Below are 57,671 nucleotides of genomic sequence, written 5' to 3'. Positions count from 1 at the left end.
AGTTGGCCTGAAACTTCTTGCATGATTTCATGTTGCTTGACTGCCTCTCCCCCATAACGCAGGGGTATGGAGGAAATGGAGTCAGCGATGTCCTTTGCCCTCATCTGTTCGAGCCAGGATGCAGCCTCATCTGAGCCCGGTGCTCCGTGAATGGTAGCCACTATACGAATGGAGTGGTCGGACACATATGAACGAACCCATGCAGGTGGCTGAGATTTGGTTTCTTTCAGCGCTTCACGCAAAGATGGTGATAAAATGTTCATTTGAGATTGGATTTGAGATTGGGCTTGGTTGGAGAGCTTGTCCGGCAGCATGATTCCCCATGCAGATTCAACAATCACCACATTCGAATCCTGTTGAAGCTCTCGCATTTTATTCAGCGCAATTCGCCAATGGGATGCAGTCAATGACTCTGCTGTTCCACCAATCACAATCTCTACGGCGGAGACGTTCTTTTGTCCAAAAATGCTCTGGATCTGCTCAGTCGCCTGGCGAGACTCCATCCTGTCAGGCAAGGAAGAAGCATCCGGAATGGCGATCTCCAACCGGGCAACCGGTAGAACAAAGAGAAGTAGAGCACCCGTTCCAAGCAACGCCATCCGAACCGGCCGTTTCATAATCATGCCTGACCAGAATGACCAGATCGAGCGTGACGGCAACGATTGTTGGTGCTGTCCCTGCTTTGAAGAGATGGAATGCCCGGAATGTTGTCTAAAGATTCGCACAGAATAGAGGGATAGAATGGCTGGCAGCAGTGTTATATTCAGCAGGACCGATATGACGAGCACGACAATGGCTCCCAGGGATACACTCAGAAACATCGGCAGCCTAATCCAGAGCAGACCGAGCAGCCCTAACAGCACACAAGCAGCAGAAAAGAATACAGCTCTTCCCGCTGTACGCAGCATTCTCTGGAGAACGTCCTCATCCTTCGTACCTGTTTCTTCGCTATTCTGACCTCGCTGGAGTTCCTCCCTGTATCTGCTGAGAATTATCAGGGCAAAGTCTATGCTGAGCGCCATTCCCACCATCGGAATAACGTTGATCACAAAGTTGGAGAGCGCCAGATGGTAACCCATCAGGGATGTAACTCCCATTGCCGTTATGACGCCGGATACTCCCATAATGACTGCAATCAGCGCTGCATAAAGACCTCTGAATGCAAAACACAAAATAACGAAGGCAAGCGGCAATCCCACAATCTCTGCCCGTTCCAAATCGCGAAAACTGAGACGATTTACATCCTGCTGGACAACGGATTTCCCTGTTATTTGGATCGTTCCCTTACCGTCGGTTGTAAGCACGGAGCGCAGCTGTTCCAGCGGTGGACCCATCTTGTGAGGCGGTACATCAAACGCCAGCAAAGCATAGGCCACATCCCCCCGCAGCATCCGGCTCCCACGTACTTCAAGCGGAGAGACTATGGACGTTACACCTGACAGTGTGCGCACCTGTTGCAGACGATCTTTAATCCAACCTCGGAATTCGGCGGGGGTAGTTCCTGTCTTTTTTTCAAATAGAAGAATAACCGGATCAGCAGGAACATGGAACTCCTTCTCCAGAATAAGCTCTACAGCATGAGCATCTCCCTGGTTCAAGTTCAATCCATGATCCTGAACAATGCCAGGCAATTTCCATGCCCAGATGGCTGACATCCCGATGACAAACACCCAGCAGAAAATGATGAACCGCGGATATCGGCTAATGAGGAAAGCAAGGCTGCGATAACCCATACCCAAGCTCCTCTGCTATCAGATTGGTAATTCCGTTTCTTTTAAATTACGCCTTGATTCACTGGTTCTCTTTCTTCAACGGATGCAGGAACATAAGTAAAAGGAAGCAATTCGGCTGTCAATCCCGGTCCAAATGCAAGTGCAATTCCGTTGGAAGCTTCTTCCCTTTTACGATAATCATCGCGGATGGCTTGTAAAACAAACAAAATCGTCACAGAGGATAGATTTCCATAATCCCGTAAAATGTTTCGGCTGTAAGCGACCTGTTCATCTGACAGCTGGTACAGCTTCTGCACCGCATCCACGATACCTCTGCCTCCGGGATGGATCGCCCAGATCTCCGGTAGATCGCTGCCGTTCAGTAATCGTTCAACCTCTGGACCAAGATGTAAACCGAGCAGCTTAGGAATCTGTGGCGAGAGATACAAATCGAAACCGGTATTGCCCACTTCCCAGATCATCTCTTCCGAACAGTCTGGCAGCAACACGGAATGCCCGCTACCCAATCTGAACAGTTCTTTGCATCCTGTTCCGGACAGGCCCACAACACAGGCAGATGCGCCATCACCGAAGAAGGACGCTGCGAACAGGTCATCCCGCTTAGCGGAAGGCTGAAAATGAAGGGTGCACAGCTCCACACATACGATAAGAACCGTAGCGTCTTTCTCACTTGTCACAATTGAATTTGCCAACTGTACAGCTTTCAGACCAGCGGCGCATCCCTGGAACACAAGTGGAATCCGGTTAATACGCGGCGATAGTTCAAGCTGCTGAATCAGCCGAACATCGAGGCCGGGCAGGAATTGCCCTGTACAACTGACGGTAATAAGATGTGTAATCTCCGAAGTCGAAACGGCGGCATCCTCGAGTGCCTGACGCGCTGCCTGAATTCCAAGTGGAAAGGCTGCCGCCTTATATTTGGCCATACGTTCGGCTGTGGTCGGAACGTTCTCTGTCTGGGTAAAGGGCAGATAACGGCAAGACTCTACAGGCTCCAGCAGGTTCGGTTCACATGTATAACGTGTCTCGACACCGCACTGGTTGAATATTCGCTTGGCCCATCGTCTGGAATCCGGCTCATCCTCCAGCGCTTGTGCGAGCCGAGCAGACACATCCTTTTGCTCAATGCGGTGAACAGGCAATGCCGTTCCAATTCCCTTGATACTTGCGGCTACGGTTCCATCGAGTTGGTTCATCGGCTCCAACCTCCTTATATATAAAATAGGTTCATGTCACATGTGCAGGATATAGTACAAGTCTATTCGAGGCTTGCCCCCTTTATGTTCATGAAACACGCAAAGACGGACAACACATGCGAATTCCGCACATGTTGTCCGTCTTATTAAAGGACGATTACTATGTATATCTTATCCAGCCCCTTCCTTCAACAGGTCGTTCAGACTGCTCCGCTGCTAATCCGGCCTTACCACCGTAAATCTCTCGCCAAGTTTGGCATAGTCATTCCCGGCCAGCCTGCTGATCGGTTTCAGCTGATCCATCAATATATATTTGGTGGTAGGATCATACACGTTCTCACTGAAATGATATTGTACAATGCGAACCAAAAGCAGATCACTCACAGGTTTTCCCTCATCGTTCGATATCGGAATATGCTGATACAACTTACACTCCATCCGAATGAGTGCTTCCTGTATTGCAGGTACGGAAACCACAGTACTTGGAACAGTCGTCAGATTTGTCCGTTCCAGCTCACTTTCGTGGGGCTCCAGCATGGCAGCAGTCTCGTTCATGTCAAGAGCGATCGATTCATCACAAATATGTACAACGAGTTCTTGCCCAGAAAGCACATTGTGCGCCGTATCTTTCATAACGCCATCCTTGCGAGCAATGGATATGGATAATATCGGCGGGTCAGAGCTGACTACATTAAAAAAACTGAAGGGCGCTGCATTAATGACGCTGCCATCATGTGAAAGTGTTGTCACAAATGCGATTGGGCGTGGCACCACCGAACCACTCATTAGTTTATAGTTATCTCTGCCCGTCAATTCTCGCGGGTCCAAAGTATGCATAATAAGCTACCCCTTCCGTGATCGTAAAACGATACTCATCTCTCACGAGCTTCACTTCATTTATATTATATATCGTAAAATGTTGAAATCACAAAAAACTCCCTGGTGCCATCGCACCAAGGAGTATAAACATTCAGTTTCGTATTTGATCTATTATTTTACAATACTGTTCTGAATGTCTTCCATAATTTGAAGGTTCGCTTGAACTCCGCTATACAACCAGCTGCTCGAACGGGTAAATTCGAATAAGTTACCATTTTTCACTGCCGGGATGCTTTGCCATACCGGATCTTTCAGTGCTTCTGAACCAGTACCTTCATCACTATTCACAAAGAACAAGTAGTCTACATCCATTTCCGCCAATTTTTCCAGCGAGATGGAAGACCAGTTACCTGTCGCATTAGCAGAGATTTCTTTCACCACTTCAGGCTCAGCAAGTCCCAGTTCCTTGTACATTACTTCACCACTGGATACATTGTCACTTACGATGAAGAATTTGCCGCTAACCAACCAAATGGCCGCTGCCGATTTTGTTCCACCTGTAACGGTATTGATTTTTTCCTTGATTTCTGTGGCTTTCACTTCGTAATCATCCAGCGCTTTTTGTGCTTCATCGCCTTTATTCAGAATTTCGCCGATTTTCAGCAGCGCTTTGCGCCAGTCGCTATTGATCTCATCGCCAAGTACATAAGTAGGCGCGATCTTGCTGTATTGTGCGTATTTCTCGCCTTCAACCACACTTTCGGAACCAATAATAATCAGATCCGGGTTGAAGCTTACCACCGCTTCGAAAGGAAGATCGAAGGCAATGGTTGGAATACCGTCCAGATCTTTTTGCAGATATTCCTGGATTCCATTGGCTACGGACCATTGGGCAACTGGCTTAACGCCGAGTGTAACCAGATTATCTTCCAGATACGAAGCGATGATACGCTCCGGATTTGCAGGTATTTTCACTTCGTGACCCATTGCATCTGTCAATGTACGTTCTGTCGGAGCTTCTGTCTGTGTCTCTGTCTCCGTTGCTGTATTGTTCTCTCCTGCTGCTGTACCGTTGTCTGCTGGCTTCGATCCGCATGCTGCCAGCCAGATGGACATGACCATTACAGTGATCAGAAGCAAGATCATTTTTTTATTTTTCTTAAACACATGACTATCCCCTTTCAATATGAACAGCTCAATGGATTGAGTTGTTATGACAGACTTAGACGTTTATACATTATTCATGCATATAATACTTGTATGTACTTTTGTCCAATTCCATTGACAATGATAATTGTTATCAACGAAATTGTCAATGCAGCTTTTGCCTTTTAAGGTCGAATGCACCTTCATTCGAAAGATTCACATTTAGGCGGATGCCGCCATATGCTGATTCCAGAATACGACGACAGGAAGGATGTTCGTACATGGATTACGTTTATAACACCTATTCAGGATATGATGAGGATCGTTCGTTTCAATTGCCACCACTATTCCCGGGAGGCGCTCCAGGAGGTCAGCCTATGCCAGGTTTTCCAGGAGCACCAGGTTCCTATCCCCCATTCTTTCCGGGCGGAGGTAGTGGCGGTCAACCTCCTTACTTTCCTGGAGGCGCCCCCGGTACAGCAGCGGGTGTCCCTGCTCAGTTGGCACAGGGCAATCTGCCCACCCTGCTAAGCGCTTATCCACGCCCTGTAGGTCAACCCCCAGCAGAAATGGTTTTTCTGTATAACCTGATCAAAAGCAGCCCCGGCCTTCTACCGCTATTTATCCAGCAACAACCACAGAATCTGACCCAGGCCGTGCAATTTGCCCAATCAGGAGTAGCAACACCCCGTGATCCGGAGCAGCGTGTATTGCAAAATTTCTGTTACAACCGATGGTCTCTTGTATTTACGTACAATGATGTTTACCTGATGTGGCCAGCCATCAATTTGTTCGGTTTTGTCGTGGGATACTTCTATCCGTTCCTAACTCCAGGCATCCTGCTCAATACACAGATTTTGTTTGCTCTCTGCTAATGTACGTTCAGACATAGATAAAGCGCCCCAGTTGAAGGACAGAACCTTCCAATTGGGGCGCTTTTTTATAGTCACAATATTCTTTATTGTCAGCAAGACATTTTTCTAGGGCGTGTCTTCAAACTCAGGCAAGCCAAACCATAATGGATGCCAGAGTCAAAAAAGCCTTGAACGTACACGCTAATTTATCGTAGCGAGTGGCCAATCGACGATAGTTTTTCAATTTATTGAAGAAGCATTCTACTAAATGACGTTCTCTGTAGACCACTCGATCATAAGGTAGAATCTTTCGACGATTCTTCTTGCTTGGAATCACTGAAATCGCTTCTTGTTCGTCTAAAAGCGTCCGAATCGCATTCGTATCATACGCTCGATCGGCCAATACTTGCTTCATCGTCAGCTTCATAGCTTGAAGAAGCTCATAGCCCTGGACGGAGTCATGAGCTTCACCACCCGTTAATTCAAAACGAAGTGGGTAGCCTAGCGCATCGACCACGGCATGAATTTTGGTGCTTAGTCCACCGCGGGAACGTCCGATCGCTTGCTTGCTTTGCCCCCTTTTGCGCCCGATCCATGCTGGTGAACACGCACAATCGTGGCATCAATCATGATACTTTCCTCGTCAACATCCGAGGAAACACGCTCCAGCACCTCGTCCCAAATTCCTGCTTTCTGCCAACGCCGAAAGCGGGTATAGACGGATTTCCAATGGGGAAAGTGATCGGGTAAATCACGCCATGGGGCGCCTGAACGAGCAACCCAAAGCATTGCATTTAACATCGTTCGGTTGTCCAATGCGGGACGTCCTCCTTGTGGTTTTCGTTCAGGTGGAAACAAATCTTGGACTTGCTGCCATTGTGTATCTTTTATTTCGTATCTAGTATTCATCTAAATTACTTAACCCATGTATTACCATTTAAACAGTTTGAAGACACGCCCTAATCAGAACAACAATGCAATACATTTCACGCCAGCGGTTGTTTATCCTGACGTATACCCTTCTTGCCTTTGCCTACCATAACAAAGTAAATCAGCAATGCACCAAGATCCGCACAAGCGATTACAATGCCCATTGGCACAGCTGTGCCTTCTCCTCCAAGACCTACAAGCGGAGCGACAATACCTCCGAACAAGAACGTCATAACTCCAATAAGTGCTGATGCACTGCCCGCTGATTTCTCCTGGTTGGCCATCGCCAGTGCGAAGGAAGCCGTATTAACCAGACCCACACTGGATACCACGAGAAATAACGGGATCAGGACCGAAATCAGATTACCTCCTGCCAGAATGGCGATGAGCAGCGATGTTCCTCCCAGAGCAGCAGTTATCAGCCCTGCGATTAATAGACGGGTTTCAGATACTTTACCCGCAAGTCTTCCAGCGATCTGACTTGCCAATATGATGCCCAGACCGTTAATGGCGAAGAAGACACTGAACATTTGCGGGGAGATGCCATATATTTTCTGAAGCACAAATGGCGAACCCGATATGTAGGCGAACATGCCAGCAGATACAAACCCTTGGGTTAAAGCGTATCCCATGAACAGGCGATCCCCTGCGATTTTGCGGAATGTAACCAGCGTCTGCTTCAGTCCTCCGCTGGATCGTCGTTCTGTAGGCAGTGTCTCCCCTAGACCAACCACAACAGCAATTAAAGTCAAAATACCGATGATACTCAGCAAAATAAATACACCGCGCCACGACGTATATGCGAGCAGTTGCCCGCCGATAATTGGTGCAGCAATCGGTGCAACCCCATTAATCAACATCAAAAGGGAGAAAAAACGTGTAAGCTCCGGCCCGGAATACACATCCCTCACCACTGCGCGCGAGATGACTATTCCCGCGGCTCCCGCTGCACCCTGAATGAAACGCAGCACAACAAAAGAGCCCATCGTTGGGCTGACCAGGCAGAGTATGGAGGCGATCGTATAGAGAATAAGACCTGCAATAAGCGGCGTACGACGACCGCGCACATCACTTAGAGGTCCAGCCAGCAGCTGCCCTACGGCCAGTCCGACCATACATGCCGTTAGACTGAGCTGGGCATAAGAAGTGGATGACTGGAATTCATCGGCCAGTGTAGGCAGTGCTGGCAAATACATATCCAGGGACAGCGGCCCAAAGGCCGACAGTGTCCCCAGAATCAATGCCATACGTACACGGGATGTAGAATTGGTGCTTAATGAAGCTGGTGTACTTTTCATATGAATAACATATTCCTTTCCTTGCGGTAGTTCTCGTTTCCTTATTGTTCCCCGTTTCCTAACAGCTTGAGCAGGTTGGAAGGTAGTGTGAACTGTTGATTGTTAATGATAATCCGGCGTAGTTCTTCTTCATCCCGCTCATTCTCGGCGTCCTTGATCTCCTGAATCTCCCGGTGCAGTCTCTCCATTTGTTGATCCAGTGCGTTGGCAGAGTCTGCTGCACTTTTCAGTTCTTTCGTTAAACGCTCGGGAACATCCTTATTGTATTTATAAAAGATTTTATGCTCCAGGCTCGCCCAGAAATCCATCGCAATCGTACGAATCTGGATTTCCACACACGCCCGCTCTTGTCCATTAGACATGTAAACAGGCACCTCAACCAGAAGATGAAGGCTCTGGTAACCGTTTGGCTTCGGATTCTGGATATAATCTTTCACTTCCAGCACACGAAGGTCACTTTGATTGCACAGCATATCCTTAATCCGGTAGATATCGGAGATAAAGGAGCAGGTAATTCGCACACCTGCGATATCCTTAATATTTTCCTTGATACTATCAAAGGTTAACTCATGATTTTTACGGAACATCTTGTTCATAATGCTCTCAGGTGACTTCAATCTGGATTTCGTATGTTCGATCGGGCTGTAATCATGCAGGGACTGAAATTCTTCCTTCAGCACCTCGATTTTGGTCTCCATTTGATCCAAAGCAAATTTATAGATCATCATAAATCTCGTAATTTCATATTTAAATTTCTTGAATTGATCAATCGGATGTGGAGCGTTCATCATGGTTTTCTTCCTTTCTTCGTGCACACTAAAGTTAGTTTTATAAATAAGAGTACAGAGGTCAATCCACATGTCTCCTGAACCATTATAAATCATATGGAGCCAATAAACGAATTTCTCGCACCGAACGACTGTTGCTGGAGGAAAGGTATGGGAACCTCGTTTAGGCGCATCCTAAAGAAGAATCATGGTCAATTGGCACGCCATTTCCGATGAAAGAGGTCGATCCCCCTGCTCTATCATGTGACGTATTCGTCCGATGCGCTTCGGGTAAAAGGCTATTTATGCCTGCCTGACGGTTGCTCTTTACCCGCCTTCTCTCCGTATGAAAACACCAATACCAGCTCTGCCCTCCAAGACTTCGCCGTAACGCAAGAATCCATGCAAATGCAAAAGCTCGCAAGCCGCTACCCTCCTGTAAAACAGCACACCATGGACGGTATTGATGCACGTTGGCCGGTTCTGATCTATTGTCGCGGCGGGCTGGGCAACTATGGTGGGGTAAATACCGCTTGGCTGGAGCAATTTGTCCATAAAGGTTATATCGTGTTCGCTCCATCATATCGTGGTAACGAGGGTGGCGAAGGACGTGACGAGTATGGCGGAAGAGATGCCGAGGATGTACATGCCGCTTACCGACTTGTGCAAGAGTGGCCCTTTGCCGATACAAAGCGAATTTCAATGATGGGATTTTCTCGTGGAGCCATTAATGCCGTACATACAGCAACGACATACAATGAAGGACCTCAGCAGGTACATAAACTGGTGCTTTGGAGCGGTGTCGCCGATGTGGAACGCACCTATCATGAACGAACCGACCTGAGACGCACTTTGAAAAGGGTGCTTGGCGGTTCACCACGTTCAGTTCCGGAAGCTTATCTCGCCCGTTCCCCCTTGTCGAAGGCACACAAACTTCATTGTCCTGTGCTAATCATGCACGGCACGTCTGATACGCAGGTGAATTACAGTCACGGAACCCGGATGTATCATTGGCTGAAACGTAGCGGCGCCGACGTTACGTTTCACGCTTATGGAGGACAGGATCATCGTTTTCAGGAGAGGGTGCATGAGGCGGCAGTGAACAATATGTTTGACTGGCTTGCAGCACCTTAGCTTCAAGGTAGAGACGATTTAAACAAGTTTGCTGCTATGAGAAATTTGGCTTGCATCATAAACTTCATTTTGAAGGATCATGCGTTGTGGATGTATACTGGAGGGGTTACGTTTTTTTGAAAGGACGGATGATTATGAAACAAAATACCCTCCAAAAGTACGCGATGCTGCTGCTGTGCATGTCTGCCGGAATGGTCGATGTGATCGGATACCTGGGACTAGGGCATGTGCTTACAGCCAATATGACGGGCAATATTGTGCTGCTGGGGATCGCGATTGCCCGTGCTCAGGAATTTGTCGTGCTGCGTGCACTCCTTGCCCTCATTGGTTTTATTGCTGGTAATGCCATTGCGGCATACATGATCGGACATGTGCAGATGAAAAAGGGCTGGTCTTCTCGGGTCACAGCTGTGTTCACTGTAGAAAGTATATTGCTTCTGCTCTTTGCCATCGCTATGATCAGTCCTTATTCGGAACAACTAACCTATTTGCTGATTGCCATGCTGGCCACCGCCATGGGGATGCAAACGACTGCGGCACGCCGCATTGGGATTGCCGGTATCTCAACGACCGTGCTCACCAATAATCTGGCCGCCGTGGTTGAGGATGCGGTAAGCATCCTTCAGCGACTGCGACACGCCAATATCCGCTCGCTGGTCAAAGCGCTATCAGCAGATGCATACCTTCGTGCAGGTGCCGTTGTGATCTATTTGGGCGGCGTTATTCTAGCTGCGATGTTGTTCCACCACGTACCCATGATGGCAGTCTGGATACCTGTTCTGATCGTTGGAGGAGTCACCCTGTACGCACGGTTATACTCCAGAGGAACGATCAAAGCAGCGTCGACGGATGACATTTAAAGTTAGCTCTCATGCCATTATTGAACGATTCATTTCATTAATGATGCTTCTTGTCTGATGAGTTCAACCAGATGCTGTGCAGCTGGAGATAACACTTCCCCTGCTCGTGTACATACGGCTACGGTGTTTTTCAACAGTACACCTCGAACGAATACACGTGCCAGCCTGCCTTGTTGTACATCTTCCTTTACGACCAGAGAAGAAATAAAGTTGGCTCCATAACCTGCCTTCACCGCACTAATCGTTTCGTTCAACCCATTGAACTGAAGCGCAATACGGGGAGCGGCCAGGTTATTTGTTGTGCAAAGAGAGACCAGACGCTCCCGTGTAGCGCTGCCTTCTTCACGCATGATAAAGGGCTCTGCCACCATTTCCCGAAGCTCAATTTCTTTCCCTGCATAAGGATGATCAGGATGTACCACAAACCACATTTCATCTTCAAACAATTCATCCCAATGGACACCTGAATGTGTAATGCCACTTCCACCATAAACCGCAATCTCGGCCTCATAACGCAACAGTTGGTCAAAAGCCATCCGGGTGTTGGTTGTGCTCACAACCAGCTCCACATCCTCATGCATCTGCTTGAAACGGGCAATCCAGCCCGGCAGCAGAAAATTCGAAGGCAAATAGGTTGCGGTAAGACGAATCAGCCCTTTCTTACCTGCCCGAAAATCCTGCACAAAGTTCTCTACATCCTGCTCCAGCATGAACAGACGCTCCGCGTAGCCTGTTAATTGCATTCCTGCATCGGTAAGAACCAGTCTTCTCCCCTCCGTAGCAAATAACGGAATGCCCAATTCCCGCTCAAACTTCTTCACCTGAGAGGATACCGCTGGCTGGCTAATGTTGAGTTCTTCCGCCGCACGCGTGACTCCCCCATATCTCACAATGGCATGAAACAATCGTAATCCGTGCAAATTCAACCGTTACACCTTCTCTACTTGAGTTATATAATCTAAGGTTATATTAACATACATAATATATATTTTATTTATATATCTATTCACTTTATAGTTGAAGTATGAAATCCAATACATGCAATCGGAAAGGAACATATAACGATGAACAATGTGAATGGTTCTGCTCAACAGAAAACCTGGACTCAAGTCGACGACTATTTGAACGCCTTATTAATCCCCTCGGATTCCCTGCTGGAGCAGGCACTACGTACCAATGCGGAAGCGGGATTGCCCGCTCATGATGTAGCACCTAATCAAGGGAAATTGCTTCAGCTCCTGCTTCAAATACAAGGCGCAACTCGTGTGCTGGAAATCGGGACGCTTGGCGGATACAGTACGATCTGGATGGCCAGAGCCCTACCCGAAAACGGACGTATCGTGACACTGGAAGCAGATCCACGCCATGCAGAGATGGCACGAACCAACCTCACGCGTGCAGGACTTATGCACAAGGTTGATCTTCGAGTAGGTCCTGCCCTGACTACTCTTCCCGACGTTCAGGAAGAGTACAGAGAACCCTTTGATTTCATCTTCATCGATGCTGACAAACCGAGTAATCCAGACTATTTGCGATGGGCGCTGCGTCTGGCTCGTCCGAGAAGTCTGATTATTGGTGACAACATCGTCAGGGACGGTGAAGTTATCAATGCAAACAGTACGGACAACAGAGTTCAGGGCGTTCAGTCATTCCTGAAATTAATTGCAGATAACCCGCGTCTTGAAGCTACAGCACTGCAGACTGTAGGCAGTAAAGGCTACGATGGATTCGTGATTGCCCGAGTGCTGGAATCCCCTACTGCAAAATAAACAGTGGTCAATTCTTCCGCAAATCCCCCATTCCTGTTAAACTAAAATCACTGCACAGGCAGACTGGGGGAAACCACTTGAGACTTCTACAACAGATTCATGCTGAAATTCGGGGCTGGTCCCGCAATATTCAATTGTTTTTTCTGGCAAGCATCTTGTATCAGATCGGAAATGGCATGTTCTCTGTCTTGTACAATCTGTACATTCAGGGTCTAGGCTACAATGATACAATGAACGGCCAGATTGTAAGTATTCAATCACTTGCGACAGCGATTATGTTTGTTCCTATCGGACTATGCGGCGATTTCTTCAGCCGTAAGCGGCTGCTGATTACTGGCGCCTTGTTCAGCGGAATCTTTCTGATTGGCCGTTCCTTCGATTATTCTGCCAGCGGACTGATCTGGTTCGCTGTATTTTCAGGACTTTTCGCTGGCGTATTTCAGGTACTGGCCATTCCCTTCCTCGCTGAGAATGTGAAGAAAAGTCAACGACTGAAGATGTTCAGCTATTACTCCTGCCTCGTACTCGCTTCTCAGGTACTCGGCAGCTTGGGTGGTGGCGTATTTGCAGACCTGCTTCATACGGCTGGCCTTGCCAAAGTCACTGGTTTGCAAACGGTATTGTTCGTAGGTGGGGCAGCTACACTGGTTGCGTTTATTCCGATGTTGTTTGTATCCGAGGATAAGAAGGCACCACAAGCGGATACTCCGGCGCAACCTGTCACTGAATCTGCAACATCTGCAACGGATGGCAAACAGGATGTCGTTCATTCCGCAGAACAAAGCAGCAAGCGCGATACCCTTAGCCAAAAGAAAGATTCCCGTTTGATCGGTCAATTTGTCATAACCCAATTATTAATTGGGTTTGGTTCAGGACTGGTTGTGCCTTATTTGAATCTGTATTTCACCAACCGTTTTTCGGTATCCTTAAGTGCCATGAGTCTGCTCATTTCATTGGGTCAGATCATGACCATTGTATCGATGCTGATTGGACCTACACTTGCGGCCAAGGTGGGAAGTGTTCGAGCTGTCGTCATCTTCCAGGTCATGTCACTGCCCTTCCTGCTGTTAACCGGCTTCACGAATCTGCTTCTCATCGCTTCAGTGAGTTTCTTATTCAGACAAGCGCTGATGAATGCAGCCAACCCGATTCAATCCGCCATACTGGTGGACAGAGTATCAGACAAACGCCGTGGAATCGCCAATTCACTGATGCAGACCGCCTTTATGATTGGATGGGCTACCATGGGACCCGTTCAATCATACCTCGTAACCACTTATGGCACGTATTGGGGTTACGCGATCACGTTCAGCATTACAGGCAGTTTATACGTGATTTCATCGCTGATGTACTATATGATGTTCAAAGAACCTAAGCCTTCTGCCCGTGTTCTTGCCGCGAACAGATAAATGATAACCATTCAGCAGGACAGTGGATGAATTAGCTTCCTGTCCTGCTTCGTAATGAGCCAATCAACGTCCAAGGATCAATCATTGTATCTTATCATCAGGAGTGATCTTACATGTACTTCAATCTACCTCATGCAGCCGAAAGACGACGCGGATGGAACTGATGCACAAGCTCGGTTCCCACGTTGTCTTTCGGTTTTTTCTAAGTTTGGGTGTCTCTGTTCTTGGCGGGTTACTATTTACAGCAATACATACCCCCATCCCTTGGCTTCTTGGCCCGATGATTTTTATGCTGGTTGGTTCACAGATTGCCAAGCTGCCGCTCATGTGGCCTACTTCCATTCGGGACTACGGTATTCTAATCGTGGGTTACTCTATTGGATTAACACTGACGGGAGAAGCGCTGCAAGGCATTCTGCACCAGCTACCTATGATGCTGCTCATGACCCTGCTCTTAATCGGATTATGTACATTGACCGCCTATGTTGCTTCAAAGCTGACAGACTTTGACTTCCCCTCCCTGCTGGTTGGCAGCATTCCCGGCGGACTGTCCCAGATGGTCTCCCTTGCGGATGAGATAAAATCCATCAATCTGACGCTCGTTACTTTTTTGCAGGTCACGCGGCTGATCATGATTGTATTCTGTGTTCCGTTCCTGCTGTTTAGTCCATGGATCGGGGGAACGACAGGTGGAGGTACGGATCAGCCAATGATTGAGACAGCAACTTGGGCAGCACTCTTCCCCGAAATCTTGCTCTATTCGCCGCTCTGTATCGCTGGTGCGTGGGTTGCACGCAAGCTTCGGTTCCCCACAGCATTTATGCTTGGGCCCATGATCGTCATGTGTGTTATTCAAATAAGCACAACGATGCACACACCCAATCTGCCGTCGTCCCTTCTTAATATTTCACAATTGATGATTGGCAGTCATGTGGGTCTGATGCTTCGTCCTCAGCAGCTGCAACGCAAAATGCAGACCATAACACTCGCAATCACGAGTAGTATCCTCCTCATTGCAGGTTCGCTTGGCTTGAGCTATATATTAATGAAGATGTTCTCCCTCTCGGCGGCTACATCATTGCTGAGCATGGCACCTGGCGGAATGGATCAGATGAGCATCATGGCTCATGAAGTCAATGCCAACCTATCGGTGGTGTCCGGATATCAGTTGTTTCGCATCTTATTTATTTTCTTTATCGTCTCTTCGCTCCTTAAGATGATTCTCATGCATATGTTGAGGAAAAAAGAGGCGAGCACCCACTCTTCGGTCACTTAAATAGGAAGTGGACATACCAAAAAGAGTATCCGACTGATTTCCAGCCTGCGGATACTCTCTTTTATGTGTTTGCTCAAGTTATGAATAAACCCGGCTGTCACGCTGAACTCGGTGCAGTTTCCTGTTCCAGCCAGCTCAATCGCTCAAACGCCTCCTGGTCCGTGCTGCCACACATCTCTTCCGAAGCCTGCAATCCGCTGCATACAGCGGGGCGCTCTTTCTGACCAAAGATTCCGCAACGATTGTCCTCCGTCAGCTGTACACAGCGCACACCTGCGGGCTTGCCGTCAGCCATCCCGGGTATCGGCGATGAGATGGAAATCGCGATACAGCATGCGGCACAGCCTGTCCTGCATTCCATAATTATTGTCCTCCCTCCATATCTGTTATTTAACCTGATTCACGATTCACCCACGTCCACGTTCGCGCCAAACCTTGTGCGATTCTCCGATTCATGGCTCCATTCGAGAAATATCCGGCATGACTCAACGGATTCCAGCTCCCAATTAAACCGCCTGAGTTAATTTCCACGTCTTCTTTGACCGCTGCCTCATAGGCCGGATCAATAGGGCGCAGCGGGTAACCCAGAATATCATCCCGATCATAAAAGTTAATCCATTCCCCTTCTAGCCCAGGAAAGTACTGCCCTGCCAGTGGTGAAGGCACCTGAATCGGCCGGCTAAAATCATGATACCGTAAGCTCCATAATGGCAACGTCGTTCCAAAGGAATAAAAGCTCGTTAAGGTATCTCCCCGTTCCAATGCGGAAGTAACATCCACGATGGAGGGCGTGCGACTAGACGGATATTGCAGATCATAGAAGAAATTACTTGCAATCACAGCTCCCAAACTATGTGCAATGATACAGAGTGGAGCTTCTGGCCCATTCCGTTGTGCAAGTGCGTGCATCGCCCGATTCAGCGTATAATGTACCGCATCATAGTTATGCCCTTGATTTTCCACAGGTTGATACGCGACGGCATCAGCCAGATAATGTATAACAAATCGACGCAACACTTGATAGTTCAATCCCTGAGAGCTGACAAGCTGCTGAAACAGCGCCTCTTCCCGATCCTCAAATACGTCAGCCCAAAATACGGGCTCAATATCCAGCATCTGTTTGGCTGCTCCGGGCAACACCATAACCTGATCCAATTCCTTATGCAATCGCGAAATCAGTGTATCCGCATAATTTTCCTTTTGCATACCCAGACCATGAATGACCATTACCGCAACACGAGTCATGGCTCTCCTCCTCCGTCCATTGACTAGCCACTCTCTTTGAACCATATGAACTTCTCAACCTGAACATGCATAGTCCTAATGAACAAGCTTTCCGATCGCTGCAAACATGAGATTTTGCCACATGTATCCTAGATAGAGTTTACCACGTAACCAATAAAAAAAACGAAATCCATAAAGAGTAAACCCATACAAATTGGTATGCGTTCAGCTTTATCTCGGTATCGAGATGAAAAAAGAAGCTGCGAATATCGCAGCTCCCCATTTGTTCGTAAACTTAACCTTTCAAATGAACCTTAAGCACACCGTTCTGATTGGATGTAACATCACCTGTAGTGACCTCCACCCGATCAACCATGTCCTGACCGTCCGGAATAATGATTGGCGTAATGAGCGGATATCCCGCAGCTTCAATCACTTTACGGTCGAATTCAAGCAACGTTTGCCCGGCTCTTACCTTCTCTCCAGTTTCAACATGCATGTTAAATCCTTCGCCTTTGAGCGATACCGTATTAATCCCGACATGAATCAGAATCTGCAAGCCACTCGCGTGCTCAAGAATGACAGCATGTTTGCTCTTGATGACATGGGCAACCTGAGCATCAAACGGAGCAACGACCTGATTGCCAGAAGGTTCAATGGCAACCCCTTCACCCATTTGTTTCTCTGCAAAAGCCGGATCAGGTACTTGTTCAAGCGGAACAGCTGTACCAGTTAATGGTGCCATGATTTCCAGTGTATTCACAGGCTCATCCGCCACCTGAGCAGCACTGCGTGTACGTTGCTCTGTATTTGCTGTAGTTGTGCTAGAAGCTGATTTCGCTGTAGGTGTTTGACCACCAGCTACAGTAGCTTGATCTGCGTTACGGTCTTCTTTTCTCAACTTCGCTCTTCCGAAAAGAACAGTCAGTACGAACGGAACAACCAGTACAATCGCCATACCGATGAAGAATACTCCCCATTTGTTCGGGAAAATGGACAGGAATCCAGGTACGCCACCTACACCGATAGAGGTGGCCTGAACATTATTCATCGTAAGCAGTACACCGCCGATCGCAGAACCGACCATACCAAAGATGAACGGATAACGATAACGGATATTCACCCCGAAGATCGCCGGCTCGGTTACCCCGAGGAAGGCTGAAACGGACGAAGTTGCCGCAAGTCCTCTCATTTTCTTCTCACGAAGCACGAGCATCATGGCAAGTGCGGCTGAACCTTGCGCGATATTGGACAGTGCCAGCATTGGCCACAGGAACGTTCCGCCCTGGCTACCAATCAGCTGTACGTCTACCGCCAGGAACGTATGGTGCATTCCTGTAATAACAAGCAATGCGTACAGTCCACCATAGATCAGACCGCCCAGAGCCGCGTACGAATCGTAAATATAGATCAAGCCGGATGTAATTCCATTCGCTATGGCAAATGTAACCGGACCAATGATTGTAAATGCCAGGAACCCGGTAATCAATAAAGTGACAGGCGCAACTACCAGCAGTTTGATCGAATCATGCACCCTTTTGTTCAAGAAGATCTCCAGCTTGGCAAGCAGATAGGCTGATACCAATACCGGCAGAACCTGCCCCTGATAACCGATCTTCTCAATATGCCAGCCGAACAGATTCCACGTAGGCACGGTGCCTTCGTTGACTGCATTGGCGTAGCCATAAGCACTCAGCAGATCGGGATGAACCAGGATTAGACCAAGTACAATTCCGAGCAACGGACTGCCGCCGAACCTTGTTACAGCGGACCAACCAATTAACGCAGGCAGGAAGGTAAAGGCCGTGCTCGCGATGGTATTAATAATAGATGCGAGGTCCTTCCATGCCGGATATACATCCACCAGTGATTTTCCATCAAAGAATATGCCTGGCCCTGTAAGAATGTTATTAATACCGAGCAAGAGACCGGCCGTGATGATGGCTGGCAGGATCGGGATGAAGATGTCCGATAGCGTTTTGATCGCACGCTGGATTGGATTTTGCTTTTTACCCGCAACAGCCTTCACGTCATCCTTGGAAGCGCGTTCGCCCCCGGTAATCTGAATCATTTCATCATACACTTTATCCACAAGCCCAGGTCCGATAACTACCTGAAATTGTCCTTGAGAGGAGAACTGGCCTTTGACCAGATCGTTCTGTTCCAGACTTTCCGTATCTACTTTACTTTCGTCGTACAGGGCGAACCGGAGGCGTGTAACACAATGCGTTGCAGCTTCGATATTTTCTTTGCCGCCGACCGCGCGTACGATCTCCTCAACCTGTTTTTTATCAATTGCCATATTGTCACTTCCCATTTATATAGTGTGAATTAGTCCTGTTGCGGTACAAGCCACATATAGGATGAATACGGGCTCAGGGAGATTTCTTGCTCAAGTGCAGGCGATACCTCCGTATTGCCAATCAGCAACTCTGCTGATTTACCCACAATGTGATCATTCCAGACGGCTTCAGAGAAAGTAAATTTTACCTCCCGCTTGCTGAAGTTGGATACCACAAGCAGCGTCTCGCTTCCATTGGTCCGCGCATATGCGAATACATCCGGATGTGCATCGTCCAAACGTTCATACAGACCATCGGTCAGCACACTAACCTGTTTGCGCAGAGCAATCAGCTTGCGATAGTGATAATAGATCGAATTCGGGTCAGCCATCTGCTGGGCCACATGAATCGACGGATATCGTTCGTCCACTTTGATCCACGGTGTACCCGTTGTAAATCCGGCATTGTCGCTTCCATCCCATTGCATCGGTGTCCGGGAATTGTCCCGGGAACGCTCTTTCACAATTTTGAATGCTTCCTCGGCGGATTTGCCCCGTTCTTCCTGAAGCAGTCGGTACATATTGGTCGATTCGATATCACGGAACTCGCTAACGTCGTTCCAGACCGGATTCGGCATCCCGATCTCTTCGCCTTGGTATACGTAAGGTGTTCCCTGCATGCCATGAATGGTCGTAGCGAGCATTTTGGCACTCTCAGCACGATAATCACCATCATCAGCGAAACGAGACAATGCCCGCGGTTGATCATGGTTGTTCAGGAACAACGCATTCCATCCCCCACCTGCCTGCATACCTGTCTGCCACTCACTAAACAGTTGTTTCATCGCTTCAAAATCGTAAGGCATCAGTTCCCACTTCTGTCCATTCGGATAATCCACTTTCAGATGGTGGAAGTTGAACGTCATGGAGAATTCCCGGGAAGCAGGGTTCGAATATTTGATACAGTGTTCCAGCGTAGTCGAGGACATCTCCCCAACCGTTACCATATTGTATGGTCCAAACACTTCTTCATACATCTCTGTAATATACTCGTGCACACGTGGTCCATCGGTGTAGAACTTGCGTCCGTCGCCTGGGGAAACGCTACCATCATCGTCGGGGAAACGCTGGTCCTTGGAGATCAGATTGATGACGTCCATACGGAAACCATCTACACCCTTCTCCGCCCAGAACTTGATCATGTCCCGTACTGCCTTGCGTACCTGCTCGTTCTCCCAATTCAAATCAGCTTGTGTTTTGTCAAACAACGTCAGGAAATATTGTCCTGTTTGCTCATCATACTGCCATGCAGGTCCGCCGAACTTGGATTGCCAGTTATTCGGCACATCGCCGTCCGGAGCAGGGTCTTTCCAAATATAATAATCACGATATGGGTTATCCTTGGAAGAACGCGATTGCTGGAACCACTCATGATCCGTAGAAGAGTGATTCACCACAATATCAATCATCAGCTTCATGTCACGTGCCTTCAGACCTTTAAGCAGTTCGTCAAAATCTTCCATCGTACCAAAATCAGGATTAATCCGATAATAGTCCGCTACGTCATAACCGTTATCATGCTGTGGAGAGACATATACGGGCTGCAGCCACACGATATCAATACCGAGATGTTGCAAGTAATCCAGCTTTTCGGTCAATCCCCGAATGTCTCCGGTACCCGATCCAGTTGTATCGTTGAAACTCTTGGGATATACCTGATACACCGTGGAAGTTTTCCACCACGATGATGAAGTTGTGTTGGTTGAACTCATGTTAACGCCTCCAATAAATTGTATTGCTTATGTGGTTCTCTTGGCCTAACTCCATTTATATATTACATAACTAAACATGTATATACAAGTTGAAACTTCAATATGCTATCTTTTTCCTCTTCTACACATTCCCCATTAATGATTCCTCTGTAACAATTATTTTGCTGCTTGCGTTCGAGAACTCCATGATATCTGTATCTGAAACGAAAAAACCGTCTGTTACCCCATGATTTCATGCGGGTAAACAGACGGTTCAAATTCGAAGATATGATGAGTTTAAACATACGAAGCCCGTTCACTTCCTGTTTCTTACAGTATATCCGTTGAAACTATTCCTTTCCCCTGTTCCCTTTTGTTCAACTTCACCGAGGATAAGGACGCTTGTTCGTCTCTCTCCAGTTCTTCGGCACTGATCTCCCCAGAGAGCACAGCCCGCATGCGTTTTTGGTCCAACAACCCTTCCCATTTCGCCACTACAAATGCCGCAACACAGTTGCCCATCAAATTCGTGAATACTCGCATGGTGTCCATGAAGCGATCCGCACCGAGCAGTAAGGCAACAGCAGCTACCGGGAATGCATTCAGGGCCGCTGCTGTAGCAGACAAAGCAAGGAATGCGGAGCCAGGTACACCCGCCATACCCTTGGAGCTAAGCATTAACACCAGTAAAATCGTAATCTCTTGTCCGAGTGTCAGATCAATGCCAACCGCCTGAGCCAGAAAAACCGTCGCCAGCGACAGGTAGATCGAGGCTCCGTCCAGATTGAACGAGTACCCTGTTGGAACCACAAGGCCGACGACAGCACGATCACAGCCTGCTTTGGTCAACTTGTCCATCATGCGGGGCATAACGACTTCCGAGGAACCTGTACCAATCTCGAGCATCACTTCGGAACGTGTATATTTTACAAATTGCAGAAAGTTCAGTCCTGTAATCCACCAGGCAGCCAGTGCAAGCATCACCAGAAACAGTAACGCTGCTCCGTAACAGGCAATAATCAGCAAACCGAAGGAGGACAGCGTGGATGCTCCATATGCTCCAACAGTGTATGCCATGGCTCCGAATGCTCCAATCGGTGCCAGTTTCATAATGTATCCAATAATGCGGAACAAGATACCCAATACATTTTCAATTAGCGTCAGCACATTCTCCTTCGCCTTACTTTCCGTTGCTGCCAAGGCTACCCCAAACAAGCAGGCAACGAGCAGCACTTGCAGCAATGCATTTTGTGCAAAGGCATCTACAACACTTGTTGGAATAATATTCATAATAAAGTCGACGACATGCGGCAGTTCGGAACCATTGGTTTTGGCTTCGATGCCACTTGCATCAAGGGTCGAGGGGTCCACGTTCATGCTTGCACCCGGACGAAGCAGATTGGCTGTGCCGAGTCCAAGGACGAGGGCAACCGTCGTTGCGATTTCAAACCACAGAATGGCTTTGAATCCAATGCGTCCAACCGATTTCAGATCACCGATTTTGGCAATGCCTGTCACGATCACCATAAAGATTAATGGAGCAATGATCATTTTGATCAACTTGATGAAACCTGTTCCGAGCGGTTGCAGCAGACTGCCCAGATTAGGCCATAGAATGCCTACACCAATCCCGATGATAACCGCTACAATGATTTGAAAAAACAATGATTTCACAAATGACATGAACGCTCCCCCTGTTTTTCGGTCAATTCGGATTTTCGTTTGGTTTCCGTGTAATTTTTTATAACATTACAGCACGGACTTCAACAATGGAATTTCAAGGTTTTTGTTATTTGAACCAACTGTAGCGTATGAAATTGAACTTGAAACCGAAAAAAGACGAATATCACGTCAGTTATCTTGACGTGATATTCGTCTTTAGCTTCGTATTGCTTTTATTATTGAACAGTGATTAAAAGAGCATTACAGGGTAAGGGATTGCCCCGGTGCCAGCACACGGCCTTCCAGACCTTTGGAAGCAAGCTGCTCCACAAACTTCTCGGCATCCTGACGAATCACCGGGAACGTATCATAATGCACTGGAATTGTCAGCTTGGCATTGAACCATTCGGCGGCCTGCAGAGCATCTTCCGGTCCCATGGTGAAATGTCCACCAATAGGCAATAGTGCTACGTCGATATCATGGCGGTCACCAATCATTTTCATATCACCGAACAGACTAGTATCTCCGGCATGCAAAATGGTTTTGCCACCAATGTTAATAATATATCCTGCAGGCAATCCTGCGTACATGATCCGTTGTTCCTCTTCCAGCACGATTCCGGAAGTATGGAAAGCCTGGATCATTTTGGCTTGCGCAAAACCAAGATCCACCGTTCCACCCATGTTCATTCCGAGTGTATCCAGACCTTTCCAAGACATATATGTAGCCAGTTCCACAATCGCAACCACCTTGGCATTGTTGGCCTTGGCGATGGGTTCAGCATCCAAAATGTGATCCATATGTGCATGTGTCAGTAAAACGGCATCCGTCTTGATGTCTTCCGGTTTGGTGACAGCAAGTTCATTGCCACGCAGGAAAGGATCAATGATCAACGACTTCTCTTCTGTGCCCAGTTGTACACTGGAGTGTCCGTGGTAAGTAATATTCAGCAACTTGGTATCCTCCTGACATATGCGTTCGTTTAGTTTAATTTTCAACCTATATTATAATTCAAAACTCTTCGCCAAAGCAAAATGATGTCTCATCGCTGCATTTGATAAACCCGTGCTTCATAAGGCTGAAGAAGAATCGCGCCCTTATCGGTGGAATAACGTCTGCTGACATTGCTGATGACCGTCTTGGCATTTTCATCGTTCCAACCTTCAGGCCATTGCATCTCAGATTCATGTTCGCGGAAATTCAGAATAACCAGCATCTGCTCATCATCCAATGTTCGGGTGTAGGCATAGATATCGGGATCATCCGGCAAAAGCAGCTCATACACCCCATAGATGAGTACTTTATGTTGTTTGCGAAGTGCGATTAGTTTACGGTAATAATGCAAAATGGACTGGGGATCACGTTTGGCATCCTCAACATTAATCTCAGGATAATTCTCATTCACCTGAATCCATGGCTCACCATCGGTAAATCCCGCATGTTTCGTATCATCCCACTGCATCGGTGTACGGGCATTATCACGACTCTTGCGCCAGATCGCTTGCATAACTTCATGTTTCGCTCGCCCCTCACCAATATGCTGCCGATAATAATTCATCGTCTCAATATCACGATAATCCTCAATATCAGGGAAAGCAACATTGGTCATGCCGATCTCTTCCCCTTGATAAATGTAAGGCGTACCCTCCAGAGTGAGCATCCACGTAGCCAGCATTTGGGCAGAGCGCACCCTGTACCTTCCATCATCACCGAAACGGGATACCGGACGCGGCTGGTCATGATTGCCCATGTAATTGGCATTCCAGCCTCTGTCATGCAGCACGGTTTGCCAGCGGCTCATAATTTCTTTCAGCTCGGGCAGCTTCCACTCCCGATAATTCCATTTGCCGATTCCAGACGACTTCGCATCCACAAACATATGCTCAAACTGGAACACCATATTGAGCTCATTCCGATCTGTCCCAACATAGGCCAGTGCCTGTTCCGGTCCAAGCCCCGAAGTCTCTCCCACGGTCATTGGACCGTAAGGCTTCAGGATCATGTCGTTGAGTTTGTTCAGGATCGAATGTACCTGTTCGAGGTTGGAAAAAAGCTGGTACGCAGGAACGACCGGCAGATTATCCGGATTATGTGCGCTCGGTAGCCCCTCTGCCTTCGCGATATGTGCCACCGCATCGAAACGGAAACCATCCACACCTTTTTGTAACCACCAATGCACCATCCCATACATCTCTTCTGCCATCTGTGCATTGTTCCAATTCAGGTCAGGCTGGTGTTCAGTATAGAGATGCAAATAATATTCATTCGTCTCCGGATCATGCTTCCACACAGAACCCCCAAAGTAGGACTCCCAGTTGTTTGGAACCTGACCATTTTTGCCTGAACGCCAAATATAATAATCCCGTTTCGGATTCACTTTCGATGAACGTGACTCGGCAAACCACGCATGTTCATCCGACGTATGATTCAGCACCAGATCCATCATGATCTTTAGACCACGCTTGTGCGCCTCAGCCAGCAAACGGTCAAAATCCTCCATCGTTCCATATTTGCGTAAAATGGAGTAATAATCTCGGATGTCATATCCGTTATCATGCCCAGGTGAATCGTAAATTGGACAGATCCAAATCACATCCACGCCCAGCCCAGTCAAATAATCGAGCTTGTCATATATCCCCTGCAAGTCACCCTGACCGTCCCCATCCGAATCTTTGAAGCTGTTGGGATAGATCTGGTACACCACACTCTCTTTCCACCAAACGATATAGACCACCTCGCTTTCATCACTCTTTACTATATAACCCGTTAGTATGTTTTATCCGAAATGCTCCTCTTATAAACAGAAAAGATCCAGTAACACATAAAGACCCGATCATTAACTGCTATTCGCAGTTCAATTTCGAGTCCTTCTCTGTGAGTATATGAATAAGGCAAACCCTATGTATCCAATCCAGGCACCCACCGTATTCAAAATAATGTCATCGACATCAAACGAACCAACACGGGTAATCAATTGCGTAATCTCAACAGCAAACAAAAGTAAGACGACAATACCTGTAAATGGTAAAAACTTTCGGCACCTACGGAATAACCAAGGAATCCATATTCCAAGCGGTAGGAACAAAACAATGTTCCCAAACAGGTTCTTCACCCAGACTTCCGTATGGTATCTGTTCTTTTCAAAAAGAAGAGGCTTAATTGTTTCTAGTGGTACCAGATTATATTGATAATTCACACCAGGCGTTCTCCCGCTGACAAAGAGCAAGTTCCCCATAATCAACATGTACAATACTGCCATGCAGGCAATGATTGCAAGCATCCATCTGGAGTGGAACCACGAACGTTCGTTCATTCCCTCAAATCCTCCGACCTTTTTTTCCGCGGAGCGGTAAGGTCTATTTTAAAGGGATATAGATCTTCATGTCCAGCTGCTCAGGCGTGGACTCCCATACATCCGTCACCTCAAAATCCGGTCCTTCCCTTCGTTTATAGTCAGACTGCGGTAGCCAGCTGCCAAAAACTATTTTGCGGATATCATGTCCCGACCCTTCCACCGTAAAACATAGTTACCTAAACAGAACCTAAACTACAGCAGTAAAAATTCAGCTGGTTTTCATCCATTTTGTTTAGCTTCTATTTAACTTGGGCTACTAGAATTGTAAATGAGGCAGCAATCCAAATATGTTCCTCGTCACTGTAGCTTCCGTCGGATTTCTGGATCATTCTCTGTTAATACAGTGTTACTTTCTTTTCGCGTTTTCCAGCTCAATGAGACTGTTGTTGCGCCTAGTGGTTGGAAAAATTAGCACAGAGAAAATAGAATTTGCGAGAAGGAGGACGCATGATCCTAACCATAAAAGAGCTCGTTGAAGGTAGGGGGGATGAAAGGCTGGACGTTCGCAACCTTTGTATTAAACTCCGCAGTATTGTCGGCACTGTTTCCAAAGACTTTGCGGGACTATATCTTGACTTAATCGAAGTTAAAATCATAAGAAAACAAGAACAAATGAAAAAATATTAATTTATAGTGGGAGTGTTTATAATGTCAATTAATAGGGACAAGCTGCAAGAAACTTTGGACCCTACCCTTCGGGTTCGTCCCCGCGTAGGATGGGGTGTTCTCACATATTTCCTCTACAGCGCAGTCTTTTACGCGATCTTCTTGCTCAACGGCATCGACTACACGCGAGTGGGTGAGAGTGAGCGGACCCTTCTTCTCTGGTATATAGCACCGCTGTCCGGCGGTGCCGTGCTGACCATCACAATGGTCACGATCTACGGATGGTGGCGTCCTAGCCTGGTTGAAGGGCGGCATCTTTCTCGATGGACAACGACTCTCCCGATCATCATGATGGTCATCGCGATCGTGAACATGCTGACCGGCGATTTCACCCGTGTCACCCCCCTCATGTGGGTGTATCTCATTTTCGGCAGTATCATGGTCGGCTTCAATGAAGAGATGATCAACCGAGGTCAGTTAATGGTTGCTCTGCGCAGCCGATTCGGCGAAACCGGGGTCTGGCTGCTCTCAACAGCGATGTTCGCAGTCTTTCACCTGCCGAACATGTTCTGGGGCATCGGAGCGGGTGCCCTGTTCCAGGTAATAATCGCTTTCGGCCTTGGTTCGATCTTCTATCTTGCTCGGCGGTCTACCGGATCACTCGTGGCCTCCATATTCCTGCACGGGTTCTGGGACTTGAGCGTCTTCTCAGCGAATGGCGCATCGGCGTTACCCATCGCTGGTTTACTAGCTCCGTTGTTGGTGATCGCTGCAGTGATCACGGTTCCAATCATCCTTCGTCGTGAAAAGCGGCGCGATAGCGCCCAAAGTGTGTCACGACCAGTCGGCTGATTTATACAAAAATCCCCTTGTGCTACAAGGAATGATCTCTGATGAAGGTCTATGAACCCAACAGAGATCAACCTAGTGTACAAGGGGATTTCATTGTTAAACAATAATTATTTAACCTTTCCAGTATCCGGACACCGGATGAATGCCCCAGATGTCAGTCGCATATTCACTGATGGTGCGATCACTGGAGAAAATGCCGGATTGAGCGGTATTCAGTACCGCCTTGCGTGTCCAGCCCGCTACATCGCGGTATGCCGAATCAATGGCAGCATGAGCATCGGCATAGGCAGCAAAGTCACGCAACACAAAGTACTCGTCACCATGGGCCAGCAAGGAATCATAGATATCCCAGAATTCACCATCACGCTCACAGAACGCTCCCGGATGTACCAGTTGCTCCACTACCTCGCGAATTCGTTCATCCTGCTGTACAATCTCATTCGGCAGATAACTGCCGGAACGGTAATAATCAAGCACATCGTCTGAACTCAGACCAAAGATGAACATATTGTCTTGACCGACCTGCTCTGCCATCTCGACATTCGCGCCGTCCATGGTACCAATGGTTAACGCACCGTTCATCATAAACTTCATGTTCCCCGTACCGGAGGCTTCCTTGCCTGCGGTTGAAATCTGTTCACTGACGTCCGCGGCAGGAATAATTTTCTCTGCAAGAGAGACCGAGTAGTTTTCCAGGAAAAATACCTGCAGGCGATCTTTCACGGCCGCATCGCGATTGACCGTATCTGCCACCGTGTTAATCAACTTAATAATTTTCTTGGCAAAATAATAGCTCGGCGCTGCCTTTGCTCCAAAAATAAACGTACGTGGCACGATATCAAACGAAGCATCGCTCTTGAGGCGGTTATACAAATGCATGACATGCAGAATGTTCAGCAGCTGCCGTTTGTACCCATGCAGCCTTTTCACCTGTACATCAAAGATGGAATCCGGATTGACAGCCTTTCCGGTATGATCCAGGATGTACGCGGCCAGTCGCTCCTTATTATTACGTTTAATGGAATGGAACTGTTGCTGGAATGAAGCATCGTCTGCAACGCCTACCAGCTCATTCAGTCTGCCCGGCTCCCTAATCCACTCACTTCCAATCGTATCTGTGATCAGATTCGAAAGCTTCGGATTAGCATGCATCAGCCAACGGCGATGGGTAATGCCATTGGTTTTGTTATTGAAACGCTCGGGATATAGTGCATAGAACGGAGCCATTTCCCGTTCCTTCAATATTTCGGTATGCAATGCCGCGACACCGTTGACGCTATGACTGCCCACAATCGCCAGATGAGCCATCCGCACCTGATCGTTCGCAACAATCGCCAGATGCTGAATACGATCTTGGTCTCCGGGGTAACGTTCGAGCAGCATGCCGCAGAAACGTTTGTTGATCTCTTCAATAATCATGTAAATGCGTGGCAGCAGCTTGCTGATCATGGCTACAGGCCACTTTTCAAGCGCCTCACTTAGCGTTGTATGGTTGGTATACGATACGGTGCGGGTCGTAATATCCCACGCTTCATCCCATCCATAGCCTTTGACATCGATCAGAATGCGCATCAGTTCGGGAATCACGAGTGTTGGGTGAGTATCGTTGATATGGAACGCCACTTTATCCGGCAATCGATCATACGAAAGCTCAAGCTTATTAAATGTACGTAAAGCACTCTGTACGCCTGCCGAACACATGAAATATTGCTGTTTCAGACGGAGCAGCTTGCCTTCGTATTGGGAATCATCCGGATACAAAAACTCTGAAATCGATTCTACCGAACGACTGTAATCCAGATATCCGTAATAGTTCGAAGGGGTATCGAGCGAAGTCTCCCGCTTGGGTTCCGCACTCCACAATCGCAAGGTGTTCACATGGGGCTGGCCATAACCAATCACAGGCACATCATAAGGTACAGCTACAACCGATTCGGCATCCTTCGTGACAAATTGGTAATGTCCATCCTGTTCATAGGCTTCCACACGGCCCCAGAACTGCACTTCCACCTTTTTGTCCGGGCGGCGTACTTCCCATTCATTGCCCTTCTCGAGCCAATTATCGGGTAATTCCACCTGATTGCCGTTAATAATTTTTTGCTCAAACAAGCCATATTTATATCGGATTCCGCATCCATGTCCTGCATAGCCGAGGGAAGCCAGTGAATCCAGAAAACAGGCTGCGAGTCTTCCTAGACCTCCGTTGCCGAGACCTGCGTCCGCCTCCTGTTCTTCCACCTCTTCCAAAGAGAAGCCCAGTTCAGCCAGACTGTCACGAACGAGCTCCAATTCATTTACATTTAACAGGTTGTTGCCGAGCAGACGTCCAATCAGGAATTCCAGCGAGAAGTAATAGACCTGTTTATCCTGGCGCTGCTTAAACCCCTGATTCGACGCCGCCCAATCATGACCCGCATATTCGCGGATCATGCTTCCAAGTACGTGATAGACATCCTCCTGCGTTGCTTCTGCTAGTGGTTTGCCCAATTTGCTGACCAGATTGCGTCTAAAAATACTCTTGAACGTTTCCTTGTTGTCAAACAAAAGAAGGTTCCTCCCGGTGAAATCCTGTAGGATAGTGGCGGTTCATACACTTAAGCGCTTGAACATCCAGCAAAGTGGCCGTTACGGGTACGAATCGTTCTTTCGATCGCTGTTATCCTATATTTTCTTTATTGTATTATTCAGATGTGAAAATACAGTGATAAAGGCGAACGCTACGCTTCTCCAGAATCGATTTCGTTCCCTCCACTACGTTTGCACGTTAGCAAGCACAATCGAAGTTGCATTTCAACTTTCGCCCATGAACCTTAAATCCATCCTACAGGATTTTTATTTTATATATATTTATAGATGATATCGGTTAAGTGTTGGTATTAGATAATAGTACTCTTCGCCAGAATATACGGGTTCGACGGGTCGCCGATCAGCGTCTGGCCGCCGCTTAGCTTCACATCTTTGTCTAGAATGACGTTCTCCAGAACGGCGCCTTCTCCGATGTAGCATTTTTGCATAATAATGGAGCCTTTAATTTTGGCACCTTTGGCCACATGCACCCCACGGAACAGGATGCTGTCTTCCACTTCCCCACCCACAATGCAGCCGTTCGCGAGCAAGGAATGTTTCACCTCAGCAGTGTCCAGGTATTTAGCCGGAGCCTCGTATTTAATCTTGGTTTGAACAGGCTGTTCCTTGAACAGCTGCTCATACAGTCCACTATTCAACAATTCCAGACTGTTGCGGTAATAGCTATCGATCGAATTGATCACGGCATGATAGCCATCATAGGCATACGCAGCAATGTTCAAGCCATCCGGGTTTTTCTGAATCACATCACGGAAGAAATGGCTCTCGCCATGAGCAATGCAGCGCTGCACCTGGCGCAGGAACAGTTCTTTTTCCATAATGAAAATTTCTGTATATATATTCGGGTGATCGGCGCTTTGGTGAATGTCCACCACATTACCGTTCCCGTCATCTTCTACTTTGACACAGGCGTCATGTTCAGGCAGCAGTTGATCCACTTTTTTGCAGACCAACGTTACATCCGCGCCCTTGCTTATATGGTACCTGTACACATCCTGCAGATCTGCTTTGGTTACGTGCCGACTACCTGCATGGACAACATATTGCCCTGAACCCCGGCGGAAGAAATCGAGATTATTGTGAAAATGCTGCAAATCCCCTTGTGACGTATCGGTTGGATCGTTCCAGTCCGGTGGTAAAATAAACATACCGCCATGCTTGCGATCCAGATCCCACGGCTTGCCGTCTCCCAGATGATCCATGAGTGAACGGTACTTGCGACGCACAAATACACCGATACTCTCAATGCCAGCATTCATCATATTGGATAATACAAAATCAATCAGACGGTAACGCCCGGCATAAGGCACCGCGGCTCCGCAGCGAAAGTACGTCAATTCCTTCAATTCCTCAAGCTCATGGTCAAGGTTAATAACTCCGATCAATGGTTTCATCGCATGCACCGTCCTTTGGGGTTTAGATTAGGCTTTACTTGTCATTCCCTCGAGAAGCTGACGTTCCAGTTCTTCCTGATCTACCAGTAATATATCACTCTCATCATCAGGGGCGGGTGACAGATGTACTCCATCCGGGATCACCAATCCTTCGGCAATAATAGCTTTGTGAATGCGTACATTTTGTCCAATCTTCACTTTTGGCATGATCACCGAATCGGTTACGGAACTGTTCTCCCCCACCTCGATTCCGTAGAACATGACGGAATGATTAACCTCACCATGCACAACACTGCCTTCACTGATGATGCAATTCCGCACCTTCGCCGATGGTGAAATATATTGCGCAGGCTGATTCGGATTTCGGGTATAGATACGCCAGTCCGGGTCGTTCAGATTAAACGGCGTTTCCTCATCCAGCAGGTCCATATTGGATTCCCACAGACTGCGGATCGTACCTACGTCCTTCCAATACCCTTCAAATGGATAAGCGTATAGTGATTTTTCATTTTCAAGCAACAAGGGAATGATATCTTTGCCAAAATCATAGGAGGTGGATGCCTGCTGTTCGTCCTGGATCAGGAAACGTTTCAGCACATCCCACTTGAAGAGATAGATACCCATGGAAGCAAGCGTGCTCTTGGGTTCAGGAGGTTTTTCTTCGAATTCATAGATGCGATAATCATCGTGGGTGTTGAGCAACCCGAACCGGCTGGCTTCTTCCAACGGAACGTCAATGACCGATATGGTGCAATCTGCATCCTTTTCTTTATGGTATTGAAGCATTTTCTCGTAATCCATTTTATAGATATGATCCCCTGACAAGATGAGCACATGCTCAGGATCGAATTGTTCGATAAAATTCAGGTTACGGTAGATCGCATCCGCCGTACCGCGGTACCAGTTACTACCGTCTTCACGTTCGTGAGGAGGAAGTACATATACCCCGCCATTTTTGCGGTCCAGATCCCAATCACTGCCAATGCCTATATAGGAGTGCAGCACCAGAGGTTCGTATTGGGTTAATACACCGACCGTGTCGATGCCAGAATTGGAGCAATTACTTAGAGGAAAATCAATGATGCGGTAGGTTCCGCCAAAATAAACAGCAGGCTTGGCCAGTGATTTGGTCAGTCCCTTTAATCTTTTGCCTTGCCCTCCAGCGAGCAGCATCGCTACAACTTCTTTTTTTGCCATCATTACAGCCTCCTCCATGTGCATTCGTTCTAATTCATTTCAGAGCCCATAATCCGATATGCTGTTGTGTGGACATTTTTGTCATGATTAGGAGCATGCTGTACAGACTTATTGCTTGGAAATTCCAGCCGAACGTCGTTCTTTGTAATGTCTGAAAGTAGATGATAGATGCAGAATTGCCTGTACTTGTTGTGTAGAGGTGATAGGTGGATGTAAAAATTAAGGTGTACCCCGTGAAAAATGCAATACATTACTCCTATATAACATTAAACACGAAACGGGCTGAGGAATCTTGCTGGAAAACTTCGACAAAAGTTTAAGTGGATATCACTCCTTCCTTTATGCCGCTGTTATTAAATATTGTATTCGATGATGGGTCTGCAAAATCCTTTTGGAAAATGTGAGGGGGAAAATGAAATCAAACTAGCATACTTAATGTTTATTGAATTCAACAAAAATCAATCATCCATTGATTTTATGGGCATTTGAATCCATATGCCTATTCTAAAGTTAAAATAAGGTCTTTTGAATCATATAATTAATTTATTTTTGTAAATTTTTAGAGGATAAGATAAAAATGTGTCGAATGATAAATATGGTATAAAAGTAACATTCACGAATTGGTTTGAGCCATTTGAATGAATAACTACATACTAATAACTATAAATTATTTGGAGGTTTTGTGATGAATGAAATCAAAGATGAAGAGATCATAGACTTTTATGATAATCATGAAAGTATTTGGCCAGATGATGACAACTGGCATCAGTACACCAAAAATCAACTAATCAAATATGTCAATCAATATATGTTGAAAATAAAAATGGATGAACCTTTTAAAATACTCAATGCAGGTTCAGGTGGCAGTACATATGGCCTTAAACAAGAAATGTACCACTTAGATTTAACAGGTAAGCATATATCTCACTTTAAAAATCATATTGTTGGAAGTGTTGAGAATATACCATTTGAAAATCATACATTTAATACAGCTATTTGCGTTGGAAGTGTTCTCAATTATTGCAATGCTTCTACATGTATAAATGAACTTTCAAGAGTAATATCTACTAAAGGTTATTTGATATTGGAATTTGAGAGCAGTTGGAGTATGGAGTTTTACAAAACATCTATACATAAAAAAAATGTTGGTATGGCAATTACTAAATATTTTGATTCAGAACATAAACTATGGATCTATTCAAATAAATTCGTTCAAGAAATACTTAAGCATAACAATTTTAAAATAATAAATTTAGGAAGATTTCATATATTAAGTAGCTATGCATATAGATTCTATCAAAATGAAAACAAAGCGGCTCCCTTTGCCAAGTTAGATCCTCTTTTCCGTTATATTCCTTTAATTTCAAAAAGAAGTCATAATATAATTTTTCTTTGTCAAAAGAACTAAAACTTATCACCCTTCTTGCTTGTCACCCAGACTATTATGGCAGAAATTAATGCAGGAGCTATCCCTGAAAAACCAGATGATATGTCCAGATTGAAACCGAATAATTTAAATAGATAATTTGATGCTATTACTGCAAGTATAGGAATGACAATTATGCAGCATACCATTAATAAATATTTTAATGTTTTGCCCTTTCTTATATTGGCAGGTACTGATCCGGATGTTATTTGTAAATGAGTATCATCAATTAAATTGTTATTATATTTGACCGAGATACTATTTTTTTCGAATATACTTTTTTTGAAATATTCATAATGTTTATCTAAGTTACTTTTATATATCTTTAACTCAGATTCTTTTAGAAATGGAACATACCAATTGTAGTAATAAGAATAGTATATACTTTTCACAATACTATTTACGGTTTCCTTAGATAGTTGGGATATTTCTGAATTTGTTTGTAGGTAGAGTTTGCATGGAAATGAGCTCTCATAATTGTTGTCTCCTAACTGTGGTTGGAGATAATCAATATCAATGGAACAAAAATTCTCCATATATATAAGTTTTTTTAGAAAAGCACTTTCTTTGTCAATTTGTTTTCCATTATCACGATCACTAATCTCTGTAATCCAATAATCTACAGATAAATTCATTCTATCTTTGAAATAACTTTTTATTAGACTGAATACAGGAAAAAAAACTGCATTTACTCTAAAATCCTTACTAAATGTAATGTAATCAAACAAGACAAATCTATTTTTGGAAAAGTAGGCAGTTTCTGAATATCCAATCACTGAATTATCCAAATACACTGCAAAAACCATAAATGTAAAATCTGCATTGTCCTTACTTTTATCTATCCAATAAGAAATTTCATTGGTAGCGGTTCTTATTTCAACAGGAGTTTGATCTTCATAAATTTTCAAGGCTTTTAAATAGTCCTCGTCGTCAGATCTAGTTATTAATTTTACTTTGTAACAGTTTGATAATGGACTCACGGCAACCTCCAAATAATTTATAGTTATTTGGAGGTTTTCTCTACACTTTTAAGTTATTTCTCGGATTAAACCGCGAGAGTACATCTTTTTTGCGTTCAACTGACACTTCTGTATAAATTTGCGTAGTACTGACGTTCGTATGCCCAAGAATTTCTTGGACTGAGCGCAAATCTGCCCCGTTGTTCAGTAGGTGTGTAGCAAAGCTATGTCTGAGGTAATGAGGTGTTGATTTTTTGCTAACCTTAGACAAATCCCTGTACTTCGAGTAAATATCTTCAATTGAATATATCGAAAGGCGATCGCCATATTTGTTAATAAACAGCGCATTGGAGTTGGGATCGAAATGCTCGCGAGCATGCAGCCATGTTTTGATTTTAATGATTACCTCATTACTGGAAATATACAATAAACGCTCTTTACGACCTTTCCCAAAGATCAATACCGTTTTTTCCTCCAGATCTATATGTTCAATATCGATACCCACTAATTCGCCGATACGAATTCCGATCACGTAAAGCAACTCGATAATAGCATCATTGCGTAGGTTAATTCGTTTCCTAAAATCTGTACGTAATTGCTTCATATCTTCTTGTGGAGCATTTAACAACCTTTCAACCTCATTCACAGAGAGAGTCTTCGGAATACGTTTTGCTGTTTTGAAATTTCTTCCGAAACCAAAAATAGGGGATTCAGCAATACCCCCTTCCTGTACCAAATAATTAAAAAAAGCTTTAAAGCATATGTATTTTCTTTTAATTGTAGAGTCTTTAAGCGTTTGCTCACTTGTTAATTGTTCTAGATACTTTCTTAAATTATCTCTGTTTACATCATATATATGATTATCATTAAACCATTCAACGAGTCTGTTGAGGTCAGACAGATAAGCTTTTATCGATTTTTGGGACAGGTTCCGTTCTACACTTAAATATATTTCATATTGCTTAATGTATGTATTAAAATCATTATTGCTGAGTTTCATGTTGCCTCCTGGTGTGTATGTGATATGTCGTATAGCTCGACCTACATTATTGCGCATGCCAGCTTATTTGTGAAGATGTCCAAAGTTCTATAAACTGGTCAATAATGATTTTCTAGCAAATGAAAAAAACGCAGAAACCATTTCATGGTTTCTGCGCCCCAATAATTACGGACACGATGCTCTCTCGTAGCTGATCTGCATTTTTCGTTTGATACGGATCGGCATTGAAAATAATAGCATCCGCAATATAGCCTTCTGCAATCTGTCCCAATTCGTTGCCACGACCCAGAATCTCAGCAGCATTGGTCGTCGCAGATTGCCACGCCTCTGCACGGGTCAAGCCATAATCGATCAGCGTATCCAGCTCTTGCAGATTATAGCCATGCAGTGAAGGTGTGGCGTAATCGGTACCGAAACCGAAACGAACTCCAGCTCTTTTGGCATATCCGATGGCTGTAGAATGAGCTTCCGCAGCGCGAGCAGCACGATCACTGATAACAGTAGGCAACGCCAGCACGCCTTTTGGATCTGCGGCAATACGATATATTGATGTGGTGGGCACAAAGGCCGTTCGGGACTGCGCAAGTCTGCTGGCCTGATCCTCCGATAAGAACATTCCATGTTCCACCGATTCCACCCCGGCTTGAATAGACCAGTCTATCGTCACTCCACCCCAGGTATGAACCAGCACCTTTTTATGGTTGGCATGGGCATGGCGAACGATGAACGCGAACTCTTCCTCCGAAAATACAGGATCGAGCACTTGTTCCGTAGGGGCTCCCAGCCCACCTGTAGCCATGATTTTAACCCATCCCGCGCCTGTATCAAAAATTCCGTTCAGCCGTTGTTCCAGATGCTTTACACCACGGGCATCTGCCGCTCCCAGCATTTCACTGCTGGTTTCAACTCTTAAGGGGTGTTGATAGTGCTGAGCGAGATGCCGAGCGGTGCTTGGTAACAATCCGCCTGCATCTCGCGCCGTGGTTACTCCCGTCCGAAGGGTGGCTGCAAAAGCTTGCGCCTGCATCACCTCAACCTCGTGGCTGTCACGTTTCAATTGATCCGCATGGTCAAAGTCTGTCCAGGCCAGATGTGTATGAAGATCAATAACTCCGGGACTTACCCATAAATCTGTACCCGGAAGCGATGAGTTATCATTCTGCGGCACGGATTCTGTAACAGATGCAAACAGGCCATTCTGGATCGAGATATCGAACCGTTTGCCTTCAATGCCTGCTATAAAGATATGTTTGAAGCTTTGCTCCTCCGATTTTACCTGGGTCATATTCATTTCCCCCAAACGAGGCGAACAGCCTGGACTGCTTGCTCATGGTCCTCATTCAATAATGCCGCAATGGTCGCAACAGCTTCCTCCACACCTGCCAAGGACGCATTACCCCCAAAATGATTAATTCGCAGAAGCTGACCAAAAAGTTCTCCGTCCCCCGGAGCAACGATGCCGATCGGCTGATCGATATGCAACTTCTCCTCCCCGGAAATTCGAACCGTGGTTGTGAGAGTCGAATATGTTCTGTTATCTTTTTGCCAAGGCTCCAGACCCAAGGCCTGAATTCCCGCTATAGCAGATAACGCAGCCTGTTCATGACGCTTGATCACCTGCTCCAAACCTTCAGACTCAATAGCTGTCAAAGCCAAAATCAGTGCTCTGGCTTCCAGCGTTGGAATGTTGGGAGGAACCCGAACGGGTGCAGCCCCTTCGCTGGAGGGCTTCAGATCAAGCAAAGACAGGATGGAGTTGCGCGGTGCGTGCGCATTAGATTCGAGAAATTCCCATCCACGCGGCGAAATGCTTACTGCGCTGATGCCGTTAGGCCCGGCCAGGGCTTTTTGTGCACCCACAGCTACAAAATCAACGCCCCATTCATCTACCAGCAGAGGCTCTCCCCCAATCGCTGATACAGAGTCACTCACCGTAATCAGGTTATGGGCACGCGCAATCTTTATAATTTTTTCTGCGGGATTCGACCCGCCTGTAACCACCTCTGCTTGAACAAAGGATAGTGCGGACGGTTGATACTTTTCAATCGCAGCAGCTACCTTCTCCACAGGTACAACTTCATCAAAAGGAACTTTGACTTCAATAACCGTTGCCCCTCCGCGTTCAAGCCACTGACCAAACAAACTGCCATAAGGCCCTGTTACGACATTAACTATCGTACGACCCGGTGCAGATATTCCAGCTGCCACGGCCTCTATGCCCAAGATGGCCTCTCCCGGGATGATCACCGGAGGATATTTCGTAGACAGAAGCCTGGAGAGCAATTGTGTGAGCGTATCGTATTCCGACAGGGTAAGGGGTATGTTCCCTTTATATTGTTGGCTCATATAAACCTCCTAAAGAACTTGATTCCGGCATCTTTGGAACTGCGGACAGCAGCTCTCGGCTGTATGCCGTTTCAGGTCGTGTGAAGAATTGATCTTTGGGACTAATCTCCACAAGTTGACCCTGCCGCATGACTGCTACCGTATCGCTAATGGCATGGATAACTCCAAGATCGTGGGAAATGAACAGTAGTGTAAGATTAAGTTCCTTCTTAAGTGAACTGAACAGATCGAGCACACTCCGCTGTACAGAAACATCCAATGCACTCGTCGGCTCATCCGCAATCAGCAGACTCGGCTCTACGCTTAATGCACGTGCAATGGCGATCCGTTGGCGCTGACCGCCGGAAAATTCATGCGGATACTTGTCCAGTGCCCTGCTTTCCAACTTAACACGGGCCAAGAGCTCTCTCGATCTTTTCTCCACCTGTGAACGGTCTACAATGCGATGAAACAACAGTGCTTCAGCAAGAATCTGGCGAATGGAATGTTTGGGATTCAGTGAAGCATCCGGATTTTGGAAGATCATCTGTATGCTTTTATACTGCTCACGGCTTCTTTTCTTCTTTAATTGTTGATCCCCCAGCAAAATCTGCCCCTCATCCGGCGTAATTAACCCTGCAATGACTCGCGCAAGGGTAGATTTGCCCGAACCGGACTCACCGACAAGACCAAGCGTGGTATGCTTCTGAAGATTTAGTTTAATATTGTCCAGCGCAGTAAAGTCGCCATATTGAACCGTTACATTCTGGACTTGCAAAGAAAATTCCATCGTTATTCGCTCCCTTCAAGCTTCGGTAAAGGAAGCACTGAGTTAATGAGCATCTGGGTGTAAGGATCTTGCGGGTTTTGCAAAACGCTAAGCGAATCCCCTTGCTCCACAATCCGCCCCTGCTTCATCACGCACAGCTTCGAGCACAGCGTCGCTGCAATCGCCAGATTATGTGTTACAAAGACCATGGCGAATCCCAGTTCATGCTGCAAACGTTGGATCGTCTCCATAATTTGACGCTGCACAGTAACGTCCAGCGCTGTTGTTGGCTCATCACAGAGCAGAATGCCTGGCTTGCACGCCAGGGCCAGTGCAATGACTACCCGCTGACACTGCCCACCTGACAGCTGGCTAGGGTATCGGTCCTCACGCTTCAACGAGTCGGGGAGCCCCAACAGTTCAAGTAATTCCAGCGCTGCTACTCTGGAGGCCTTCCTGCTTAACTTTTGCCTGTAATAGACAACTTCCGCCAGCTGTTTAACAACGGGAAAGAGCGGATCGAGCGCACCTCTCGGGTCTTGAAACACCATTGAGCTGTTCACGTCACTCCGAATGGCTCCGCCCGTCTGCTCTACACCGCTTGGCAACAGTCCCAGAATCGAACGCAGTGTAAGTGATTTACCAGAGCCGGATTCACCTACTAATCCCAGGCTCTCCCCTCGCCCAAGCGAGAAATGTACATCTTGAACTAATTTTTGATTTGACTTGGTTGACAGAGACAGTGCCTTGACTTCAAGAATCGGTTCAGTGGACATTATTTTTTCCTCCATACATCGGCCAATCCATCACCGACAAGCGACAAAGCAATTCCCGTGTAAACGACTGCTAATCCCGGAACTGCCGAGAGCCACCAGGCTGTCGTGATAAAGGATTGTCCATCCGAGATCATCGTGCCCCAATCCGGGGTCGGTGGTGCGATGCCAATACCCAGGTATCCAAGCGTAACAATCGCCACCAGCAGCCCCACCATATCCGTCATGAGGACAACGATCGCCTGAGGCAATACATTGGGCAGGAGATGACGAAGGATGATCCGAATTCCCGGCAAGCCCAACGTCTGTGCGGATGCGATCCATTCCTGCTTGCGGTACGATGCACTCAGCCCTCTGACGACACGGGCAAAGACAATCCAGCCAACGAGCATAAACGTAATATAAATCCCCCGCTCACCTGCTCCGCTGGCAAAAGCCACGATAATGACGATTAGATAAAAAGGGAAAGCGATAAGTGTATCAGTAACTAACGATATAACCTTATCAATCCATTTTCCGTAATACCCTGCGAGCATCCCCAGAAATACACCCATGCAAAAGGGTACAATTTCCGCCAGCACCATAATGCTCAAATCGGTTCGCGCGGCATAAATCAGTCTAGTAAACAAATCACGTCCCAGTTGGTCTGTGCCCAACCAATGTTCAGCAGACGGAGGTTGCAAAAAGGCACTCAAATTTTGCTCCGAAGGATCATAAGGACTAATCCACGGTATGATTACAGTCAAGATGATCAGCACGGCAAACATTAGACTTCCCACAAGCAGGGTAGGTGTTTTCAATATACGATTCATGAGACTGGTGTTTTGGCTGTCTTCATATAACTGAGGTTCTGTTCGTATCGTTTTCATGGTTTTCCTTTCGTTCTGGGATCAAGCCACCTGGACAGAAGCTCTATCAGGAGACTGATGATCACGACAGATACAGCACAGTAAAGGGCTATGCCTTGAATGACCGGGAAATCCCGTTTGGAAATGGAACTAAACAAAAGACTGCCAATTCCTTTGATACCAAATACCTGTTCAACGACCAATGTGCCGCCAATGAGATAAGAGATATTAACGCCAAGAAGGATCAGCGTCGGAAGCGCCGCATTGCGTAGGACATGTTTGAATAGAATGACCCGGCTCGGTAATCTCGCAGCCTTCAATGTAACTACAAAATCAGATTCCAGTACTTCAAGCATCTGGGCTCTTAATGAACGAACCAATGTTGGAATCTGTGAAAAAGCTACGGTAATGGCGGGAAGTGTCAAACTGTATAAGGTGCCCCACCACCCTTCGCCGACTCCACCAACGGGAAACCAGTGAAGATGAACACTCAGCAGCAGAATCAAAAGGATGCCAACCCAGAAGATTGGCATACCTAGCGTTACCGTAGGAAAAATACGTATCAAATGATCCAGCAGCTTATCCTTGTGTGTAGCGGCCAATGTAGCAAGCACGAGTGCAATGACAATTGCCAATGCACACGCCATGCCAATGAGCAGCAAGGTAACGGGTGCCCGATCAGCAATCAACTCTCTGGTCGAGGTTCCGTTAATAATGGAATTGCCGGTATCCCCCTGAGTGAACAGTGTCTTCACAAACCGTATGAATTGTTCCCCCAGCGGCAGATCCAGCCCGAGAGCATGGTGCATGCTCTCAACGGCCTCGGGGGTGCTGTACTCGCCAAGAATCATTTTGGCAGGATCACCTGGTACCATTCTGATGAGAAAAAAGACTGCTGTCATCACACAAAGGATCACTGCCAACGCTCTTCCCACAGTACTGATCAACCAGATCTTCTTCATTTCTGAATACGAACGTCTTCAAAACGCACACTGCCGTTAGGCAAAACAACAATGCCATCTACTGAAGAACGAACGCCAATCAGAATATCCGGATAATAAAGCGGAATGTAAGGCACTTCATCGGCAAGCGTTTGAAGCAGTTTGGAGTATATTTCGGCACGACCATCACCGTCCGGTGTTTGTTGGCCTTTATACAGAAGCTTAGTTACTTCATCATTGGTGTAATGCGTCCAGTAAGATTTGCTGAAACCATCTGGGTCGGTCTGGAAAGCAATAATCGAGTTCGCTTCTGGAGAATCGGCTTGCCCACTGTTCAGCATCGCTGCGAAATCATAAGCAAAGAATCGTTCACGGAAGGTGGCTAATTCAATCGATTCAATCTCGATGTTAATGCCAATTTGTTTACCCGCTGCCTGAATGATTTGCGCTTCTTGGGCTCTAGTGCTGTTGCCTGAAGCTACAAGCAGTTTTGTAGTGAATCCATCAGGGAAGGCCGATTTAGCCAGTTCCGCTTTCGCTGCATTTACATCAAAATTTAATGCCTTGAGTGTATCATTCGAATTGTAAGGAATCGTTGTAGGCAGCAATGAATTAGCCGTCTGTGCATAACCAAAGGTAAGCGCCTTAGTCAGACCGTCACGATCAAGTGCTAGAGCCAAGGCCCGACGAACATGCACATCAGAAAAATGCTTATCCAACGTATTAAAGAACAATTGCTCTGTCACCCAGCTGCCGTTGGTTACAACAGTTGTATCTGCGCCATTTTTAATTTCATCGGCATTTTGCAGAGCCAGCGACTCAATGGCATCCACTTCTCCTGCTTTCAACTGGTTGATTGCTTGGCTGTCATCTTCTATCAGCTTGTAAACAAGCTTATCAACCGATGGCTTTCCTTCTTGCCAGTAGTGAGTGTTCTTAGTAAAGGTTACATCGCCTGCAGGGTCCCACTGCTCAACCACAAACGGTCCAGTACCAATCGGTTTCTTGAAAAATTCTTCCTCGGTAACTCCGCCAAAATTGTTCGGAACAATACCGTTCGAGAAGTTGGACAGCTCCGAGATAAACGGCGTATACGGCTCTTTAAGCGTAATAACCAATGTATGGCTATCCGTTGCTTTGACAGTGTCTACCTTGGCCGATATCGCCAATGGGCCGCCAACCTTCAAGTGCCGCTCCAGTGAGAATACGGCATCCTCTGCCGTAACATCTGTGCCGTTGGAGAACTTCAAGCCATCACGCAACACAAACGTATACGTCAAACCGTCATCACTGATGTTATGCGACTTGGCAAGCCAGTCCACAATCTCGCCTTTGTTGTCAAAAGCAACCAAAGGTTCAAATACTTTATCAATGGCAAAAGCATTGTTCGATGTAATCTGATTATGCAAATCAAACGAGGTTACGTAAGCCGGCCGACCATATACAAAAGTCCCTCCCGTTGCAGTCTCGTCCGTCTTTGAATTTTCATCCGTACCTTGACTCGTACCTGGCTGGGCTGTTGCATTGGGAGCGGGATCATTGTTCGATCCGGAGCAACCGCTAACGATTACCAATAATAGAACAGCTAACGCTCCTACCCATAATGACTTTCTGGTTGATGATTTAAACTGTGACATGACTGACTCTCCCCTTCCAATAAAGCTTATGTGTTTAGTATGGATTGATTATGGATTAAAGCACCCCCTCTGTCAAACAAAAAATAATGACTATTGCGGGATAAAAACTATTTTATCCAATGAAGGAAATGTATCCGTATTTATAAGTCTCAGAAGTTCGCACAACACAAAAAAGCCAGATTATATTCTGGCTCTCTTTGTTCTTAACTCTATATGATTTTGCGGAACAGCTCCATGACTTCATCCCTGGATGGTTGATACGGATTGCCCGGTGCACAGGCATCTTTCATGGCATTATCCGCCAGCAACTCAACATCAGGGTCTCTCACACCTAATTCAGACAGTTTCTCGGGAATGCCAACCTCCTTGGAAAGCTGACGAATGGCTTCAATCACATACTCCGAGCACTCCTCATCTCGTTTGCCTTTTACATCCATACCGATTGCTTTGGCAATATGACGGAATTTACCTGGCACATGCTTTGCATTCAATTCCTCTACATAAGGGAGCAACATCGCGTTACATACCCCATGCGGCAGATCATAGACTCCACCAAGTTGATGGGCCATCGCATGAACATAACCCAAGCCTGCATTGTTAAAAGCAATCCCGCCAAGAAAACACGCATACGTCATATGCTCTCTTGCTTCCAGATCACTGCCGTCCCTGACGGCTCTTGGCAAATATTCAAAGATCAGCTCAACGGCAGCCGCCGCTGTAGCACTCGTCACTGTGAACCCACCAGGCGTCACCATAGCTTCCACCGCATGGGTTAATGCATCCATGCCCGTAGCCGCAGTAAGACTGGCTGGCTTGCTCAGCATCAGTTCCGGGTCATTCACCGACAGGTCAACGAGACTGTTTCGATCCACCATCACCATTTTCACCTTGCGTTCCTCATCTGTAATCACGTAGTTCATGGTCACCTCACTCGACGTGCCAGCCGTTGTGTTAATGGCAACAAGCGGCACGGACTTGTGTTTCGATTGATGCAAGCCTTCATAATCACGGATATGTCCACCGTTGGTTGCTACAATGCCAATACCTTTGGCAGCATCCTGAGGTGAACCTCCGCCTATCGATATAATGGCGTCACAGCCATGATCCTGAAATACGTGAAGTCCGTCATGTACATTCTGACAGGTTGGATTGGGCTGAACCTCATCATATACCACATAGTCTAACCCTGATTTTCTTAGTATAGACAGCACTTGTTCAGCAACGCCGGAAGAAATCAATCGACGATCACTTACGACAAGCGCTTTGCGAATACCCATTTTCTCAATCATCTTGCCTGCTTCGTGTAAACACCCTCTGCCCATCAAGTTCACGGGCGGAACATAATAAGCGTGTGTTGCCATCTGAACCAGCCTCCTGTTACCCCTGATTTACTGTCTTTATTGTAACTGAATCCGTTTTCAGATATAGTGAAATAAATCACAACCAAGTTGATAAATGTTTCATTGGGACGGATTTATCTAATGATTATGACTGCTCTTCATTAACTGGCTCATCGGTGCGTGAATTGAAAAGACATTTGATCTGGGATTCATAGGGTTCATAACTCGAATCGAAAAACAGGGGCTGTCCCTGGTCATTTTCATGACTTCGGTACAGCCCCCTACAGATCTTCAGCAATTTAGAAGCTCCTGAATCGACATGTAATAGACGGGATAGGCTCTGCCTTGTTCAAAACCAAGCTTACCCGCTATCGCAATGGAATCATGACGAAAATCCTCTGTCGTCCAATGTGGAACACAATTCCGTTCCAGAACGAATTGTACATAAGCGCTTGCCATGGCCGTAGCGAGACCCTTGCCACGGTGTATCGGATCGTAGGTATGGATGCCTGTTTCATGGTGAATGCCACTGACAAACACAGAGATACATGTACCTACAACCTGCCCCTCATATACCGTACATGTGCCTGCTCCGTATCGGAAAAAGTCCTCCACCGAATGCCAGAATTTCAAAATTTCATGCTCAATGATTCGGCTTTTGTCCTCTAGCATTACAGCTCGATCGATAACTTGCAGCTCATATCCAGGAGGAACGAACAAGGAGCTGGAACTGCGTTCCAGCCACTGCTCATACTTCGCAAGATTGAATTGAAAAGGAACTCGCAATCCTTCTCGCAAACGTCCATTGAACATGTGATCCAGGACTGGAGACCAACCCGAGCCGGGCTCGGGGTAAACTTCAAGATTCAGCATGTCTTCGCCAGCACCTAACGCTTCAGGTAATAGCTCCTGAACAAGCACTTCACTGACAAGCCTGTTGAACTGTTCATTATCCGATCTTCCGATCAGGTAAAACATTTCGTTTTTGGCCCAAATCAGTGCACTTTTCGGAGCATGAAGCTGATCTGCATAGACACGCCCGCATTGAAGTCCTGCAAGTACTCCTCCCATGACCACATGCCCGTTTGTACCCGAGATGATGGGCGCCAATTGCTTCCTTTGGGACGGTTGATCCAGTAAAACAAACATGGTATAACCTCGCATTCTTTGTATAGGGTAGATAAATAAATACATTCAAATCCACCCTGCCTCAGAATGCTATAACGTCAGGTTTATTCCTCGTTCCCTTTCACCTCTTCGACCTTTATTTTTATTGACCTAGAGAATATTTACCCTTGCCACTCCGATGACAGAACAACCTTCCGATCGCTGTTATCCCCAGATTTTTTTGATTCCCTATTTAAAGGGAAAATCCGGGGATAAAGGCGAACGCTCCGCTTCTTCAGGTTATTTCTGTCCTCTGCGTTATCGTGTAAATGTTTAGTTCAATATATATAGTTTACAGCGCCTTATCGTCTACTGCATCCAACCATGCTTCGATATCGCCGATAACGGAGGATACGCAGCCGTCTTCAAACGGAGAATTCAGACCTGCCAGTTCTACCAACCCTGTGAAGGACAGGCTTCCTCCGGCTTTACACAATGTCAGGTAGTCAGCCCATGCGGACTTCATATCCTGGTTGCTGCGTTTCCAGAACTGGAATGCACAGATTTGTGCCAGTGTATAGTCAATATAATAGAACGGCGACGAGAAGATATGACCCTGCTTGTGCCAGAATCCGCCTTGTTCCAAATAGGCGTTATCCTTGTAATTGATGTGGGGCAGATAAGTCTTCTCAATATTGCGCCAAGCCTGCTTGCGCTCCGCTGGTGTTGCATCCGGATTTGCATAGACAAAATGCTGGAATTCATCGACTGCTACGCCGTAAGGAATGAAGAGCAGTCCAGAAGACAGGTGATCAAATTTGTATTTGTCCGTATCTTCCTTGAAGAACAATTCCATCCACGGCCATGTGAAGAATTCCATGCTCATGGAATGAATCTCTGCGGATTCATACGTCGGCCAGTTGTACTCAGGCACTTCGAAGTGACGGCTCTCATAGACCTGGAACGCGTGACCCGCTTCGTGTGTCAATACGTCGATATCGCCCGATGTACCGTTAAAGTTGGAGAAAATAAACGGCACTTTGTAATCGTTCAGGAAGGTACAATAGCCCCCACCCTGCTTGCCTTTTTTGCTCACCAGATCCATTAGTTCATTGTCGGTCATCATCTGGAAAAACGTATCTGTTTCCGGTGACAATTCAGCGTACATTTTCTTACCATTGTCAATGATCCAGTCGGCATCCCCTTTAGGTGTCGGGTTACCTGTCTTAAAGCTGAAGCCCTGATCGTAAAAATAGAGGGTATCCACATCAATCCGGCTGCGCTGACGCTCTCTGAGCTTCGTCGCTACAGGCACGATATAATCACGGACTTGTGCTCTGAAATTGGACACCATCTCCGCGTTGTAATCGGTACGGTTCATACGGTCATAACCGAGTTCAACATACGATGGATATCCCAGCTTCTTCGCGATCTGCGTACGCACTTTCACCAAATCGTCGTAAATGCGATCGAATTCAGCCTCATGTTCAGCCATGAACGTATATCTTGCTTCCGATGCGCGTTCCCGCATGGTGCGATCCGTGGACAACTCAAAAGGATGCAACTGCGGCAATGTGCGTTCTTCACCTTCAAACGGAATTTTGGCCGAAGCAATCAGCTGGTTGTATTCCGTGGAAAGTTTGTTTTCTTTCTGAAGGTCCTCAATAATTTCAGGGCTGAATGTTTTCAGGGACAGATCCGCCAGCTGGAACAGCTGTGACCCCCATTTTTGTTCCAGTTCAGCACGAAATTTAGAGTTTACCAATGCCCGATAATAATCGGTGATGTATTCTTGAATGATCGGAGAGCTTTCATCCAAAAATTCATTTTCTGCTTTGTAAAATGTATCATTGGTATCAATGGAATGACGGATGTAGACCAATTGTGCCTGAGTCTCAAAGTCACTGCGCAAAGCGTTAATCTTGTCCATATATCCACTTTGCTCTTCAACCGTAGTCGAGGCTTCAAAACCACTCAGAAGCTCACGGAATGACGTTTTGGTTTGTTCCAGATCGGGACGTGTATACGTATACTCACTAAATTTCATTTATGTACACCCTTTCCTGTTAGGCATATTTCGGGATTCCCCGAGTTGAACTAAACCCTATTATACAAAAGAGCAGCCTAAAAATCCCAACTTTACGAAAAATATTTGTCCATCGGTCAAATGGAGCTACATCACTCGTTACATATGTTACGCATGAATGTTAGGTACAATACACAAGTAAAAGATGCTGCATCAGCAGGAAATGGGTTTTCCACCGAGCAGCATCTCATTGAATCAGGAATATACGTGATAAACGGAGCCGTTACTGAACGTTCACATACCAGTTAGAGTAATTGATCTGGCCGTTGCCTTTCGTAATCTCGGTTCCATATTCAACACTGCTGACATATTTGCTGTTGGTAAAGTAACTTTTGGAGATCAGATAATCAGTGAAGTTTTTGACGTTGATGCTAAAGTTGTTAGGAGATTTTGACTTCTTCAGGAACGAGTATACCCACCATTGATGCACTCCGTTGTCGGTAATCTCCCCGCGATACAGATCATAGGTTTGTCCACCAATGGATACATCCGAGAACACTTTGGAACCAATGGGACCTACACCGGAAGTCCATTCGTTCCAGATCATGATCTCCTCGGTAGGTGTACTCGACCAAGTCGCATTACCGATGTCATGCAGCCAGATATCATACGCATTATTATATTCCCCATTGGTGTTGGACGCCTTAGAATAACTTACTCCGGTATTGATACTTTTGTTCGCAGACAATCGTGTTGGCAGCCCACTTCCTGGCGTGTAGCCCTCTGTCCAGTGCCAGCCGCTGACAATAGAAGGATAAGCTTTGACTCCACCCGCAGTTGTTGGCCAGTTCCAAACGTAACCCAGATCTGTATTACTGTTCACATACACGGACTGGGACCAGCCACTGACACTCGAACTACCCCAGCTATTGTTGAATATATAGTACTTGTTGTTGCTGAAATTAAGTTTGGCATACGCTGTGGAATCCGATGCTGCGCTGGCTGTAATTGGAACGGCCGCAATCAGTAATGACATGACCAGCAGCATCCATGCTTTCTTGCCTGATCTTTTTTTCATCTTCAAACCCATAATGTTAGCCTCCCGTTAACTTTAATGTAAACGCTTACAGATGTAAGTGTAAAACATTCCCATATACAAGCATACCACTTAAATCCGACATTATTTCATGCTATTTTTAGACTTTTTGGCATTATATACAAATAAGCCCGCCTCGCATCCATTGCGAAGCCAGCTTATAGGCTTGTCTTTTCAAGTATTTTTCAATATACCCTAGTGTTGATCGTTGTCCATAATCTTGTAGAACCAGCCCATTCCGACCATTCCCACAACCATAATGATACCCATAATAATGATATATGTCATGAATGTAACCCCCCTGCTCCGTATTTCTTCACACTACTATCAGTTTACACGGTGAAACCCATTTTGAATTGACTGAACATTGACAAAAATACGAAATCTTCATTTCCACTCAACATATTGTGTCCTTTTTCATTGTAATTCCAACCGTTATCGCATTACTCCCTCTGATTTAAATGATATTCGATTATTCAACATTCCTCTTTCTCTATAGATATATCATATCATAGCGTACGATTTACCTTGCTCTTGTAGTGAACAAAGTTTCATCCGCCATCCTTACGGTGTATACTATACTTCTATGAATTGGAATTGGATTATACGCAGAAAGGTTTGAACTGAATGTCGACTCGAATACCCTATTATCGTCAGCTATTATTCGCTTGTTTACTAACTCTTATGCTGTTTATACTATCCGCCTGCGCTGATGGTGAAGCTCATGTCACGGTTAATATGGACGGTTCATCCGATCTGGATCTGAATCTCAGCGTAACCGACTCAGCCTTGGGTATGATAGGACAAGACAATCTCATGACACTGCTCGCAGATACGTTGAAACAGAACAATTTCCAGGCCGAAGTTTCGGATCAGGGAGATCGGACACAACTCAAAGCGACAACCCATTATGAGAAAAGTAATACCGTCTCTACTTTCAGCACGTCGGATCTGCCTGATGGAATCAAGGTGGAGCAATCCACTACACCCGGCTTCTTCACTTCCAAATTGCATATTGCTGCGGAAGCAGAACTGTTGCAGACTATACCAGATGGAGAAGTCAAAGACCAAATCAGCAAGGTCCCTGCATTTCTCAAAAACTTGCTGCTGAAAGATGTCAACTTTGATTTCAAGCTGACGCTGCCGATCAAGGCGCAGGATTCCAATGCAGATCTGGTCGAAGATCATGGAAAAACCCTTATTTGGCACGTCTCCCCACTGAATACGAATAAACTGGATTTGACCGTACAGGTCCCGAATATTCGGAATATCATAATTACGGGGGGCATTGCCTTGGTGCTGATCATTGCATTACTTATCTGGTTTATGGTCCGTCGCAGACGAACCCGACAGGGTCGGAATGTATAACTAACCACAGCTCAAGAAGCTTGGATCAGATGACTACTATTTCAATTCTGACTTGCCAAACGGTGTTATGGATAGTAGAATACATCCGTACTGTGTGAACGGTTAACTTAACTATGGAAAAGCTAAAGAGGTGACAGGTTTCATGAATATCCGGGAATGCCCATTGCCTGGTATCGGAGTAAAGTACCAGTTTGATACAAAAAGCGGTAATAAGTTGGTCATTATTGTCCACGAAGACGGACGCCGTGAATTATTCTCGGTGGACCCCAATGATAACGAAGAACTTACCCTAATTGCAGAATTGGAAGATGACGAGTGCGTAACCCTTTCGGGGTTAATTGGAGGATGGTCCTGACATCTGTCAGGGTTATACCGACGGTATGCAAAATAACCTGCTCCCTCAATTAGGGGCAGGTTATTTTCTTATCCCACTATTCACAGTACAAACGCCCATCAGCGCTCGTGATGGGACCGAATGTACGGAACCCATGTATTTAGCACACGACTTATTTCCGTAGAGCTGAACGGTTTGCTGATGAAGTCCTGCATGCCGCATTTCAGACAGGCTTCACGGTCGTTCGCTCCTGCAAATGCGGTGATGGCTGCAATGACCGGAATTTCAGGGTGGGTTTGCCTAATTCTGCAGGTCGCTTCAATCCCATCCATAACAGGCATTTGGATGTCCATAAAGAGAAGATCGTATGTTTCCCTTTCCAATGCTTTCACCGCTTCTGCACCGTTCTCCACGATATCACATACACCGCCGAGCTTACGAAGCATTTCCTCCAGCAAATGACTGTTCAATGACTGATCCTCAGCTATAAGAATTTTGATCCCCGCTGCCAGACTTGTTCGATCTAGCTTCAGGTCGCTATCAGCCACCTCTTCAATCGGATCCGTGGTCTCATCTTGCCATCGTTCAAGTAACAGGGTGAATTGAAACTCTGCTCCCTCACCTGTCTCACTCTGTACACCAATGGCGCCGCCCATCAGTTCCACCAGCTTCTTGCTGATAGCCAGCCCCAGACCTGTACCTCCATATTTGCGATTGATAGCCGGATCGAGCTGTGAGAAGGACTGGAACAGTTGATGCTGCTTGTTGAACGGAATGCCAATCCCCGTATCTTTGACCGAAACTAACAAGATAAGGTGATTCTCATTGTAAAATTCCGCTGGCTTAACGTTCACATGAACCTGAATGCTTCCCTTCTCCGTGAATTTGACGGCATTGCCTACCAGATTTATTAGAATCTGACGAATCCGTGTTTCATCGCCTCTTACGCGTTCGGGAATCTGATCTGACATTTCACAGTATAGTTCAATATTCTTTTCGGAAGCTCTAAGTGCGAATAGTTCCATGACCCCGCCAAGAACGGATTTGATATCAACTGGCTGGCGTTCGAGATCCATTTTGCCTGCTTCAATCTTGCTAAAATCCAAGATCTCATTCAGAATATGCAGCAGTGATTCACCACTGTCGATGATGATATCAGCGAAGCCATTCTGCTCCTCATCCAGCTCTGTTTCTTTTAACAGATGAGCCATGCCCATGATTCCATTCAGAGGTGTACGTAGCTCATGACTCATAATCGCCAGGAACTCGGACTTGGCCCGGTCCGCATGTTCTGCCACTTCTTTGGCACGAATGATGTCCTTCACCGATGTCATATCGCGGAAAACCAGTACTGCCCCACGATTGTCCCCCTGCTCCATAATCGGTTTCAGTTGGAACTCCGCCAGGAAGCTGGAGCCATCCTGCTTCCAAAATACAGACTCAGATCGCGGCAGGCTTCGCCCTTCACGTACAGCTTGAAGAAGCGGAGTGCCATTGGATGGATAAGGGATACCCTCACTTTGCATTTGTAACATAATCTCTTCAAGCGGCTTGCCATTCATTTCAGACGGGCAGAAATCCATCATCTCCGTTGCAATCGGGTTGGCAAATATCAGGTTTCCATTCTGATCCAGGCCAATGACTCCCTCAGACATGGCATTGAGAATCAACGCCCTTTCATAACTGAGATTTTCAATTTCCTCTACATACCTTTTGGACTCCGTAATATCGCTAGTTATTCCATAGACGCCTACGACCCGATCCTCGAGCAAAATCGGAACATTAATCACACTCGTTTCAATACGCTGTCCGTCTTTGTGAATCAACCCCACTTCATAGCTCTGTGCGGTTCCTTTTACGGTCTCTTCAAAGTGATGCCTCGTTTTATCCAGGTCCACCGGGTCAATGAGATGATCAAAGGATGAACTAAGAAGTTCCTCCTTGGTATGGCCTGTCAATTGCTCCTGACCTGCGTTGGCCTTCAGCAAGTTTCCGTGCAAATCCAATGAAGCAACTCCGAGTGGGTTACTGTCGAACAATGATTGGTATTCCTGAAGACTTAATTGCTGCTGCTTGCTTGCTGTAATATCACGGGTCACCGCGATCATTTCCTGCAGATTTCCCTGTTTGTCATATAGATAATGAGTGATGGTATCTGCCCATACAACAGAACCATCTTTATGCAGGAGCCGATAGCTCATTCGATCAGGAGCAAGGCCCTGAATTTGACCAGCCACGTAAGCTTCGACCAGAGGCACATCGTTGGGGTGAATGCAGAACAGGCCAGATTGACCAACGACTTCTTCTGGATCATATCCCAACATGCTTTGGCTGGCTGGAGATACGTACTTGAACGTCCGCTCCGGGTCGGCCTGGTGTATGGCAATCAGGTCAAGCGAGGATTCGGTCAACAATCTTGAGATTCGACTGCTCTCTTCCAACTGCTTGCGCTGTACAATCAGTCGACTCTCCGCGTCCTTCTGCTTTGAAATATCCGCTGCCTGTACAAGCAAATAAAGCGGCTCGCCGTTCGCTTCATCCCTGACGATACAGGCTCGTAATGTCGCCCACAGAAGAGAATCATCCTTACGCTTAAGCCGTAACTCGGTTTCATACATCAGGATTAATCCATTAGTCATATCCCAGAACTTGGATCTAAACTCCTCCATTTCTAGGTCTTCCTCATAAATCATATGTACAATCGGGGAGTCAATCAATTCATCTTCACTGCATCCCAGCATCTCGCAAAATGCCGGATTAAGCTGTAGCCAACGTCCGTTCACATGCGAGGCAACAGCAATGCCGATCGGTGCATGTGTATATAACTGTTCGAACAGAGAGCGATTCTCTACAATTGGATTCGACACCACATATCCTCCTTTATTGGGAATCTGAATATATTCCGTATGAACAGATCGACCTGAACATAACTTCATTTATAAGAGTAGTACCCCAAAAGTAATGATTTATAAACGAGATCAACAAAATTCCAGGCAATAATCGACATTCTTATCGTGTGTTCATGCTGTCTGCACCTGGTAGACATAAAAACCGCATAAGTGGCGTCATATACTACAGAATACGCGTGCATACCCTTTTGTACAAGGCTGAACATCCCAATGATACTGGAGGTTATGATTATGATCATTGTTGCGAATCAACCGATTGAGCTGGTGCGTTCGGATTGGTCTGCTTTTGCATGGCACTGGTTACAGCAACTACAGAACAGTCCAACAGTATACACATATCAATCCATGGATCATCTTCACTTTGAATGGACGTTGCGCGAGTCTCTGGTTGATGCAGCGGAAGCGCTTGATCGAAGCGGGGTCAGCTTTGCCTCATTCGAGAAATCCAGGTGCAACCCGGCATATTGGAATCGAAATGCTGAAGGTGGCTTTGAGCTAAGGGCTGAGGTAACGCCTGCGGAGGGAATCCGGGACATTTGGAAGAATGGTCATTTGTATGCCTTTGAATGTGCAACAGCGACAGTGATCGTACTGTATGGCGGAGTATTGGGCAGCATTCGGGAAGATGATTTCAATTCACTGTTTCGCAACCTGCTGCTCTACGACTGGCACTATGACAGCGATCTACGATTAACGGAGAAGAACGGCAGCGACTCTGCGCTTCCTGGAGATGTATTGTACTTCAAAAATCCGGACGTTTCCCCTGAAACACCAGAGTGGCAGGGAGAGAATACCATTATGCTGCGTGAAGACCTATATTATGGTCATGGAATCGGGATTGCAAGCGGGGAAGAAATCATTCGTTCACTGAATCAAAACCGCATTCCCGGAAGTACAGTGTCAGCCTATTTAATGGATACGGTTATTTATCCGGACTTTCTATATCTATCCCGGTATGCCAAGAACAGTAACGCGAATTCACAGACAGCCTCGTCTACCCCGGTCTTACCGGGACAGTTGTATGTACGCATTGGCGGCAGCCGTTACTTGCGAACCTAAGTAGCTTGAAGCGTAATTGTCATTAGGATTACAGAAGTGCTATAACGATATTTCATGCTGAAAACCCCGGAGAGCAGCAAGTCAACTGCTGCTCTCCGGGGTTTTTTGGAGCACTTGGGACAACCAATCCCAAACGACCCGATTGTCCCACAGTTCCATTGTTATTTAGCTGATTTCGTTCATCGATTATCCAATGGGGTCTAACTGTACAACGACCTGTTTGCCGCTCACCTGAATACCTGTCGTTTTACTGCCATACTCAGCAAGAGATTTGCACAACTGTTCTGCCCATTCCTTGCCTGCTGTTCCTTCCTTGGCCCCATTCACCTGGATGACGAGCTTCACCGAGTCCCCCTTCGTCAGGATGCGCTCTGCCTGAGATTGCTTGGTCTCCCGATCGTGGTCTTCCATCTGCAGGTTCAGTCGAATCTCCTTCACTTTACGTTTATCCGGTGATTTCGCAGCTTTCTTCTTCTCTTGCTGCTTTTCCTGCTTCGCTGCTCCAGCGCCAATCAGTTTGCAAAGTGGCGGGCTGGTCATTAGAGACATACAGATCAGATCAACCTTGTGCTGCTTCGCAAGTGCAAGTGCGTCACGAGTAGACATGATGCCGAGATCTTCACCGTTCAGGCCGGTCAGTTGCACTTCAGTCGCTTTAATCTTTTCATTTTTGATCATGGTACATCCTCCTCTACAACAAAAGCCTGTCCTGACCTATGACAGATCAAGAGCAGGCTTGGATGTTGTAACTGAATATTCATCGTATCTGGACGTAATGGTTATACGTCGGTTTTGTGCATCTTACAACGAGTTGAACGCTTCGGTCAGAACTGGAACAATTTGCGATTTACGGGATACTACGCCTTTGAGCAGCGCTCTGCTATCCGACAATGTCACATTGTACGCTTTTTCTACAGCTTTGGTGGAAGCACCATAAGCCAATGCAACAGAATCGTTGTTCAGGATGTCGGTTACGACAAATACGAACAGGTCAAGACCTTTGCTGGAAATAATCGCTTCAATCGCTGCTTCAAGCTCTGGTTGCTTCACAAGTACATCATTCACGTCAACCGCGTTCACTTGCGCAATTTCCACTTTCGCTTGGCCCATTGCGAATTCTTTCGCATCCAGGGAGATTAGTTCAGCAATCGTTTTCTGGCTCAGATCCGCGCCCGCTTTCAGCATATCCAGACCATAGCTGTCTGCATCCACACCAGCAATGGCAGCCAGTTCACGTGCTGCTGCTACATCCTGTTCTGTGCATGTTGGGGATTTAAACAACAGGGAGTCGGAAATAATCGCGGACAGCATCAGACCAGCAATCGGTGCGCTGATTTCCACGCCGTTTTCTTTGTACAATTTATTCAAAATGGTTGCTGTACAACCTACAGGTTCTGCACGGAAATACAAAGGCTGGCTTGTCTCAAAGTTTGCGATCCGGTGATGGTCGATAACTTCAACAACCGTCACGTCCTCAATATCGCTGACGCTTTGTTGACGCTCGTTGTGGTCAACCAGGATGACCTTGTTCACTTCATTGGCTGCTGTTTTGATCAAACGTGGCGCTGCCACTTTGAATTGGTCCAATGCAAATTGAGTTTCGCCGTTTACTTCGCCGAGGCGAACAGCTTCAACGTCCTGACCCAATTTTGTTTTCAAGTCTGCATAGGCAATAGCCGAGCAGATCGTATCCGTATCGGGATTTTTGTGACCGAAGATTAATGCTTTTTCCATATTAATAGCCCTCCGTCAATTCTGATTTAGATTAATAAAATGTAATATTTCAATCATACCCTTACTGATTATAGCGTTAATAAGGCTTAATTCCAATCCCTTTACAGCGAATTAATTACAAATTCATGTCAGGGTCTTGCCTTTATACTCACAGTGAGCATAAATTCTGTTCCGCCCTTTCGATAGCTTCAGTCAGGCTTATATATGGATTATCATTCCGTAAACGAATGCACAACTCTGCCGTTCCGCCAGCTTCGATCCATTGTCGGTATGTATACCAATCCACATTCTCAAGAAAGTAAAAGGTTAGAGCTTCAATAGGATTTAATTTATACTTTTGTTTAAAGGTGACCTCTGATATCGAGTCTTGCACCAAATACTCTGCCTTTAACTCATACAACAGTTGAAATATGCTATGTGGATTTATATCCAGAATCCGCTGGACAAACTCATTGCGTCGATCCAGAGTATTTAATATGATATGCATATCACAGATTAACTCTTCGTCGTACATAGTGACATTCAATTTCCGTAGAAGTTCTTCTACACTCAATTCGGAATCATACGGAGCCTGCTCCAAAATGATTGTCCAAGGTTCGCGATATCCAAAACCAAAAACTTCAATAGCATCTGTGATATGCTGACCAATTGTTCTCCATTTTCTTCCCAATGAATCTGTAATATGATAGAAATGAATGCCATCAGGTATAGCTGCCAACTCAGTCCAAACGGGCTTCTTCCTAACAATATGTATTACAGCCTGTTGATTTACCATAGGTGTAACGTCTCTCATCCATCAATCCCCTCCACTTTAGGAGTCTGAAATTGAATTTCTAGTTTCAAGAAGACAACCTGCACTATCATAGTGCAATTCATATTCCAAATATATCATCTGCACTTTGAAAGTGCAACCATATCCAACTAAAACTTTTAAATAATCTTGCTGGAGGATCACTATGGATTTCGATAAAGTCACACTACACTGCAAACTCGATGAGATCTTGAAAAAGCACAACAACATGTCTGTCCTCAAATTGTCAGAAGAAATTGGACATCGTAGAACAACCATTATGGAACTGTTGCACAACACCAATATGGATAAGAAAAAGATTTCTGCATCCCTCATTGTGAAACTCTGTGTATACTTCGATATCACACCTAATGATTTATTTGAAATCCGCCGCGTGGATTAGATCTCGGGACCCTGACGGGTCTCTCCTCTTTTCACAAAAAGAGTCTGCACACTTCCGTCTTCGCTGATCTCCAGCAAGTTCAATTGAGCACCATAAGCACATCCGCCATCAATGCCAATCTTGTCTCCACTAGGGTCAAACCAGACACCTGGCTCGTTATGCAAGTTTTTGACTGGAGTGTGACCGAATACCACCGTCTCCTCAAGCGAGGTTGGTCTCGAATAGAACGGCTCACGAATCCAAATGAAATCACGCTCTGACTGGGTCCGCCAATCCTCCACCTCCGGATTAATCCCGGCATGTACAAAGATATAACCAGGAATTTCGTATACAAGGGGAAGCTGTTCCAAAAAACGAAGATGATGCTCATAGTGTGTACGGAGCCACCGTTTGGCTTCAGTATAAACATCCCAGTCCAACTGCTCATCATCCAAAGAAACCTCAACATAGCTGGCCAGCGTCTGTAGACCTCCATTGCGAATCCAGTGTTTGTCATATTCCTCGACATCATGGTTCAGCGCCTTGACCATCATCGCATCATGATTTCCTTTGATCGCAATAATGTTGTACTGTTCGTGCATCTGCATAATCTGTTCCACGACCTCTTTGCTCTTCGGTCCGCGATCGACATAATCACCTAACAAAATCAGCTCGTCCTGCTTCGGATCGTATGCTGCCTGCTCAAGCAGAGCAATGAATTCGTCGTAACAGCCATGAATATCACTAA

Annotated in this window: 51 protein-coding genes (2 of these 51 running past the window's edge); 13 read left to right on the top strand and 38 right to left on the bottom strand. The window is 46.2% G+C overall.

What is annotated here, in order from left to right:
* The 4 genes from AC3ITG_RS13230 to AC3ITG_RS13215 form a co-directional block, all read right to left on the bottom strand.
* Positions 1 to 1,733, bottom strand: the 5' portion of a protein-coding gene (locus tag AC3ITG_RS13230) for an MMPL family transporter (RefSeq protein ID WP_489253984.1). 529 nt of this gene lie to the left of the window's left edge; the window shows 1,733 of its 2,262 coding nt (coding positions 1-1,733); it begins with the start codon at positions 1,731 to 1,733; its stop codon lies beyond the left edge, outside the window.
* A gap of 41 nt (positions 1,734 to 1,774) precedes the next feature.
* Positions 1,775 to 2,929, bottom strand: a complete 1,155-nt coding sequence (locus tag AC3ITG_RS13225; RefSeq protein WP_489253983.1) for a type III polyketide synthase — start codon at positions 2,927 to 2,929, stop codon at positions 1,775 to 1,777.
* Between the two features lie 216 nt (positions 2,930 to 3,145).
* Entirely contained in the window at positions 3,146 to 3,766 is a 621-nt protein-coding gene (locus AC3ITG_RS13220) for a flavin reductase family protein (RefSeq protein ID WP_489253982.1), read from the bottom strand.
* Positions 3,767 to 3,919: 153 nt separating this feature from the next.
* Positions 3,920 to 4,915, bottom strand: coding sequence for an iron-hydroxamate ABC transporter substrate-binding protein (locus AC3ITG_RS13215; protein WP_413377955.1), 996 nt, complete (start codon positions 4,913 to 4,915; stop codon positions 3,920 to 3,922).
* Between the two features lie 260 nt (positions 4,916 to 5,175).
* On the opposite strand from AC3ITG_RS13215, the gene AC3ITG_RS13210 reads away from it, so the two are divergent.
* Positions 5,176 to 5,769, top strand: coding sequence for a hypothetical protein (locus tag AC3ITG_RS13210; protein WP_489253981.1), 594 nt, complete (start codon positions 5,176 to 5,178; stop codon positions 5,767 to 5,769).
* A gap of 124 nt (positions 5,770 to 5,893) precedes the next feature.
* On the opposite strand, the gene AC3ITG_RS13205 is transcribed toward AC3ITG_RS13210, so the two are convergent.
* From AC3ITG_RS13205 to AC3ITG_RS13195, 3 genes are all read right to left on the bottom strand, one after another.
* A protein-coding gene (locus AC3ITG_RS13205; protein WP_489253116.1) for an IS5 family transposase occupies positions 5,894 to 6,657 on the bottom strand; the annotation gives its coding sequence in 2 pieces (ribosomal slippage) (positions 5,894 to 6,313 and positions 6,316 to 6,657; 762 coding nt in all).
* 77 nt (positions 6,658 to 6,734) lie between these two features.
* Positions 6,735 to 7,976 carry a multidrug effflux MFS transporter gene (locus tag AC3ITG_RS13200; RefSeq protein WP_489253980.1) on the bottom strand — a complete coding sequence of 414 codons (1,242 nt, stop codon included), beginning with the start codon at positions 7,974 to 7,976 and terminating at the stop codon, positions 6,735 to 6,737.
* 41 nt (positions 7,977 to 8,017) lie between these two features.
* On the bottom strand, positions 8,018 to 8,764 hold the full coding sequence (locus AC3ITG_RS13195; protein WP_413379605.1) for a GTP pyrophosphokinase: 747 nt from the start codon (positions 8,762 to 8,764) through the stop codon (positions 8,018 to 8,020).
* Between the two features lie 243 nt (positions 8,765 to 9,007).
* Between AC3ITG_RS13195 and AC3ITG_RS13190 the strand changes: the two genes are divergently transcribed.
* A complete protein-coding gene (locus tag AC3ITG_RS13190) occupies positions 9,008 to 9,877 on the top strand; it encodes an alpha/beta hydrolase family protein (RefSeq protein ID WP_489253979.1) in 870 nt (289 codons plus the stop codon).
* A gap of 134 nt (positions 9,878 to 10,011) precedes the next feature.
* Complete coding sequence (locus AC3ITG_RS13185; RefSeq protein ID WP_489253978.1) at positions 10,012 to 10,737, top strand: YoaK family protein; 726 nt, start codon at positions 10,012 to 10,014, stop codon at positions 10,735 to 10,737.
* Between the two features lie 29 nt (positions 10,738 to 10,766).
* Here the strand turns inward: AC3ITG_RS13185 and AC3ITG_RS13180 are convergent, their stop codons facing one another.
* On the bottom strand, positions 10,767 to 11,663 hold the full coding sequence (locus tag AC3ITG_RS13180; protein WP_413377944.1) for a LysR family transcriptional regulator: 897 nt from the start codon (positions 11,661 to 11,663) through the stop codon (positions 10,767 to 10,769).
* Between the two features lie 138 nt (positions 11,664 to 11,801).
* On the opposite strand from AC3ITG_RS13180, the gene AC3ITG_RS13175 reads away from it, so the two are divergent.
* The 3 genes from AC3ITG_RS13175 (at position 11,802) to AC3ITG_RS13165 (ending at position 15,191) form a co-directional block, all read left to right on the top strand.
* Complete coding sequence (locus AC3ITG_RS13175) at positions 11,802 to 12,506, top strand: O-methyltransferase (protein ID WP_489253977.1); 705 nt, start codon at positions 11,802 to 11,804, stop codon at positions 12,504 to 12,506.
* A 77-nt stretch (positions 12,507 to 12,583) separates the two neighbouring features.
* On the top strand, positions 12,584 to 13,915 hold the full coding sequence (locus AC3ITG_RS13170) for an MFS transporter (RefSeq protein WP_489253976.1): 1,332 nt from the start codon (positions 12,584 to 12,586) through the stop codon (positions 13,913 to 13,915).
* 154 nt (positions 13,916 to 14,069) lie between these two features.
* On the top strand, positions 14,070 to 15,191 hold the full coding sequence (locus AC3ITG_RS13165; RefSeq protein ID WP_489253975.1) for an AbrB family transcriptional regulator: 1,122 nt from the start codon (positions 14,070 to 14,072) through the stop codon (positions 15,189 to 15,191).
* Positions 15,192 to 15,288: 97 nt separating this feature from the next.
* On the opposite strand, the gene AC3ITG_RS13160 is transcribed toward AC3ITG_RS13165, so the two are convergent.
* The 9 genes from AC3ITG_RS13160 to AC3ITG_RS13120 all read right to left on the bottom strand — a co-directional run bounded on the left by AC3ITG_RS13160 (position 15,289) and on the right by AC3ITG_RS13120 (position 25,625).
* The gene (locus AC3ITG_RS13160) at positions 15,289 to 15,552 is read right to left on the bottom strand and encodes a YkgJ family cysteine cluster protein (protein WP_024631858.1); all 264 of its coding nucleotides are present in this window, start codon (positions 15,550 to 15,552) and stop codon (positions 15,289 to 15,291) included.
* A gap of 29 nt (positions 15,553 to 15,581) precedes the next feature.
* Positions 15,582 to 16,436 (bottom strand): chemotaxis protein, encoded by an 855-nt coding sequence (locus AC3ITG_RS13155; RefSeq protein WP_489253974.1) that lies wholly within the window; start codon positions 16,434 to 16,436, stop codon positions 15,582 to 15,584.
* Positions 16,437 to 16,710: 274 nt separating this feature from the next.
* Positions 16,711 to 18,717, bottom strand: a complete 2,007-nt coding sequence (gene treP, locus AC3ITG_RS13150; protein ID WP_489253973.1) for a PTS system trehalose-specific EIIBC component — start codon at positions 18,715 to 18,717, stop codon at positions 16,711 to 16,713.
* Between the two features lie 29 nt (positions 18,718 to 18,746).
* Positions 18,747 to 20,468, bottom strand: coding sequence for an alpha,alpha-phosphotrehalase (treC, locus tag AC3ITG_RS13145; RefSeq protein ID WP_489253972.1), 1,722 nt, complete (start codon positions 20,466 to 20,468; stop codon positions 18,747 to 18,749).
* 309 nt (positions 20,469 to 20,777) lie between these two features.
* Entirely contained in the window at positions 20,778 to 22,130 is a 1,353-nt protein-coding gene (dctA, locus tag AC3ITG_RS13140) for a C4-dicarboxylate transporter DctA (RefSeq protein WP_489253971.1), read from the bottom strand.
* A gap of 240 nt (positions 22,131 to 22,370) precedes the next feature.
* The gene (locus tag AC3ITG_RS13135; protein ID WP_063563389.1) at positions 22,371 to 23,063 is read right to left on the bottom strand and encodes a metal-dependent hydrolase; all 693 of its coding nucleotides are present in this window, start codon (positions 23,061 to 23,063) and stop codon (positions 22,371 to 22,373) included.
* Positions 23,064 to 23,152: 89 nt separating this feature from the next.
* Entirely contained in the window at positions 23,153 to 24,844 is a 1,692-nt protein-coding gene (locus AC3ITG_RS13130; RefSeq protein ID WP_489253970.1) for a glycoside hydrolase family 13 protein, read from the bottom strand.
* Positions 24,845 to 24,964: 120 nt separating this feature from the next.
* Positions 24,965 to 25,423 carry a VanZ family protein gene (locus AC3ITG_RS13125; protein ID WP_489253969.1) on the bottom strand — a complete coding sequence of 153 codons (459 nt, stop codon included), beginning with the start codon at positions 25,421 to 25,423 and terminating at the stop codon, positions 24,965 to 24,967.
* Between the two features lie 43 nt (positions 25,424 to 25,466).
* Positions 25,467 to 25,625: a GyrI-like domain-containing protein gene (locus AC3ITG_RS13120; protein WP_489253968.1), complete on the bottom strand. Its 159-nt coding sequence runs from the start codon at positions 25,623 to 25,625 to the stop codon at positions 25,467 to 25,469.
* A gap of 287 nt (positions 25,626 to 25,912) precedes the next feature.
* Between AC3ITG_RS13120 and AC3ITG_RS13115 the strand changes: the two genes are divergently transcribed.
* Together AC3ITG_RS13115 and AC3ITG_RS13110 are read left to right on the top strand one after the other, a co-directional pair.
* On the top strand, positions 25,913 to 26,092 hold the full coding sequence (locus AC3ITG_RS13115) for a hypothetical protein (RefSeq protein WP_489253967.1): 180 nt from the start codon (positions 25,913 to 25,915) through the stop codon (positions 26,090 to 26,092).
* Between the two features lie 21 nt (positions 26,093 to 26,113).
* Positions 26,114 to 26,923 (top strand): CPBP family intramembrane glutamic endopeptidase, encoded by an 810-nt coding sequence (locus AC3ITG_RS13110; RefSeq protein WP_413377920.1) that lies wholly within the window; start codon positions 26,114 to 26,116, stop codon positions 26,921 to 26,923.
* Positions 26,924 to 27,034: 111 nt separating this feature from the next.
* On the opposite strand, the gene AC3ITG_RS13105 is transcribed toward AC3ITG_RS13110, so the two are convergent.
* The 3 genes from AC3ITG_RS13105 to AC3ITG_RS13095 all read right to left on the bottom strand — a co-directional run bounded on the left by AC3ITG_RS13105 (position 27,035) and on the right by AC3ITG_RS13095 (position 32,100).
* Complete coding sequence (locus tag AC3ITG_RS13105; protein ID WP_489253966.1) at positions 27,035 to 29,467, bottom strand: glycogen/starch/alpha-glucan phosphorylase; 2,433 nt, start codon at positions 29,465 to 29,467, stop codon at positions 27,035 to 27,037.
* Between the two features lie 332 nt (positions 29,468 to 29,799).
* A complete protein-coding gene (glgD, locus tag AC3ITG_RS13100; protein WP_024631848.1) occupies positions 29,800 to 30,903 on the bottom strand; it encodes a glucose-1-phosphate adenylyltransferase subunit GlgD in 1,104 nt (367 codons plus the stop codon).
* A gap of 27 nt (positions 30,904 to 30,930) precedes the next feature.
* On the bottom strand, positions 30,931 to 32,100 hold the full coding sequence (locus AC3ITG_RS13095; protein ID WP_413379603.1) for a glucose-1-phosphate adenylyltransferase: 1,170 nt from the start codon (positions 32,098 to 32,100) through the stop codon (positions 30,931 to 30,933).
* A 685-nt stretch (positions 32,101 to 32,785) separates the two neighbouring features.
* Here AC3ITG_RS13095 and AC3ITG_RS13090 point away from each other — a divergent pair.
* Positions 32,786 to 33,508 carry a methyltransferase domain-containing protein gene (locus AC3ITG_RS13090; protein WP_489253965.1) on the top strand — a complete coding sequence of 241 codons (723 nt, stop codon included), beginning with the start codon at positions 32,786 to 32,788 and terminating at the stop codon, positions 33,506 to 33,508.
* Here the strand turns inward: AC3ITG_RS13090 and AC3ITG_RS13085 are convergent.
* The 13 genes from AC3ITG_RS13085 to AC3ITG_RS13025 form a co-directional block, all read right to left on the bottom strand.
* A complete protein-coding gene (locus AC3ITG_RS13085; protein ID WP_489253964.1) occupies positions 33,505 to 34,506 on the bottom strand; it encodes a hypothetical protein in 1,002 nt (333 codons plus the stop codon). The genes AC3ITG_RS13090 and AC3ITG_RS13085 overlap by 4 nt on opposite strands.
* Before the next feature lie 40 nt (positions 34,507 to 34,546).
* Entirely contained in the window at positions 34,547 to 35,485 is a 939-nt protein-coding gene (locus AC3ITG_RS13080) for a tyrosine-type recombinase/integrase (RefSeq protein WP_489253963.1), read from the bottom strand.
* 142 nt (positions 35,486 to 35,627) lie between these two features.
* Positions 35,628 to 36,770, bottom strand: a complete 1,143-nt coding sequence (locus AC3ITG_RS13075) for an amidohydrolase family protein (protein ID WP_489253962.1) — start codon at positions 36,768 to 36,770, stop codon at positions 35,628 to 35,630.
* A gap of 2 nt (positions 36,771 to 36,772) precedes the next feature.
* Positions 36,773 to 37,831, bottom strand: a complete 1,059-nt coding sequence (locus AC3ITG_RS13070; RefSeq protein ID WP_489253961.1) for a pyridoxal-phosphate-dependent aminotransferase family protein — start codon at positions 37,829 to 37,831, stop codon at positions 36,773 to 36,775.
* The gene (locus tag AC3ITG_RS13065; RefSeq protein WP_413377912.1) at positions 37,815 to 38,600 is read right to left on the bottom strand and encodes an ABC transporter ATP-binding protein; all 786 of its coding nucleotides are present in this window, start codon (positions 38,598 to 38,600) and stop codon (positions 37,815 to 37,817) included. The genes AC3ITG_RS13070 and AC3ITG_RS13065 overlap by 17 nt, the downstream gene beginning before the upstream one ends.
* 2 nt (positions 38,601 to 38,602) lie before the next feature.
* Positions 38,603 to 39,355, bottom strand: a complete 753-nt coding sequence (locus AC3ITG_RS13060) for an ABC transporter ATP-binding protein (RefSeq protein ID WP_489253960.1) — start codon at positions 39,353 to 39,355, stop codon at positions 38,603 to 38,605.
* Entirely contained in the window at positions 39,355 to 40,221 is an 867-nt protein-coding gene (locus AC3ITG_RS13055) for an ABC transporter permease (RefSeq protein ID WP_489253959.1), read from the bottom strand. The genes AC3ITG_RS13060 and AC3ITG_RS13055 overlap by 1 nt, the downstream gene beginning before the upstream one ends.
* Positions 40,218 to 41,162, bottom strand: coding sequence for an ABC transporter permease (locus AC3ITG_RS13050; RefSeq protein ID WP_236703222.1), 945 nt, complete (start codon positions 41,160 to 41,162; stop codon positions 40,218 to 40,220). Before AC3ITG_RS13050 ends, AC3ITG_RS13055 begins: the two co-directional genes overlap by 4 nt.
* Positions 41,159 to 42,778: an ABC transporter substrate-binding protein gene (locus AC3ITG_RS13045; RefSeq protein WP_489253958.1), complete on the bottom strand. Its 1,620-nt coding sequence runs from the start codon at positions 42,776 to 42,778 to the stop codon at positions 41,159 to 41,161. The genes AC3ITG_RS13050 and AC3ITG_RS13045 overlap by 4 nt, the downstream gene beginning before the upstream one ends.
* A 209-nt stretch (positions 42,779 to 42,987) precedes the next feature.
* The gene (locus AC3ITG_RS13040; RefSeq protein WP_413377904.1) at positions 42,988 to 44,139 is read right to left on the bottom strand and encodes an iron-containing alcohol dehydrogenase; all 1,152 of its coding nucleotides are present in this window, start codon (positions 44,137 to 44,139) and stop codon (positions 42,988 to 42,990) included.
* 270 nt (positions 44,140 to 44,409) lie between these two features.
* Positions 44,410 to 45,267 (bottom strand): GNAT family N-acetyltransferase, encoded by an 858-nt coding sequence (locus tag AC3ITG_RS13035; protein ID WP_489253957.1) that lies wholly within the window; start codon positions 45,265 to 45,267, stop codon positions 44,410 to 44,412.
* A gap of 310 nt (positions 45,268 to 45,577) precedes the next feature.
* Complete coding sequence (locus AC3ITG_RS13030) at positions 45,578 to 47,272, bottom strand: M3 family oligoendopeptidase (protein ID WP_489253956.1); 1,695 nt, start codon at positions 47,270 to 47,272, stop codon at positions 45,578 to 45,580.
* Between the two features lie 262 nt (positions 47,273 to 47,534).
* Positions 47,535 to 48,341, bottom strand: coding sequence for a glycoside hydrolase family 12 protein (locus AC3ITG_RS13025; RefSeq protein ID WP_489253955.1), 807 nt, complete (start codon positions 48,339 to 48,341; stop codon positions 47,535 to 47,537).
* Between the two features lie 633 nt (positions 48,342 to 48,974).
* Here AC3ITG_RS13025 and AC3ITG_RS13020 point away from each other — a divergent pair.
* Both AC3ITG_RS13020 and AC3ITG_RS13015 read left to right on the top strand, forming a co-directional pair.
* Positions 48,975 to 49,715: a hypothetical protein gene (locus AC3ITG_RS13020; RefSeq protein WP_489253954.1), complete on the top strand. Its 741-nt coding sequence runs from the start codon at positions 48,975 to 48,977 to the stop codon at positions 49,713 to 49,715.
* A gap of 142 nt (positions 49,716 to 49,857) precedes the next feature.
* Positions 49,858 to 50,070 (top strand): cation:proton antiporter regulatory subunit, encoded by a 213-nt coding sequence (locus AC3ITG_RS13015; protein WP_053779896.1) that lies wholly within the window; start codon positions 49,858 to 49,860, stop codon positions 50,068 to 50,070.
* A gap of 98 nt (positions 50,071 to 50,168) precedes the next feature.
* Here the strand turns inward: AC3ITG_RS13015 and AC3ITG_RS13010 are convergent, their stop codons facing one another.
* A complete protein-coding gene (locus tag AC3ITG_RS13010) occupies positions 50,169 to 52,916 on the bottom strand; it encodes a PAS domain-containing hybrid sensor histidine kinase/response regulator (RefSeq protein ID WP_489253953.1) in 2,748 nt (915 codons plus the stop codon).
* Between the two features lie 273 nt (positions 52,917 to 53,189).
* Between AC3ITG_RS13010 and AC3ITG_RS13005 the strand changes: the two genes are divergently transcribed.
* Positions 53,190 to 54,017, top strand: coding sequence for a protein-glutamine gamma-glutamyltransferase (locus tag AC3ITG_RS13005; RefSeq protein WP_413377892.1), 828 nt, complete (start codon positions 53,190 to 53,192; stop codon positions 54,015 to 54,017).
* A 186-nt stretch (positions 54,018 to 54,203) separates the two neighbouring features.
* On the opposite strand, the gene infC is transcribed toward AC3ITG_RS13005, so the two are convergent.
* The 3 genes from infC to AC3ITG_RS12990 form a co-directional block, all read right to left on the bottom strand.
* On the bottom strand, positions 54,204 to 54,695 hold the full coding sequence (gene infC / locus AC3ITG_RS13000; RefSeq protein WP_489253952.1) for a translation initiation factor IF-3: 492 nt from the start codon (positions 54,693 to 54,695) through the stop codon (positions 54,204 to 54,206).
* Between the two features lie 123 nt (positions 54,696 to 54,818).
* Positions 54,819 to 55,751, bottom strand: coding sequence for a manganese-dependent inorganic pyrophosphatase (locus AC3ITG_RS12995; protein ID WP_076289717.1), 933 nt, complete (start codon positions 55,749 to 55,751; stop codon positions 54,819 to 54,821).
* 148 nt (positions 55,752 to 55,899) lie between these two features.
* The gene (locus AC3ITG_RS12990) at positions 55,900 to 56,544 is read right to left on the bottom strand and encodes a hypothetical protein (RefSeq protein WP_489253951.1); all 645 of its coding nucleotides are present in this window, start codon (positions 56,542 to 56,544) and stop codon (positions 55,900 to 55,902) included.
* A 163-nt stretch (positions 56,545 to 56,707) separates the two neighbouring features.
* On the opposite strand from AC3ITG_RS12990, the gene AC3ITG_RS12985 reads away from it, so the two are divergent.
* Positions 56,708 to 56,944 (top strand): helix-turn-helix domain-containing protein, encoded by a 237-nt coding sequence (locus AC3ITG_RS12985; protein ID WP_053779901.1) that lies wholly within the window; start codon positions 56,708 to 56,710, stop codon positions 56,942 to 56,944.
* Here the strand turns inward: AC3ITG_RS12985 and AC3ITG_RS12980 are convergent.
* On the bottom strand, positions 56,941 to 57,671 hold the 3' portion of the coding sequence (locus AC3ITG_RS12980) for a metallophosphoesterase family protein (RefSeq protein ID WP_413379601.1). It continues 1 nt past the right edge of the window; only the last 731 of its 732 coding nucleotides appear in the window; the start codon is cut by the window's right edge — 2 of its three bases fall inside, at positions 57,670 to 57,671; its stop codon occupies positions 56,941 to 56,943. The two genes, AC3ITG_RS12985 and AC3ITG_RS12980, sit on opposite strands and share 4 nt — an antisense overlap.

The organism is Paenibacillus sp. GL_099_B (genome assembly GCF_057835695.1).
This window is presented reverse-complemented; position numbering and strand designations above follow the sequence as displayed.

What these genes read in the sequence shown, in the direction of transcription:
- AC3ITG_RS13225 (WP_489253983.1), bottom strand. Translation starts at nt 2,929, where the DNA reads ATGAACCAACTCGATGGAACCGTAGCCGCAAGTATCAAGGGAATTGGA.
- AC3ITG_RS13220 (WP_489253982.1), bottom strand. Translation starts at nt 3,766, where the DNA reads ATGCATACTTTGGACCCGCGAGAATTGACGGGCAGAGATAACTATAAA.
- AC3ITG_RS13210 (WP_489253981.1), top strand. Translation starts at nt 5,176, where the DNA reads ATGGATTACGTTTATAACACCTATTCAGGATATGATGAGGATCGTTCG.
- AC3ITG_RS13200 (WP_489253980.1), bottom strand. Translation starts at nt 7,976, where the DNA reads ATGAAAAGTACACCAGCTTCATTAAGCACCAATTCTACATCCCGTGTA.
- AC3ITG_RS13195 (WP_413379605.1), bottom strand. Translation starts at nt 8,764, where the DNA reads ATGAACGCTCCACATCCGATTGATCAATTCAAGAAATTTAAATATGAA.
- AC3ITG_RS13185 (WP_489253978.1), top strand. Translation starts at nt 10,012, where the DNA reads ATGAAACAAAATACCCTCCAAAAGTACGCGATGCTGCTGCTGTGCATG.
- AC3ITG_RS13175 (WP_489253977.1), top strand. Translation starts at nt 11,802, where the DNA reads ATGAACAATGTGAATGGTTCTGCTCAACAGAAAACCTGGACTCAAGTC.
- AC3ITG_RS13165 (WP_489253975.1), top strand. Translation starts at nt 14,070, where the DNA reads ATGGAACTGATGCACAAGCTCGGTTCCCACGTTGTCTTTCGGTTTTTT.
- AC3ITG_RS13160 (WP_024631858.1), bottom strand. Translation starts at nt 15,552, where the DNA reads ATGGAATGCAGGACAGGCTGTGCCGCATGCTGTATCGCGATTTCCATC.
- AC3ITG_RS13155 (WP_489253974.1), bottom strand. Translation starts at nt 16,436, where the DNA reads ATGACTCGTGTTGCGGTAATGGTCATTCATGGTCTGGGTATGCAAAAG.
- treP (WP_489253973.1), bottom strand. Translation starts at nt 18,717, where the DNA reads ATGGCAATTGATAAAAAACAGGTTGAGGAGATCGTACGCGCGGTCGGC.
- treC (WP_489253972.1), bottom strand. Translation starts at nt 20,468, where the DNA reads ATGAGTTCAACCAACACAACTTCATCATCGTGGTGGAAAACTTCCACG.
- dctA (WP_489253971.1), bottom strand. Translation starts at nt 22,130, where the DNA reads ATGTCATTTGTGAAATCATTGTTTTTTCAAATCATTGTAGCGGTTATC.
- AC3ITG_RS13125 (WP_489253969.1), bottom strand. Translation starts at nt 25,423, where the DNA reads ATGAACGAACGTTCGTGGTTCCACTCCAGATGGATGCTTGCAATCATT.
- AC3ITG_RS13115 (WP_489253967.1), top strand. Translation starts at nt 25,913, where the DNA reads ATGATCCTAACCATAAAAGAGCTCGTTGAAGGTAGGGGGGATGAAAGG.
- AC3ITG_RS13110 (WP_413377920.1), top strand. Translation starts at nt 26,114, where the DNA reads ATGTCAATTAATAGGGACAAGCTGCAAGAAACTTTGGACCCTACCCTT.
- glgD (WP_024631848.1), bottom strand. Translation starts at nt 30,903, where the DNA reads ATGAAACCATTGATCGGAGTTATTAACCTTGACCATGAGCTTGAGGAA.
- AC3ITG_RS13095 (WP_413379603.1), bottom strand. Translation starts at nt 32,100, where the DNA reads ATGGCAAAAAAAGAAGTTGTAGCGATGCTGCTCGCTGGAGGGCAAGGC.
- AC3ITG_RS13090 (WP_489253965.1), top strand. Translation starts at nt 32,786, where the DNA reads ATGAATGAAATCAAAGATGAAGAGATCATAGACTTTTATGATAATCAT.
- AC3ITG_RS13080 (WP_489253963.1), bottom strand. Translation starts at nt 35,485, where the DNA reads ATGAAACTCAGCAATAATGATTTTAATACATACATTAAGCAATATGAA.
- AC3ITG_RS13075 (WP_489253962.1), bottom strand. Translation starts at nt 36,770, where the DNA reads ATGACCCAGGTAAAATCGGAGGAGCAAAGCTTCAAACATATCTTTATA.
- AC3ITG_RS13070 (WP_489253961.1), bottom strand. Translation starts at nt 37,831, where the DNA reads ATGAGCCAACAATATAAAGGGAACATACCCCTTACCCTGTCGGAATAC.
- AC3ITG_RS13065 (WP_413377912.1), bottom strand. Translation starts at nt 38,600, where the DNA reads ATGGAATTTTCTTTGCAAGTCCAGAATGTAACGGTTCAATATGGCGAC.
- AC3ITG_RS13060 (WP_489253960.1), bottom strand. Translation starts at nt 39,355, where the DNA reads ATGTCCACTGAACCGATTCTTGAAGTCAAGGCACTGTCTCTGTCAACC.
- AC3ITG_RS13055 (WP_489253959.1), bottom strand. Translation starts at nt 40,221, where the DNA reads ATGAAAACGATACGAACAGAACCTCAGTTATATGAAGACAGCCAAAAC.
- AC3ITG_RS13050 (WP_236703222.1), bottom strand. Translation starts at nt 41,162, where the DNA reads ATGAAGAAGATCTGGTTGATCAGTACTGTGGGAAGAGCGTTGGCAGTG.
- AC3ITG_RS13045 (WP_489253958.1), bottom strand. Translation starts at nt 42,778, where the DNA reads ATGTCACAGTTTAAATCATCAACCAGAAAGTCATTATGGGTAGGAGCG.
- AC3ITG_RS13040 (WP_413377904.1), bottom strand. Translation starts at nt 44,139, where the DNA reads ATGGCAACACACGCTTATTATGTTCCGCCCGTGAACTTGATGGGCAGA.
- AC3ITG_RS13035 (WP_489253957.1), bottom strand. Translation starts at nt 45,267, where the DNA reads ATGTTTGTTTTACTGGATCAACCGTCCCAAAGGAAGCAATTGGCGCCC.
- AC3ITG_RS13030 (WP_489253956.1), bottom strand. Translation starts at nt 47,272, where the DNA reads ATGAAATTTAGTGAGTATACGTATACACGTCCCGATCTGGAACAAACC.
- AC3ITG_RS13025 (WP_489253955.1), bottom strand. Translation starts at nt 48,341, where the DNA reads ATGGGTTTGAAGATGAAAAAAAGATCAGGCAAGAAAGCATGGATGCTG.
- AC3ITG_RS13020 (WP_489253954.1), top strand. Translation starts at nt 48,975, where the DNA reads ATGTCGACTCGAATACCCTATTATCGTCAGCTATTATTCGCTTGTTTA.
- AC3ITG_RS13015 (WP_053779896.1), top strand. Translation starts at nt 49,858, where the DNA reads ATGAATATCCGGGAATGCCCATTGCCTGGTATCGGAGTAAAGTACCAG.
- AC3ITG_RS13005 (WP_413377892.1), top strand. Translation starts at nt 53,190, where the DNA reads ATGATCATTGTTGCGAATCAACCGATTGAGCTGGTGCGTTCGGATTGG.
- infC (WP_489253952.1), bottom strand. Translation starts at nt 54,695, where the DNA reads ATGATCAAAAATGAAAAGATTAAAGCGACTGAAGTGCAACTGACCGGC.
- AC3ITG_RS12995 (WP_076289717.1), bottom strand. Translation starts at nt 55,751, where the DNA reads ATGGAAAAAGCATTAATCTTCGGTCACAAAAATCCCGATACGGATACG.
- AC3ITG_RS12990 (WP_489253951.1), bottom strand. Translation starts at nt 56,544, where the DNA reads ATGAGAGACGTTACACCTATGGTAAATCAACAGGCTGTAATACATATT.
- AC3ITG_RS12985 (WP_053779901.1), top strand. Translation starts at nt 56,708, where the DNA reads ATGGATTTCGATAAAGTCACACTACACTGCAAACTCGATGAGATCTTG.